Source organism: Spiroplasma endosymbiont of Andrena trimmerana (assembly GCF_964019575.1).
Taxonomy (GTDB): domain Bacteria; phylum Bacillota_I; class Bacilli_A; order Mycoplasmatales; family VBWQ01; genus Spiroplasma_E.
This window is the reverse complement of the sequence record NZ_OZ026455.1, coordinates 1,441,786-1,499,456: the sequence shown is the minus strand read 5'-3', so window position 1 is coordinate 1,499,456 and position 57,671 is coordinate 1,441,786. Positions and strand designations below refer to the sequence as shown.

The window sequence follows — 57,671 nt, the reverse complement described above, 5'->3', positions numbered from 1 at the left end:
AAATTATTTTGGTTTTAATGATTTTAATCATGAAACTTATTTCACTGATTTTGTAGCTGAAAATAATGCTAATTTATATAATGCTCCATTAGATATTAATAATGAAACTATTAAACAATATTTAATTAAACAAGAGTTTTATAGAAAAAATTGAAATTCTATTTTTAAATTAAGCAAATTAGGAATTAGTGGTTATTTAATTTATATTGCTAATGATGATTTATATTTTCAAGTAGTAGATATACAACAAAGAGTTTATGATATTACTGGCAAATTAATTCAATGTACTATTTTTTATGATAGTTATCAACAAAATGCACAAACTGTAAGATTATTTGAAATTTATACATTAAATAATGAACAAGTAACTATTAATCGTGCAATTTATAGTATTAGTGATAATAAAAAACAATTTCCATTAGATTTTAAATCATATATTAATAACCCTAATTTAGAACAAGAACAAACATTAAATATTAATTATATACCAATATCAATTATGCGAAATAAAGCAAATGAGTTAGCAGATTGTAATAAAGTAATGGATAAGATTAAAGCATTAGATGTTATTTATGAACAAATTGTTTTAGATACCATTTTAAATTCACCTAAATTTATATTTAGTCAAACTTATGGTAATGTTCAATCTTTAATTGAAGATGCAGTAAGAACATTAGTTACTAAAAACTACATATTTAAAAGTGGTGGAGATAATAATGAACAAAACGAAAATATCAATATGACAAATAGTAATTTTAAAGGTAAAAATTTAACTGATATATATGATTGAAATGTTAATGAAATATTTAAACGTTGTGGTATTCATATACCAAGTCAAAAGAAATCTGCACAACAATCAGTACCTGAAAGTACAGCAGTAAATATTTCAACTATTAATTATATTGAACAAAAATTATGACAATTTAATATTGATATTCTTAAATTTATTCAAATATTAGTAAGTATAGATAAAGATTTATTAAATAGTAAAACATTTAATATTAATGATGAACAAGAAATTAATAATTTAACAGTTAAATTAAAATTATTTAATCCAGAAAATAACCAATTAATAGGAGATAACAATGGAAGACAACAACAAACCACAAACAAAGTTTCCACAGAAACAGAAGCAAACTAAACTTAATCAAGCAGAAGTAGAAAATGATTATTTAATTGATAATATTCCTTATGATTTTACTAATATGATGGGTGCTACTAGTGACCCAGATATTAATAGAGCATACGATGAATTTAAAAAAAGAACAATTTATATTTATGAAATTGAACGTTTATTTAAAAATAATGAAAATAATAGTTTAAGATTTTCAGCAAATACTATTAAAATTGGTTTTATTGATATTGATAAAGTATTAAAAACTATTGCTGTTGAAACATCAGACTTTACTATGCAATTAAATCAAAGAGCTAGCACAAATATTAATGATAATACAATTGAATATAGTATGACTGATATTAAAAATTTAATTTTTCAAGAAATAAATTTATTAAATCAATTTAAATTATATGCAGTTAGTATAAATGAACCATTAATTGAAAATAATATTGATAATTTATATATCATTAATAATTATTCACAACCTTATCAAAATCCAAAAACAAGAAGTACTAAAAGTATTACTATTATTAAAATTAAAGATTTTAAAACAAGAGATGGTTATCCAATTATTATTAAATTACAAAAACCATTAGATAAAGATACAAAAGTTATTGGTTTAAAAATTAAAGCACCTAGAAGCATGATTTTCGGCAATATAAAGGTACTTGGTGAAGTTGACAATATGGAAGTATACCCAAAGTTATTTATCAAGGATAAGATAGCATTTCCGCTGTTATCAATGCCTATTGAAACTCAACCAAAAGTTAGAATATTACAACAATGATTTAGTGAACAAATATTACCTTGAAACTTAGCAAAACAATTTATAGGAGAAGAAAAATCGGTTTTAGATTTAATTGCTATTGGTGGTGGTAAAGAAACAAGAAAAGAAATAATTAAAAATGCAAGAGTTACACACGCTTGATTAGGATATGAATTTAGTAATGTTTTAGGTGGTAAATGACCACTAAAAAGTCAAAAAGAATTAAAAGATAAAGAAGTTTGAGATTTTGTAGGTGAAAGTCAATTTTATCAATATGTTGCAACTAATAATAGATTTGATGATATTGAAATTGAAATAAAAGATGCACCAACTAATGATAGTTTACAGAAACTATTATTAGATATGTTAAGTTATATATATAACTACAATATAAATTTTGAAGGTGCTACATATGAAGATAAAAATGGTAAACCAAAAAATGATATTGCAAAATTACGTGTAAAATTTGAGGGACAAAAGCCCGAAGATGTTATTACTAATTTATTTAAACAATGAAAATTAGATTACCCAAACTATATTAATTTAAAACAAGTAAAAATTTTCAAACAAATATTTATCATGTTATCAGAATATATTTATTCAATGTTATCAATTAATAAAGGTTTAAATGATGATAATAAAATATTGTTACCTTATTATTTCGAACTAAAATCAAGTCCAATACATCCTAATGAAAATAAAATTTGGGAATATAAAGATGCAAAAGTTATATTAAAATCTGAATATTTTGATTTTACTGATGTTAATAACATTAAGTTAAAAAATAATGATATTAGTCAAAATGAATTATTTAAATTAGATGATAATCAATTTAATTGATTATCTATAACTAATGAATTAGAAAGTAATAATATTCCTTCATTAATTCCAGCAGATTGAACATTAGGTAATGGTGAATATGGTAAGTATTTTACAAGAGCAATTATGGATAAAAGTAAAATTGAAAATGCTTTAAATTTATATGGTTCTAATAAATCACAATTATTTTCTAAATTTGAATTTTATAAAGAAATTTCGCAAATTGATAATATTAATGAATTTGAATTACAGACTGAAAATCCGATTAATAATTTAAATCGGATTGAAATCAGTGGAATATTTGGTGCTGGTAATTATGATTTAATTTTAATTACTAATAAACAAGAAATAGAATTAAATAATATTAATTTATTTGATAAATATAATGAAAATATTTCTTATATAAATCTAGAAATTTAATTATCAAAATATCCATTAGGATAAATACCGTCCCATTTTATATCAGTACTATCTATTGGCTTAATTCCAAAATATAAATTTATTTTATGTTGGTCATTTGTTTTTTCTGACCATATTGTTGTTCCACCCCCCCAGTAGACTGTATAGTCATGTCCTAAATATGATTTATAATTATAAGTTTTATAGTACGACATTATACTTAATAATAATGCAGTTATAACAGCAGTTCATAATATTATTTTTTTATAATTTGTTTTAATTCATTTTTTTAAATTATTTATTTCTTTTCTTTTTGGTTCATTTTTATTTTCTACGTTTTTTATTATTTCTTTGCTATCTTGCATTTTAATTCTCCTTTTTTCCTTGATTTTACTTTTAAATTGTACTATTTTTGATTATTTTTACAAGTATGCTTTTAAACGCAAAATAACGCTTAAATTAAAGGCGTTTATTTTATGATACCTATACTATTAATTATATTGAAATTGTTTGTTATATTTTAAATATGAAAGTGGTTTTTTAAATAATTTTTATTTTATTTAAAATTACACTTATATATTTATATAATAATTAAGTAAATTAATTTTTTAAATATATTTACAATAAATTTAGATTTTTTTAAAATAGTTAGGAGAAGTAAATGTGAATTTTAATTATAAATGAAATTTTAGAGAACAAAGTGCAAAAATTGATAAATTAGTTTTAGAACATATAACAAAAAAATGAGAAAAATGAGATTGAAGAATAAAAAATACAAGAGATAAAAAGAAATATAAAATTGTTGATTATCAATATCGAACAAGAAAAATAATGTATGGATTAGTAACTTATAAAAGAAGAATTTATGAATATTTTGATGAAAAATTACAAAAATGAGTTCGTGTTTGTTTAGTTGATGAATGACTAGAATTACCTAAATATAAAAGAATTGGTGAAGATGTTGAACAAACTATTATTGAATATTTTGCTGATGGAAAAAGATATCATGATATTTGTGCTATTTGTAAAAAAGCAGGTATTAGTGTTAGTACTGTTCATAGAGTTTTTAAAAATTTAGAAGTAATTGAAGCAAATCCAGTAAAAGTAAAATTAGAAAAAAATCAACCTATTTTTGTAGCAATTGATGATGGACATCGAAAGTTTTGAGATTTTAAACGTAAAGGTATAAAACACTCTATGAGATTAATAACAACATATACAGATAATATTAATCATAAAGTACAAAATAAAAGAGTAAAAGCAATTATTAGACCAACAAGAACAGCAATTGGAGTTAAAAAAACTGCTGAATTTGTTAAAGAACATTGTCAAAAATTTTATGAAAATGTTGAACAAGCAAAAATAATTATTTGTGGAGATAGTGCTGGATGAATTAAAGATGTAGCAGATTATCTTGGTGCTGAGTTTGTTTTAGATAAATTCCATTTAATTAGAACATTATATCTTGGTATAATGGCGGGAAATAAAGGAAAATATTGAAGTGAATATAATAATTGTAAAGATTTCATTAATAATGGTCAATATGAACAATTAATTGATTATTTATATAAAGAATTAGATAATCATAAAAAGTTAAAAAAACAATATTTTAAAAATAATAAAAAAGGTATTGTTAATCAAGGTGCAAAATGAAATATTGGTTGTTTTACTGAAACAAATATTTGACATGTTTTAAAAGAAATGATTGTTAATAGAACATATAGTATTTTTATTTATATAAAAATGGTTATTTTTAAATGTAATCAAATAAATTTAAAAACATAATTTTACTTATTTTAAAATAAAAAATTAAAAAAACTTATTAAATTAAAAGTTAATAAGAATTTTTGTTATATATTTATGTTAATTAAATTATTAAAATGTTTTTATAATTTATAAAATTGAGTATTTTAATTGTAATATTTTTAAATTAGTAGTAAGATAAAATTACAATTTCATAAAAATCCAAATTATTTCTTGTCTAAATTTATAATAAGACTACAACGATTTAATTTATTCCGGATTTTTGACAACTGCCAAAATTTATTTTGCCAATCCATATTCACCTTGACAAAGAGGTACTAATGAAAATACTAATGGTTTAATTAGAGAAAAATTTCCTAAAAAATTTATTTTTTCAAAAACTAATAAAAATGAAGTTCATAAATTTATATTGTCTTTAAATCAAAAACCGAGAAAAATACTAAATTATCTTTCACCAATCGAATATTTGGATAGAAAAATAATTTAGTTGCACTTACCTTTACAATTTAGCAATAACAAAAGAAATTGATCAAAAAAATGGTTGAGATATAGAAAAAGATAATAATTTTATTGATGAAATAAATAAAATAAGTTTATCAATCCAACATAAAACTAAAATTAATAATAAATTTATAGCAAAATAAAAATAGTTACCAAAATGGTAACTATTTTTCTAAATTAAAAAAGATGATAAAATCAAGAACATAAACTTAATATAAGTTTATAAATACACTATTTATTTTAAAAAGGAAATATAAAATATGGATATAATTTTAGAGAATAACAATAACGAAAAAACAAAAAATGAATCTATTTTTGTACCTTCTCCCGCTATTTTTGTAGAAATTTCATTTGAAAACATTAAAACTAAAAAACAAAAACATGCAGAAAGACAAAAAAATATTTAGAAAAAAATAAATCAAATCCTGAATTTATTAGAAAAAAAAGAGAAGGAGAAAAAAATATATTGAAAAGAAAAAAAATAAAGAACTTATTGATAAGCAAATTCAATTAATGATTAATGAAGTTAATAACTTTGCTAATTATGAAACAATACAGATAGAAGATATATTGCAAGAAAATCAAAAAATTCTGTCTTTAAATGATATTATTGATATTGAATCAGAATATTGAGTATCTACAGTTAACTGTGTAAATTATAATCCTTTTAATCTTTAAAAAAATCGTAAGTATTACTTACGATTTCTATTTTGTTTACGTTCATTTTCAGTCAAGAATTTTTTACGCATACGAATATTTTGTGGTGTTACTTCAACTAATTCATCGCTAGCAATAAATTCTAAAGATTCTTCTAAACTAAAAATAGTTGGTGGTGTTAATCTAACAGCTTCATCATTACCTGAACTTCTAGTATTTGTTAATTGTTTTGCTTTGCAAGGATTAACATCTAAATCTTTATCACGATTACTTAAACCAATAATCATTCCTTCATAAACTTTAGTTTGTGGTTTAACAAATAAAGTACCACGTTCTTCTAAAGAATTTAAAGCATAAGGTAATGTTGTCCCTGTAATCATACTTACTAGAACGCCATTTCTATTATTATTAATTTCGCCTTTTAATGGTTCATATGTAAGGAAACTACGAACCATAACACCAGTTCCGCGAGTAATATTAACGTATTGACGACCAAATCCAATTAATCCTCTTGTTGGAATATGAAAAATAATTTTATCACGAACATTATCAGAATCCATATTAGTCATAATACCTTTTCTTAGATTTAAATTATTAATAACAGTACTACTATATTCAGTAGGATGATTTAAAATAATTTCTTCGACTGGTTCAGTGGTGTGTCCTTTTTCATCTTTTTTAAATACTACTTCCGGTTTAGAAATACCTAATTCAAAGCCTTCGCGACGCATATTTTCAATTAAAACAGATAAATGTAATTCACCACGACCAAAAACTTTAAAACCATCAGCATTACTTCCAGATAATTGTTCTATTTTTAAACCAACATTAGTTTTTAATTCTCTTGTTAAACGTTCTTTAATTTTATTACTAGTTACTAGTTTACCTTCAGTTCCAGAAAATGGTGAATTATTAACAAGGAAATTCATTGACATTGTTGGAGCCTGTATTGTAATTGGTTCCATTGGCACAACATTATCTTTATCACAAATAGTATTACCAATTGTTATATTTTCAATACCCGCTATGCAAACAATATCACCAGCAACAGCGTTTTTAACAGCTACTCGTTTTAATCCTTGATAAACAAATAAATATTTTACTTTAGCTTTTCTTTTTAAATCATAATCATCATCAACAATTATTTCTTGTCCTTCAGAAATAGTACCTTGAAATAATCTACCAATTCCAATTCTGCCAATAAAACTATCATAATCTAATGAACTAATTTGCATTTGTAAAGGCTCATTATATTTTACTAATTTAGAAATTTTAGCATGTTTAATAATTGTTTCAAATAATGGTTCTAAATTTTCACTTGGTTGATTTAATTCATATTGGGCAATACCTTGTTTAGTAATTCCATAAAGTGTTGGAAAGTCTAACTGTTCATCATTAGCATTTAATTCCATAAAAAGTTCTAATACTTCATCTTTTACTTCTTCAATTCTTTGATCTTTTTTATCAATTTTGTTAATCATTAAAATTGGATTTAAGTTATGTTCTAGTGCTTTTTGCAATACAAAACGAGTTTGTGGCATTGGTCCCTCAACACTATCAACTAGTAAAATAACACAGTCTACTGTTTTCATAATTCTTTCAACTTCAGAGGAAAAGTCAGCATGACCAGGTGTATCAATAATATTAATTTTTGTATTACCATGCATGATTGAACAATTTTTAGAATAAATAGTAATTCCTCGTTGACGTTCTTGATCATTACTATCCATTATTTGTTCAACAATAACTTGGTTTTGATGAAAAATATTTGATTGCTTTAATAAAGCATCAACTAATGTTGACTTTCCAACATCGACGTGTGCTATCACTGCAATATTAATAATTTTTTGTTCAGCAGAAACTTTTTCTTGTTCAGACATTTTTCATTCTCCGTTATTCTTAAATTTTGACATTATATAAATTATACGCAATATTTTTAAATTTAGTAAAATAATTAAAAAAATAATTTATTTAAAATGATTTTTTTGACATATAATAATTATTTAAATCTTATGATTTGTGATTTTTTTTCATTTTCATGAGTTTTATTTCTATATTTACTTTTTTCAATTATTATTTAAAAAATTATTTTGTTGTATTTGTTCGGTTAATAAATATGTTTGTATATCATTAAAATTATTTGTATATATAAAACTACTACTAGGTTTTGATATTTTTATTTCGATAAATAAACTGTCTTTAGTGTGTGTTTCTAATGTATTAGTATAATGTTTTTATTAATTAAAGATGTGTTAATTTTTGTTGTTAATTCTCATATTTGATTTTTATTTGGTAATGATAAATCTAATGGTTCTTGTTGCAGTCTTTGTTTTTTACTTGATAGTGATAAATCTAATGGTTTTTCATTTTTTAATTGTTCTGAAAATTGATGAGATATTGTAAATAAATATTGTAATTCTTCATCTGTTATGTTTTCTTGATTTATTAATTCACCTACAAATAAATTTAATTCACTTAATATTTCAAATAATTGTTGAGGTTCTTTTTTATATTTATTAATGCTGAATTATACTTGTAAGTGCAAGTAAATAAAATTGCAAAAAATTCTCATATAAAAATTTCATAATGCTAAATTTAGTTTAGAAAAAAGTAAGGAGTTTTTATATGAGTTATAAACATCTTGGCATAGATGAAAGAATTTATATTGAGAATCAATTGAAATTTAAATTTAAAATTATTGAAATAGCTAAAAATCTTAATCGAAGTATTAGTACTATTATTCGAGAAATTAATAGAAATAAAGATAATAATCATTATTTTTCATTAATTGCACAAAATAAAGCTGAAAATCGAAAACAATCACATATTAGTTTTCATAAGTTTAAAAATAAGAATTTAGTAAAATATGTACAACAAAAATTACTATTAGGTTGATCACCTGAACAAATTTATGGCAGAATTAAAAATTTTCATAAAGAATGAGTTATTAGTTTTAAAACAATTTATACTTGAATTTATTTTGGAATGCTTGATAAAGTTACTAGTAAAAATTTAAGAAGAAAAGGTAAAAAACGAAAATCTAAAGAAAATCGTGGCAAGTTTAATGGTAAATCAATTAAAGAACGAGATATAAATGTTAATGATCGTATAACACTTGGTCATTGAGAAGGAGATACTATAGTATCATCACGAGGTAAAAGCAAATCATGTTTAATAACTTTAGTTGAAAGAGTATCACGATTTACTTTAGCAATATTAGTTAAAAACAGAACTACTAAAGTTATTAATAAAAATGTCAGTTATTATTTATCAATTCTTCCTAAAAACATTGTTAAAACTATTACTTTTGATCGTGGCAAAGAATTTTCAAATTGACAACAACTTGAAAAAAATTTAGATGTAAAAATTTATTTTGCCAATCCATATTCACCTTGACAAAGAGGTACTAATGAAAATACTAATGGTTTAATTAGAGAAAAATTTCCTAAAAAATTTATTTTTTCAAAAACTAATAAAAATGAAGTTCATAAATTTATATTGTCTTTAAATCAAAAACCGAGAAAAATACTAAATTATCTTTCACCAATCGAATATTTGGATAGAAAAATAATTTAGTTGCACTTACCTTTACAATTTAGCAATAACAAAAGAAATTGATCAAAAAAATGGTTGAGATATAGAAAAAGATAATAATTTTATTGATGAAATAAATAAAATAAGTTTATCAATCCAACATAAAACTAAAATTAATAATAAATTTATAGCAAAATAAAAATAGTTACCAAAATGGTAACTATTTTTCTAAATTAAAAAAGATGATAAAATCAAGAACATAAACTTAATATAAGTTTATAAATACACTATTTATTTTAAAAAGGAAATATAAAATATGGATATAATTTTAGAGAATAACAATAACGAAAAAACAAAAAATGAATCTATTTTTGTACCTTCTCCCGCTATTTTTGTAGAAATTTCATTTGAAAACATTAAAACTAAAAAACAAAAACATGCAGAAAGACAAAAAAATATTTAGAAAAAAATAAATCAAATCCTGAATTTATTAGAAAAAAAAGAGAAGGAGAAAAAAATATATTGAAAAGAAAAAAAATAAAGAACTTATTGATAAGCAAATTCAATTAATGATTAATGAAGTTAATAACTTTGCTAATTATGAAACAATACAGATAGAAGATATATTGCAAGAAAATCAAAAAATTCTGTCTTTAAATGATATTATTGATATTGAATCAGAATATTGAGTATCTACAGTTAACTGTGTAAATTATAATCCTTTTAATCTTTAAAAAAATCGTAAGTATTACTTACGATTTCTATTTTGTTTACGTTCATTTTCAGTCAAGAATTTTTTACGCATACGAATATTTTGTGGTGTTACTTCAACTAATTCATCGCTAGCAATAAATTCTAAAGATTCTTCTAAACTAAAAATAGTTGGTGGTGTTAATCTAACAGCTTCATCATTACCTGAACTTCTAGTATTTGTTAATTGTTTTGCTTTGCAAGGATTAACATCTAAATCTTTATCACGATTACTTAAACCAATAATCATTCCTTCATAAACTTTAGTTTGTGGTTTAACAAATAAAGTACCACGTTCTTCTAAAGAATTTAAAGCATAAGGTAATGTTGTCCCTGTAATCATACTTACTAGAACGCCATTTCTATTATTATTAATTTCGCCTTTTAATGGTTCATATGTAAGGAAACTACGAACCATAACACCAGTTCCGCGAGTAATATTAACGTATTGACGACCAAATCCAATTAATCCTCTTGTTGGAATATGAAAAATAATTTTATCACGAACATTATCAGAATCCATATTAGTCATAATACCTTTTCTTAGATTTAAATTATTAATAACAGTACTACTATATTCAGTAGGATGATTTAAAATAATTTCTTCGACTGGTTCAGTGGTGTGTCCTTTTTCATCTTTTTTAAATACTACTTCCGGTTTAGAAATACCTAATTCAAAGCCTTCGCGACGCATATTTTCAATTAAAACAGATAAATGTAATTCACCACGACCAAAAACTTTAAAACCATCAGCATTACTTCCAGATAATTGTTCTATTTTTAAACCAACATTAGTTTTTAATTCTCTTGTTAAACGTTCTTTAATTTTATTACTAGTTACTAGTTTACCTTCAGTTCCAGAAAATGGTGAATTATTAACAAGGAAATTCATTGACATTGTTGGAGCCTGTATTGTAATTGGTTCCATTGGCACAACATTATCTTTATCACAAATAGTATTACCAATTGTTATATTTTCAATACCCGCTATGCAAACAATATCACCAGCAACAGCGTTTTTAACAGCTACTCGTTTTAATCCTTGATAAACAAATAAATATTTTACTTTAGCTTTTCTTTTTAAATCATAATCATCATCAACAATTATTTCTTGTCCTTCAGAAATAGTACCTTGAAATAATCTACCAATTCCAATTCTGCCAATAAAACTATCATAATCTAATGAACTAATTTGCATTTGTAAAGGCTCATTATATTTTACTAATTTAGAAATTTTAGCATGTTTAATAATTGTTTCAAATAATGGTTCTAAATTTTCACTTGGTTGATTTAATTCATATTGGGCAATACCTTGTTTAGTAATTCCATAAAGTGTTGGAAAGTCTAACTGTTCATCATTAGCATTTAATTCCATAAAAAGTTCTAATACTTCATCTTTTACTTCTTCAATTCTTTGATCTTTTTTATCAATTTTGTTAATCATTAAAATTGGATTTAAGTTATGTTCTAGTGCTTTTTGCAATACAAAACGAGTTTGTGGCATTGGTCCCTCAACACTATCAACTAGTAAAATAACACAGTCTACTGTTTTCATAATTCTTTCAACTTCAGAGGAAAAGTCAGCATGACCAGGTGTATCAATAATATTAATTTTTGTATTACCATGCATGATTGAACAATTTTTAGAATAAATAGTAATTCCTCGTTGACGTTCTTGATCATTACTATCCATTATTTGTTCAACAATAACTTGGTTTTGATGAAAAATATTTGATTGCTTTAATAAAGCATCAACTAATGTTGACTTTCCAACATCGACGTGTGCTATCACTGCAATATTAATAATTTTTTGTTCAGCAGAAACTTTTTCTTGTTCAGACATTTTTCATTCTCCGTTATTCTTAAATTTTGACATTATATAAATTATACGCAATATTTTTAAATTTAGTAAAATAATTAAAAAAATAATTTATTTAAAATGATTTTTTTGACATATAATAATTATTTAAATCTTATGATTTGTGATTTTTTTTCATTTTCATGAGTTTTATTTCTATATTTACTTTTTTCAATTATTATTTAAAAAATTATTTTGTTGTATTTGTTCGGTTAATAAATATGTTTGTATATCATTAAAATTATTTGTATATATAAAACTACTACTAGGTTTTGATATTTTTATTTCGATAAATAAACTGTCTTTAGTGTGTGTTTCTAATGTATTAGTATAATGTTTTTATTAATTAAAGATGTGTTAATTTTTGTTGTTAATTCTCATATTTGATTTTTATTTGGTAATGATAAATCTAATGGTTCTTGTTGCAGTCTTTGTTTTTTACTTGATAGTGATAAATCTAATGGTTTTTCATTTTTTAATTGTTCTGAAAATTGATGAGATATTGTAAATAAATATTGTAATTCTTCATCTGTTATGTTTTCTTGATTTATTAATTCACCTACAAATAAATTTAATTCACTTAATATTTCAAATAATTGTTGAGGTTCTTTTTTATATTTATTAATGCTGAATTATACTTGTAAGTGCAAGTAAATAAAATTGCAAAAAATTCTCATATAAAAATTTCATAATGCTAAATTTAGTTTAGAAAAAAGTAAGGAGTTTTTATATGAGTTATAAACATCTTGGCATAGATGAAAGAATTTATATTGAGAATCAATTGAAATTTAAATTTAAAATTATTGAAATAGCTAAAAATCTTAATCGAAGTATTAGTACTATTATTCGAGAAATTAATAGAAATAAAGATAATAATCATTATTTTTCATTAATTGCACAAAATAAAGCTGAAAATCGAAAACAATCACATATTAGTTTTCATAAGTTTAAAAATAAGAATTTAGTAAAATATGTACAACAAAAATTACTATTAGGTTGATCACCTGAACAAATTTATGGCAGAATTAAAAATTTTCATAAAGAATGAGTTATTAGTTTTAAAACAATTTATACTTGAATTTATTTTGGAATGCTTGATAAAGTTACTAGTAAAAATTTAAGAAGAAAAGGTAAAAAACGAAAATCTAAAGAAAATCGTGGCAAGTTTAATGGTAAATCAATTAAAGAACGAGATATAAATGTTAATGATCGTATAACACTTGGTCATTGAGAAGGAGATACTATAGTATCATCACGAGGTAAAAGCAAATCATGTTTAATAACTTTAGTTGAAAGAGTATCACGATTTACTTTAGCAATATTAGTTAAAAACAGAACTACTAAAGTTATTAATAAAAATGTCAGTTATTATTTATCAATTCTTCCTAAAAACATTGTTAAAACTATTACTTTTGATCGTGGCAAAGAATTTTCAAATTGACAACAACTTGAAAAAAATTTAGATGTAAAAATTTATTTTGCCAATCCATATTCACCTTGACAAAGAGGTACTAATGAAAATACTAATGGTTTAATTAGAGAAAAATTTCCTAAAAAATTTATTTTTTCAAAAACTAATAAAAATGAAGTTCATAAATTTATATTGTCTTTAAATCAAAAACCGAGAAAAATACTAAATTATCTTTCACCAATCGAATATTTGGATAGAAAAATAATTTAGTTGCACTTACCTTTACAATTTAGCTAATAAAAAAACTAAATTTTTTTATTTGTGCTAAATATTTGTTTAAAATTTTATTTAATTTCTTTTTTATCTTTTTGTTTTTATTAAATTTTCTTTGAATTTTATTTCTGTATTTTCTAATATTTTCTAATTCTAAAAAATATTTTTGTTGTTTATATAAATCATTATTGATACTTGCAATTGCATTAGTTATTTCAGAAATTTTAAATTTGTAATTAATTAAAGTACTAATTTTTAAATTTCTATTCATCAATTCAAGTAATTTTTGCCTCTTTCTATATTTTTGATAGTCTAATCTCAAATTTCTTAATAATTATAATTTGTGTACAAATACTAAAATTTCTATAATAACTACTTATATCTATTTTTTAGAATTAATATCTATTTAATTTAAAATTTTTCTATAAACTTTTTTAAAAGTTTTACACACTTTAATGATAACACTTTATAGAAATTGATAAAATTATAATAAATATTTCATTTTTTTAAAAAATAATAAATAAAAACTGATAAAATCAAATTATAAAGTTATTTTAGATATTTCGGAGGCAAAAATAATGGCAAATAAAATATTAGTAATTCGTTCTTCTATGATTAAAAAAGAACTATCTTATTCTGAAAGTTTAGTATCTCGTTTTGTTAAATATTATCGTGAATTTCATCCAGAAGATTCAATAATTGAATTAGATTTAAATCAAATACCAATGGCAAGTATTACTATTACGCAAAAAAACTTTACTTCATATTTTAATGAAAAAGATTCTGATTATTATATTAATCAACTAAAAAATGTTAATAAAGTTATATATACAACACCAATGACAAATTTTAATGTTACTAGCATGACAAAAAATTATTTAGATCACATCTTAGTTGCTGGTAAAACTTTTGATTATAAATATACCAAACAAGGTGAAGCTAGAGGATTATTACCACATTTAAAAGTTCAAATTTTGGCGACACAAGGAGCACCATATGGCTGATATTTATGAGGTAATCATGCAACTTATTTAAAAGGGACATGAGAATTTGTAGGTGCTAAAGTAGTAGAACCAATTCTTATTTGTGGTACTAAGGTTCAAGAACTTCATCAAAATGATGCTAATTTACTTATTGGTTCTAAAATATTAGCAAAAGGTGGAGGTTTGTCAGCATTAGGGCCAGAAAAAACGATGGATAAATTTGAACAGTATATTAAAGAAGCAGCAAAAAAGTTTTAACTTTAAAAAATATAATTTTTGTGAATTTGTCTTCAAAAAGTAATAAAGTAAAATTGACTTCTTAAATAAAGTCAAAATAAAATAGAAGGATGGAAAAATGAAAAAAATATTAACAGCATTAAGTGTTTTAACATTTGCATCAACTATAGGAAGTTTAACTGTAACTGTCTTAAACACAAGTTCACAAAAAAATGATGTTTTAAATAATAAAACTCAACAAGACACTATTTACATTGATGAAAATGGCAAAAAAGTAATAACTAATAAGCATAATCTATCAGATATAAAAACTACCAAAATTACTCAAATTGGATTTTATAAAAATGATCAGGGAGAAATTCAAGTTGTTAATATGCCAAGAACAATTAAAGAAGTTCCAGAACAATTACCACCAGAAATAACTTCTTTGAGTTATATGTTTACTCATACAACATCATTTAATCAAGATTTATCAAAATGAGATGTATCTAATGTAACAAATATGAACAATATGTTTAGTAATGCATGAGTATTTAATCAAGATTTATCAAAGTGAAATACATCAAACGTAATAGATATGAGTTGAATGTTTTGCAGTACTTTAAAGTTTAACGGTAATATTTCAACTTGGGATACTTCAAAAGTAAAAAATATGAGTTGAATGTTTTCCGCTGCAAATGCATTTAATCAAAATATATCAACTTGAGATACTTCAAAAGTAAAAAATATGGGTTGAATGTTTTCATGCGCTTTTTTATTTAATGGAGATATTTCATCTTGAGATACTTCAAATGTTACGAATATGAATTTAATGTTTGCTCATGCTTTAAAATTTAATCAAAATTTATCAAAGTGAAATGTATCAAATGTTATGAAATACGAAAGTTTTTCTTTTGATTCAGGACTTCATAACTCAAAAAAATTACCAAAGTTTAAAAAAAATTTTTAATAATTTAAATTAATTTAAGATTTTTATAGTTTTTTATCCTAAATCTTCGTCCTTTATTAGAATTTCACGATTAGGATTTTGTTCAATTATTAATTGTTTGTAAATTGTATCACGATATTTTACACAACCATCAATAACATTATCTAAAGGATTTAGAGCAGTCCGCACTTCAAAAAGATCTCCTTCATATTTTTGACGCATTGGTTTTGTACCTTTTTCAGTTTTAACTTCAATATAATATTCTTTAGCTAATTCTTCTTGAATAAATTTATCAACTTTTTTAATATAAGCTCCACCACCACAAATTGTGATTCCCTTACCTTTTTTCTTTAAATCACTAATACTTCCAGCAGCCTTGTCACCAGCAGTTCTTAGTACTCTGCGAATGGCTGGAATAATATGTTCTTTGAATTGAACTTGCATAACATTTTCACGAATTTCTTCTGGTGTAATTTCAATAGTTTTAGAAATTGACATTGTTTCTCCTGGTTGAGAATTTAATCTAGGTAATGAAAAACCCGAAATTGTGTATGGTTTTTCATCTTGATATTTCATAAGTGAGCCAATATTTTTAATAACATCTTCAGCTTCTTTTATTCCAACTTTTAAGGCATGTTTTTTTATAATATATTCTTGAACTTTTTGTATTAAATAGTCACCAGCACAATGTGTTGTATATGAATATAATATTGAATTATTACTAATAATAGCAACATCAGTACTGCCACCACCAATATCAATACACATAATTGCACTTCCAAAAATATCTTGCCCTGAACCTAAGGCTGCCATTTTTACTTCTTCTTGTACAAATCCACGGAGTGCTCCTAAACGATATACAATATTTTCTAAAGCTTCTTTTTGTACTGAATTAATTTCACTTGGTGTTGCCATCAACACAATCAAATTACGATTTTTATCTAATTTTTCATGTTTTTTTATAGAATTGTTATTAATTTCTTTTAAATTTTTAATTTCAAGTCTGAAATCTTGAAAAATTTTAGTAAGAATACGTTGTAAAGCATCTGGATCAGCAATATTACCATCACGAACTGGACGTTTAATAATAACGTTTTCATTTGTTTTGTCAGTTAAAGCCTTAGCCTCTTCACCGTAAAGAATTCTATTTTTTTCATAGTCTTCAGCTAAATAGGTTGGAGCATCATATCTAAGACCTATATTAATATGTCTAGCTTTAAAGTTTTCTGTTCCGATATCTAAAGCTAATCATTGATAATCAGTTATTGATTTAAGTTTGTTATTTTTCTGATTTAAATTTTCTTTTCTTGTTTTAAACATTTCTCTAATTTTCCCTTTCTTTAAATACTTAACCAAGTATATAGGGGCTTTGCCCCTCGTTGCTTCGCAACTCACCCCAGTGGCGTAAACGCCACAGCCAACCAACCAAGGTTCTGGTTGGCTTCGACCAATAATATAGGTTTACTCTATTTTAACATCTTTCTTATTTTTCTTAGAATATTTATTTCTATAATAACAAGTACGGCATACAGTATTTTGAGTTTCTTTCTTTTCAGTTTGTAATATATTATCCAACTTATCTAATCCTACTGCTCTAATATCATCAACAGTAAAATCTAATGCTTGTGATTGTTCATAGTCTTTAACAGTACTTAATTCACTCTTTAAAGAATGAATATAATTTAAAGCACGACTATTATATCTTTGTAAATAAGACCTAGGAAATCATAAACTAAAAGTCATAGTTTCACCACTATAACTAGGTGGTAATCCACCACGTTTAATTATTCGCTTTGTTTGTCTTTTAGATAATACAACTTTATTATAATCATCAACATTAGTATAAATATTTAGTTTAAACTTAACTAAAAATAACAAAATACGCATTCTTTTAACTTGCACAATATATTCCACTTTTTCACGTGCTTGTTTTGGTATTCTATCGGGGTGTTGTTCAATCATATACATAATTCCATTAAAATTATGACCTATTAATTTACAAAACATTCCTAAACTTTCTTGTGTTTCTTTAAATTCGGGCGACAAATCATTACTATTAATTTTCAAACCTAACTCATCTAAAACAACCATATCACACTCTTTAAAAGCATAATTACTATTTAATTGATTAAATTTAAAAACATCATCATAAGAACAGCGATAACTATATTCATTACGAACTTTAATAGGAATAGGACTTACTACCCTACCCTTATGTTTTTGTGCTAAACAACAAGCAAGAGCAGATTTACCAGTACGTGGTGGTGCTGAAATAATATAACTACCTACACGTTGTAATATCTTTATATTTTTTCTAGTTATTAAAAATGGATAAAGTATTATTAATAATATAACTCCTAAAAGTAAATAACCATATCAAGGCATTATTTAACCACCTTACTTTTATTTTTAAACTTATTTTTAATTCAAAAACAAAAATCTACAAAATATGAACTTAAAATAAAAGGAAAAATAAAATTTTTGAACCAAAACTAGCATTTTCAAAAAATAACTTTAATTTATCTACATCAAAATCAAAAAATAACGCAGTAAACGATGATATTAAAAAACAAAAAATAACTCCACTACAAATTTCAAATAAATCTTTCTTTTTCATAATAAACTCCTAACCAACTAAAAATCCAACTGCTTTTAAAAATACTCATAAAGTTAAAACTTGTTCTAAACCACTAGTAAAATCAACATTTAAAACAGAACTAATAGTATCATCAAAAATACGCCTCAATAATCCATCAAGTTTAGTAAAAAATTCTCTTAATGGTTCAACTGGTAAAACTTTACCAACAACACCATAAAGTACTCATCTAAAAGCATTACGCAAATGACCAAAAACATCATATCAACTAACACGCTCATACTCAGGGTTAAAAGGACTATTTGGCGGAACTGGTGTTACTTTCTCACTTGAAAAAATATTAATTTGACCAAATGAAACCTCTGGTGGAATAGTTAAATTTGTAGTTCCATGAATATCAAAAAATACAGTTAAATGTCTTAAATTTGGAACACGAACCGGCATAGTAACAAAATTATACAAATCTTGCATATAAACATCATTACCAATCTTTCCTTTAAAAACATATTTTGTATCACCAACATAATCTAAAAAACTAAAAGAAAAATCACCAGTAAATGTAGAAAAAGCCTCATAATTAAAATAAAACATAAAACCTTGAATATAAAAACTTAAAGGTTTATCAATTTCAAAATTTAATTCAAAACGTAAATTTAAAGGTTTAACTCAATGATTTACATTATGAATAAGAAGTCGATTTTTTTTACCATATTGAATAAAATTATGATTGAACATAATACGGGAAATATCATCTAACTGATATCTCCTAAAAGAATAAACACCAGTTCCAGTATTAAGTGTTGTCTTTTTAACACCTACAACATCACTTTGATATTCAAAATCCAAATCATTATCTACACCACCTATAATTTCACCACTAACTAATTTTAAATCCGGTTGGTCAATGTCAAAATAAGCAGAATTTCATGGAATAGTTGCTCAATCATTAAAATCATTATACTTAACGTGTTTAATCATTTCTTTTTTAATATCATAATTAACAACATTAGGGTCATTTGAAACAATTAAAGAAGTTGGTGCTTGAACAGAAGTATTTACAACAAAAAACAATTTAGCAAATTTAAATCACATAATTATTTACCAAACAAACATTTTAAAATTCACCATGAACCATAAAACAAAACAAATCCAATAAAAAACTGTGTTCCATAAACTACTAAATTTCATAAAATAGTAGTAAAATCATCAACTGGATTACCTATAAACATAGTTCAATAATCAACTATACATTGATGTATTTTATTGTAAATTTCTAAAACACTCATACTTAACACCTACCCAAACAATGACCTAAAAACAAATTTAATAACACGATAAATAAAATTAAAAATACACCTAATACCAATCAAAAAGTCAAATTAAACAAAATATAAACTTCATCAGTAATATTAGTTTGATTTAAAAATATACCAATATCATTACTAGAAAATATAAAAATAAAATGCAATATACTAATAACAAAATTAGACATAATTAATCACCAATACCAAAGTCACGAGTTGAACTACCAGTAAACTTATTACCGCCAGCACCACCTTTAAACTTACCTTGTTGTTTATTTCTTGTTTTTACTTTTTCAACGCGTCTTTGATAACTCTTAGCAATTTGTTGACCAGTACCAACACCCAAAGAAACAGAACTTTTACCAATGAACTTAACAGCATATCCTAAACCTAATGTTGGTAACATTAATTCGGGTAAAATAACCCTAAATGCAAATCTAAGCAAAATCAAAAATATCATTAACGTACCTAAATTAAAACCTAAATCACCAAGTGGAAAACTAAAAAACTTCATAAAAATTGAAGCAAATAATTGCATAACAGTTGTAATAAAAGGTATAAACATAATTTCACATCCTAATGTCTTGTAAATCTAAATAATCCTAAAATTAAATAAAATACAAAACTAACATTTATTAAAGCAAGAATAGGCAAAGGTAAAGTGTATAAACTATCATAAAAAAACGACTTAATAAAAAGTGTCACAGTATGTAATCCAGCAAAAGAACTTAAATACTGCATATAAATAGTTTGTACCAAAGTATTAACAACTGGTAAAAGTCTACCCAATAATGGTAAAACAAAAACCAAACTAAAAAATAACTTTACCATTTGCTTACTCCTTTCTAATTACTAATGAGTTCCATGGATAATATGACCAACAAACTGCTTAATAAATACAAGAACCATAAATACAATTGAAATTAACACTGGTCAATTTGTAAGTGTTCCACCATCACCAGTAGTAAATACTCAACCAAAAATATAAGTAAAAGCATTTAATAATTGTTGTCCTACACCACCTATCATGGTTAATAATGCTGATAGTCCAGCGGGCATATTAATCACCCCCTTTCTCTAATTCTTTTTGTTGTTTTTCCATTTCTAATTTACGTTTCTTCTTTTCAAAATCTTTACGACAAAAAATACAATCAGGCTCACTATCATTCTCCTTTACATGTTTTCTATGTTTATATTTTTCTATACCTTCACGTATTCAATTTCTACAAAATCAAAGAATTAAACAAAAACCACCAATATATAACACATATTTTATAATTTCTTTCATATCCATTATTTATCACTTCCTTTTTTTCTTTTTTTTTTAAAAATCAATTAAACTAAATAACTCATAAAAAATTACTAAAACAAAAAGTAAAATATTAATGCCTAAATCTAAACCAATAAAAAAATCAAAATTACCATTTATAATATTATGTATTTCAGCAACAGTTCAAACCATAGAAAAAAACCAACAATAAAACAAAAAAACATGAAATTTAGGAGTGTCATACCACTTTTTTTTAATTTCTTTATTTTCCATTATTAAACACCACCTAATGTATAAGCATAAGAATAATCCCAATTTAAACTTGCTCTATCTAAATTAATCTCCGACATATTATCATCATTTAAATCAACATCAACCATACTGTCATTTGTACTTTGATAATCACTAACACTAGCATTAATTAATCTTGCTCTTTCATCTGTAAATATTTCTTGTAATTCACTGTTATTATGTGTACTTCCCAATGGCAATAATAAAGTATTAATAATCTCACTTGCACCGGCAATAATCGTAGGAATAGCAAAATAATTATTAAAATTATTATTAATACCCATAGCAACACCACTACTAATCAAACATCCACCAGTACCCATATTTGCTATCTTTCTTATATTTTGAAATCTATTAGGGATTAACTCAGTTAAACCACTAATAACATTTGCTATACCAAAACTATTTAAAGATATATAAGTATCTCAATCTACAAAAGGAACATCAATTATCGGTTTAACAGTTGTAAATGGTGGATACGTTGTTTTAGGTGGTTCAGTAGGACATGGTGGTCAAAAACAAGGTTCATCTCTTAATAAAGAAACTAACTTATCTACATACTGAACAAACTTAGCATAATTTATTAAACCAATTGTTCCTAAACCTAAAAATATCTTTTTATAACTATTAATAACTTTATTTCTAGTAGTTAGTCTTTGATTAATATTCCATATATCAATTCCTAACTTTTTACTAAATAACAAAGAATTAATAGAACCTAATACTGGGTCTTTTAAATATTGACCATAATAAGCACTAACTCCAACCATAGCACTTAATGGACTTAATCCAATTCTTAAAATTTTAGTTAAAGTATAATTACTAGTTTGTTCTAACTCATTAGGCATAAATAAAACTCCTTACTTTATTAATAAGGAGCTTATATATGAATTATAATCTAATCCATTAGGGGCTTAAAATGAAAAATATATAATCCATATATAAGCCCCTTATTTAATTTTTATTTTATACATTATTTTCATTCAGTAATATCTACAATAGTACCGGATAAATCCAAAACTAAATTATAATAATTACCAACTTTTAAATTTAATTTATGTAAATATTTTGAAAAATCATTAACAACTGTTGGATTATACCATTTGTCTCTTACTTTACCAGTAGGTATATTTGTTTGTTTATTAATTTCCAAAAAAGTTAAAACATCAAAATTTAAAAACTTACCTTGATTATTTTTATCGGGTATCATTTTATCTTTTTCAATATTAACTAATTGAGTTTTAAACATAAAAATTGCCAATCCTTTCTATAAATTTTAATAAAAAAAATAATAGATTGAATTGGCAAACAATTAAGTAATTAAATTAAAAATATTATAAATACAAAATTAATTTAATAAATAAAAAGTTTTTAATATTAATATTTAACTATTCCTCGCATGGAACTGTTACCAATTCAAATAAGTAAAATATTATTTAAAAACTAATCTAAAACAATATAAACTTATAAATTAATAATATCAAATATTATAAAAAAATCAATAAATATAAAAATGAAAAAGTAAGTAATATTTTATTCCATGCGAGTAAAATAAACATTACTTACTATAATAAAAGTATAACAAAAACAAAATAAAATACAAATATAGTATATATATTACTGTCAATATCGAGTGAAAATTTCCCAAAAATATTTATCAAAAAAAATAAAAAAGAAGTAAAATTTAACAAATAAAAGTTGCTTTGTTTTGAAAGTAAATATTTTTATATTTACTTTCAAAGGAGAACAAAATTATGAAATATTTTAGTCCAAGTTATTGATTTAAATTGTGAGTATTAACTGCTCCACTTTTAAATAATAAAATACAAGGTATTAATGGTAAGTCAATTGATAATTCAAATATTAAAAATTGAGTTAGAAAAAATACGACTAGTTTAGATTTAGTAAATCAACAATTAAATTTTGCAAGTAATAATCAAACAGATTTTATTATTAACAACCCAACAACAAATAGCAAAATAAATATGAATAAACATCGTCATGAAAAACACAGAAATCGATTAAAAAGAACATTAAATGGTAAAAACGAAATAAGGGGTAGTTGAGGTAAAGTAACTTGTTCATTTACACCAAAAACTTTTGAAGGAATAATAGCTGATTATCATTATTGAAAAGATAATCCTGCATGAGAACTTGGCGAAAAATTTAAAGAGGATATGATGCAACGATATAATTCTAATGATATTTCAATTACTGCAATTTTTCCATGAACATGAAAAGAAATACAACAAGTAGGTAAAACAATTTGAGATAATTTTTCAAAAATTGAAAAAGTATATACAGATAGTTCTAGAAAAGAACGTATAGAAATTGTACTTTATGAAAAACCATTTAATTGATTTGATTTTGAATCAGTAAGAATAATAACAGAAGATGAGAAATATTATCCAAATAATCGTCTTGATAATTTAGAAAATGATTTTCCAGATTGAAATAAAGATATAAAAATTAATTTAGGAAAAATTAATCATAACGTTGATAACGAAATTAAAAGTGCCATAAAGAAAAAATATCATAATTTTAAATTATCAGAAGTTTATTTATTGGATAAATCTAATTACTCACACTTTATTGGCTATTTTGAAAAAAAATAATTGTTGGTACTTTTAGTCCCTATTCTTATGGTTTGACAAAACCAACTTTTACCTATGTAACACAAGATAAATTTAATGAAATTTCAAATATTATAGCAAATGATTCAAAAGTTAAACAATGATTTGCACATATAAATGAATGAAATTCTACTTTACCACAAGCAATCAATAATTCTAAAACATTTAATCCTCAAGCATTATATAATTGAAAAAGACAAGAAAAAGAAATAATAAAAGGTTATATAAGAGATTGAAGTTATATTTCAACTTTAATTGAACATGAATTAAACAAAAATATTCAAGGAATCAAAGCAGATTTTGAAACTTTAAAAAAACAAGTTAATGAACTTGACAACAGACTTCTAAATCTAGAAAATAAATCAAATTTAAATTGTGAAAACACATTAACTATTGTTAATGGTGCTTTAAATACTATTCCCATAATTGGTAATGTTGTTGGTGGTATTACAACAATGGCTTCTGGTGCTTGTGCTATTGGTGGTGTATAATTTTATTTTTTATATCTTTAAAATCAATTTTAAGGCATCAAATTTGCTGCTCGACAAACGATTTAAAATTTTATATAGTTAAGTATTCACAAAAATAATCTTTTATAAAAAGAATTTTATCTAATTTTAATTTGGTATTATTAGTATCCATATCTTCAAGGATGGTTTTTATTTGGTATATAAACCTTTTTAGTTTTTATCAACTCTTCTTTGATAATTGGTTTTGGTGCTATTTCTTTTAATTCATATATTTGATGATTATAACTAAGATATAACTCATTAATAAACGATTTAAGTACAATTACATCAGTTCTAGGTTGTATGTATTGAACTTTGCTATTTTTATAAGGAAAATACTTTTTACCATAATATGTTATAGTTGAACCACTATCCGTTTTTCTTTTAGAAAATCTTGAAAGATAAATATTTATTTCTTCTTGGTTTGGAGCTTTAATCATAGCAGATTTATTATTATCAATAGGTAAGGCAAATTGCTTATTAAAAATACTTATATATATTTTAAGAAATTGATTAGCTTCTTCTAAATTTTTAATTTTATTAAGTCTAAGTTCACTAATTAAGCGACTTTGAAGTGTTCCAAATAAGCGTTCGATTCTACCCTTAGCTTGTGGAATGGAAGTTCTAATAATTTCAACACCTAAATCATTACAAGACTTTTGGAATTGAGTATAAGTATCATTTTCCGTGTTTATTTTGCCAGCATCGATTTGTTTTTTATATCCAAAAACTGTTCTATTATCAGTATAAAATGTTTTTGGTATGCCATATTTAGTTAAAATTTGATAAAAAACATTATAATAACCATCTAATGTTTCTTGATGATCAAATCATAGTCCGACAATATTTCCTGTAGCATCATCAATTGCAGCATGTAAAAAAGCTTTTGGTTTATCCTTACCAAATCAATGATGATTACTTGCATCCATTTGAATTAATTCACCAAAATTTGTTCTTCGGTTTCTTGTAGGATGCAAGTTATTTTTCTTATTTTTATGTCTTTTTGGTGAAGTAATTTTTTCTTTAATTAATATAGTATAAAGTGTACTATATGAAATTTTAATTTTTTCTTCATTGTTTAATTTCTCATGGAAATGTTGAAAATTAAAATTATAATATTTGGTTTTATATAAATTTATAATCTTAATTTTGATTTCAAAATTTGTTGTTTTATTAGAAATTTTATTTCGGGATTTATGAATAAAACCAACTTTACCTTCTCTATTGAAAATTTGAATTAATTGGTTAATTCTTCTAATAGTTAGGTTAAGTTTATTCTTAGCTTGATGTTTAGATAATTTATTAATAATAATGTCATTTATAATATTAAACTTATATTTTTCTTTCATAGTCATGCTTCTTTCCATATTTATCACCAAGTATATTTAACTTTACTTTTGGGAAATTTTCACTCGATAACTAATAGGAAATTATCACTAAATAATGACAATAGTATATATATTACTTGAAAAAATTTAAAATTAATGTAGAATACGATTTTTTAAAAATATTTTTTCAATTTTAGTTTTATCAAAAACTTTATAAAGAAAATCTAAAACTTCATTTTTATTAAATTTATTTTTTAATCAATACCTAAATCTTAAACTATCTAAACTTATATAATAGTTAAAATCTTTAAAATAATCACTAGTAACAACATAATCATAACTTCCGCCAATTAATTGAGTATTACCTTGTTCATTTGGTTTAGTTTTAAATAAATAAAATTCTTTTGCTTTTTCACATGCTTGTACTAATTTTTGTAAACTTAACATTTTAGTACCACGAACTACAAGCGGATTTTTACAATTTCTACTAAAAGAATATGCTTGAATACCAACATCTTTTTGATTTAAAGATTTAATATTTTCTTGTACTTTTGTTACATATTTACTCAAATATTTAACCACAAATTCATTTGTACCTTTATGTACAACTTTTAAATCAATACCTTTATTATTACCAACATGTGGTCATCATTTAGTTATCATACTATAAGGTATTTTACGATTAAATAATATATGAAAATGTACGGCTCCTCGTTTTTGATATTCATAAACATAAAAATATCTTAATTCACCTAAATGTTTAGAACGTTTAGGGTCATTTCATCAACGTTTTAAACGTTTAAAAAATAATTGTAAATCATGTTTTGCTTTTCTAATATCAGTTTCATTTTTATGATAAGTTAAAGTTAAAAAACTTAAAATTCTTGCATTATAAAAATTATGTAATGCTTTTTGAACTAATTTACATTTAGTACGAACGTTATTATTTCTTAACTTAGTAATATTACCAATATTCTTTATACCTAATTTATTTCTTTCATTTTTTAACATATCAATAGGTAAAACAACATTTTTAACATAACAAGCATAAAAAATTTTTTTAACATAAAAATTATATGAAATATTCATTTATAAACATTCCTCGCATGAAATTTTTATAAAAATAAAATTGAATGATTTATAAATAAATATAAATCTTTATATATCTTATCATAGAAAATAAAAAAAGTATCAAACTTTACACTTGCGGTGAAAAATGATACTTAACTAAATTAATTTTACATTATTTTATAAATAAGTTATTTATATTAATTTATAAGGAAATATGGGATTAATGTTGATAATTTTTATTTATTATATTTTGTTTAAAAAACAGCAAAAACTTTGAAGTATGTAATATATCTAATTTTATAAATATTAAATTTAATTGAATAAATAGTTAAAAATATATTTTAATTATCTTAAAAAATCTCTGGTTTTTATTAAAAAAAGGAGATAAAATAATCATTGGAAAGGAAGGTAAAATTGAAAATAACTAATGATTTATTAAACAACTCACATATTATTTTTGAATCTAATATTAAAAATCAAATAGAAGCACTAACTAAAATTACTGATTTGGCATTTTCATTAGGTTATATTACTAATCGTGATGAATTACTAAAAGCATTTCTTGCTCGTGAACAAGAATCATCAACAGGTTTTGAAGGTGGAATTGCAATTCCACACGCTAGAATTAAATCAATTAAAAAACCTGCAATTCTAATATTATGTAATAATAATGGTGTTGACTGAAAAGCAATAGATGGACAATTAACAACTTTTATTATTGCTTTAATAATTCCTGAAACACAAGCAGAAAATTTACATTTAGATATTTTAAGTACACTTGCAATTAAACTTGTAAATGAAGATTTTCGTAAAAAATTAAAAAATGCAAAAAATTCACAAGAAATAATATCGCTTATTAATGATGAAACAGTTAAAAATAGTACTAAAAAAGAAATAAAAACAATGAAAAATAAGGAAACAAAAAAAATTATTGGAGTTTCTTCTTGTACAACTGGAGTAGTTCATACTTACATGTGTAAAGAATTATTAGAAACCGCAGGAAAAGAACTAGGCTATCAAGTACATATTGAATGTCAAGGTCAAAAAGGACCAGAATATGTACTAACAGAACAAGAAATTAAAGAAGCGGATGTCGTTATTTTAGCAACAGATGTTGCAATTGACTTAGAACGTTTTATTGGTAAAAAAACATATACTTGTGGTACAAAACCAGTAGTTAAAGATGCTAAACAAACTATTAAAGAAAGTTTAACAAAAGCAAAAATATACGCTGAACCTAATGGTAATAGTGGTGATTTCATTTTAAATGCTTCGAAAGGTAAACCAGCAATTTTAAAACATTTATTAAGTGGAGTATCATATATGATACCATTTGTTGTTTTTGCTGGTTTAATTTTTGCTATTGTTGGTGGTATCGCAAAAGGTACTTTTGGTAATGGATTTGAATTTAAAAATTCATGAGAAGAACAACTTGTTTGATTAAAAACAAATCCACCAGGAGTTAATTCTGGATTAATTGGTGGTACAACGCTAATGCATGTATTAATGATTATTACATTTTTATTAGTATCACCTGGTACGGGAATGTGATTTGGATGAGAAGTATTTAATCTTACTGCTAGTTCTAAAATTGATGCAAGTCAACCTTTTCAGGGTAACGCTAATGTTTCATGAACATTATTTGGTGCTCTTTATGGAGGACTAATGGCTGGTTATTTAGTTAGATTTGTAAATTCATGAAAAGTACCAAAATGATTATTACCAATTATGCCAATTATTATTATTCCTGTTTTTTGTACAGCAATTATTGCAATTCCAACCGCTTTCTTTTTAGCAGCACCGTTTGGATATGTAATGGGTGCATTGGATTATGGTTTAAGTTGAATGGGGTTACATCCAAATATAGGGTTTTTAGTTGGATTATTATTAGGAGCAATGGTTGGATTTGATATGGGTGGTCCAATTAATAAAACAGCTGTTCTTGTTGCAACATCATTAATGGTACAAGATGGTGGTCGATTAATGGGACCAGTAGCAGCAGCGATTCCGATTGCACCATTGGGTTGTGCATTAACATCAACAGTATTTAGTCGTAAATTATTTACAAAACAAGAACAATCATTAGGGTGAAATGCCTGATTATTAGGGTTTATGGGAATTTCTGAATCTGCTATTCCATTTGCAGTGAGAGATACATGAAGAACAATAGTTGCTAATGTTATTGGTAGTGCTGTTGCGGGTGCTTTAGCATTTGGTTTTGGTGTACTTGGTCATGTTGGGGCTTGAGGTTCTTTTATTATTGCTTTATTTGGTGGTGTTACTAATATTGATGGTAGTTATATTGGTATTTTATGATATGCAGTAGCTATTATTATTGGTACGGTAGTACAATCTATTATTTATACTTCACTTTTATTGCAAAAGCAAGGATTATATAGATCTTCAATTTTAACGTTATTAAATAAAATTGGAATTAAAACTAAAAATAAAAAAAGAAAATAATATTAATATATGAATAATAAAAAAAATTGATGATTTGAAAATCAATATAGTCGAAGTTCAATAACTATTGATGATAAAAAAATAACTATTTATCATAAAGGATTAACAACTTTTAGTTTAAAAAAACAAACTAAAAATATTATTATGATTAATAATATTAATTATTTAGTTCTTAGAAAGCCAACTTTTTGACAGTGTGGGTACCTTTATTTTGTTTTAAAAAATGAAATTGAAAAAACTAATAATCAAGAAATTTTATTATCTAATTTATGTATAGCCTTCAAACGAAAAAATGAATTTAAAGAAGCAGAAGAAATTAAGAGTATTATTGATAATTTAACTATTTAAACTAAAAAAAGCTTTTAATTGACACATTAAAAAAAATAAATTACAATTCTAATTATAATTTAATAGATGTCCAATCCTAATATAGATATTTCTCTATATTAGGATTTTTATTAAATTAAAATATTTGAAAGGAAGATTAAAAGATATGCCTAAAAATATACAAAATATACAAATGACAGAAAAAGAATATAAAAATTTTAAAAATTATAAAAAACAAAAAGCAATTCAAGAAGAAATGATATTAAAAACAAAAAGTACAGCAAAAAAAGCGGGGAAAATTGCTATTAATCATGCGCCAACAATAGGTGGTACGTTGGGGTTTTTAGCGGGTGGATTTGGTGCAGGACTTACTGATAATAATTATAATACTATTTTTGATATACCTGTTGCAATTTCTTCAGGTGTTGGTGGTGCAATAATTGGATCTGTTGTAAAACAAAATTACAAAGCTAATATTGCTGAAAAAAAAGCAAAACGACAAGAAAAATTACAATACATGCTATTAGAAAATATAAATAATTCATCAGATTCAGAATCCGAAGAAGAATCAGAACAAGAATTTGAACAAAACAAAGAAAATAGTTTGTATACTGATTTTGAAAAAAAATAACATTAAAAGAAGAAGCAATAAAAAAGAGAGAACTTTTATTACGAAACATGAAATTAGATGCAAAATTTCAAAAGCAAGAACAACAATTAAAAGAATTGAGTATTCAAAATAATTCAGTCGATGATATTCTTACAAAAGAATTAGCAAACACATTATCTACTGTTCCTATGACTTTTGCTACTTTAAATAAGGGTAATCCTATTTCTCAAGATGTAATAAATGCTGCTAATTTAATGTCTATAAGTCCATCTTCAAAACCTGTTGCTGATAAACAAGAAAACCAAAAACCTCTTATTTCTATGTAATATCATATACATTAATGAAACAAATAATAAAATCAGATATAGTTTAAAGGAGGATTACTTATGCATTTTGATCCTATCGAAGACTTGTTTAATGATTTAGGTTCACAGTTTCAGTCTTTTGGAAATGATACTGAAACTTTATTTAATAATTTTGGTGATAATATAAGTTCAGAATTTGAAGTATTTACAAAAGATTTAAATACTAATTTTCAATCTTTTAGCAATGATGCAAGTAATGTCTTTAATGATCTAGGTAAGGAGTTTCAATCTCTGAGTAATGAAATTAGTGAAGGTTTTCAAACATTTGTTCATAATTTTGAAACTGCCTTTAAAGATTTTGGTAATAATATAAAAACTTTTTTTAATAATATTGGTAATAATATTGAATCATTTTATAACGGTATTACTTCATTTTTTTTAGGAATTGAAAATTTAATTAAAATTATGCCCTATGCAATTGGTGGAGTAATTGGATCAGTTATAGCATTTAAGATTTATAAAGCAAGAAAGTCAATGTTAAAAAATGAAAGAATAAGAAAAATATATAAAATTTGTAAAAATCAAGAACTAAATAATGATATTAAAAATGTTAATTTTGATAAATTAAAACCAGTAGTAAATAATACAAAACTTACAACAAGTAAATCAAAAAAGTTTACTAAAAAAATTTTAGTAAAATAAAAAATAAAATGCACCGTAATTAGATTATAAAATCAATATGGTGCATTTTTCATTTTAAAATATAAATTTTACTTAACTTCACTAAAGTAGTCATCCATTTTAAAATAATCAATACTATGATCAAAAGTTGATGAATAAATGATTTTAAAATTTAAAGAAATGCGATGTTCTTTATTTAATTCATCAACTTTATTATTTAATTTCTTTTTAATTCTTTTGATATTTCTAATATTACGATCAGTTTCTCTTCTAATATTAAATACAAAAAAACATTTAATTTTGTCAAAAGAAATTTCATGTTTTTTATCAATATTATGTTGAAAACAAATAAAGGTATCAGTAAATTTTTTTGATAAATCATTAATAATGTCTTCATGAAAATGTTTTTGAATTTTAAATTCAATGAATAAAAATTCATTTCTTTTATTATAAGTGATAGCATCAATTGATTTAATACCACGTGAATGACTACAACATAAAAGTTTAAAATTATCACCATCAATTGCATATTCTTCAGAATCTGAAGAATATGTTTTAGAAGCAGTACTATAAGATAACAAACGAAATGTTTTTTTATTTTTTTTATAAATAAATATTAAATTATTTTTTAATGTCTCATTTAAATTCATATTCGTCTAACTCCCTATATGGATAACTTAAAGCTTCATTAATGTGATCTAAACTATTCTCTTCAATTATACAAGAATCAAAATTTTTATCTTTGTTAATAAAATTATATTTAAAATTTAAGTTTTTAAAGTCACGACTTGCTAGTGAAGTTATTGTTTCAAGAATATATGGACTATGTGTTGAAATAATTAATTTAAAATTAATTATTTTAGCAATATTTAATAATAGTTTAGTAAATAAATATTGTCATTCTGGATGAATATAGGCTTCAGGTTCATTAATAATTACTAAGTTACCTTCTTTAAAAAAGTCACTTTTAACCATTTCTTTAAATGATTCAATAATTTTTAATCCACGTGAGGAGTTAGCAAGTTTAATAGTAATACCATTCTTAGTTAAACTACCATTTTCAAAGTTAATTTTATTTTCATTACCAAAATAGTTTTCAAGTTCTTGATTAATTTTTTGTTTAATTAATACTAATTTCAAATTACTATACTGTTCAATATTTTTTTGAATATTAATTTTATTTTTAAAATCATCTAAGTAGTGACACTTTTTAAATTTGAAAATGTTATTTAATGATAATTTTAATTTTTCACTCTCTAACATATATGATGATTGTTTTTTACTAAGACTTTCTTCAATCATTAAATTTAAAATTTGGTCAGTATCACTAATATAAGTAGCATCAATTATTGGGTTTTCAATAATATTTTCTAAGTAATTAAACTCATGTTCTAAAGAAAATTTATTATTTTCATTAATATTAATTGTTAAACTTTTGTTATTGTCTAAACTAAGTTTTAAATAACTATCTTTATTATTATATTTTTTATTTCTTAAGTTTTCACCATGAAAGTTTTCACGAAGAATATTAGCCATTAAATATGAAATGATATCAGTATCTTTATTATTAAATAATTCTAAGGTTTGTAAAATATCATTATTAATAATATTAATTGTATATTTAATAATTTTAATTTTGTAACTATCTTTATTAGTATCTAATTCAATTCTTTGTAATGTTTTGGTAATTAAATCATCATTTATTTTTAGCAATTGATGATAGTCTGTTAATAAATTAATTCAAAAATTATTAAATTTTTCAATTTTATAATTAAAATTTGTTATTCATTTTTGCATAAATGTTTTATTATTTAAATTAATATTATTATAAATAGATTCAATTTCTTTAAATAAAGCACTTTCTTTTTCACTACTATTAAAATTTGTTTCAAGAAAATTACTACCAGTATTTTCAATTTGTGTAAAATTATCTTCAGCAAAGTTAAAAAAATTCTTAATTATTTCTGACTTAATATCACTAGTAGCAATTTTTACCATTGCAAAAACTAACCTACTTAAGTAACTTTTACCAGTGTCATTAACACCAGCAATAATAGTAATATCGCCAATATTTAAAGAAGTATCATTAAAAGGACCAATATTTTTTATTTTTAATTTCATTTATATCACCTATATATCATTTTAAACTATATAAATATAATAACATTTAACATTATTGAAATGTAGAAAAATAATAATAGTAAAAAATAATAAATATAAATTATTAAATTTTAATGAATATAGTAATTGTTAATTATTTCACAATTTTCGATTGCATCTCAAAAATTGTTATTTCTTTTATTTTTTATTTTTAAACAAATAATTGGAAAAAGAATAATGTAATTACATAAAATAAAGTTGGTACTAAAATTATACAGAAAATAACTCCAATTTGTAATTCTACTCAATTATAATAATTTCCAATATTTTGACTTATATAACATACGTATTTTGGTGAATATTCTAAAATATGATATATGCTGGTTGTAGCTAATATTTGAAATCCATTTCTTTCTATATTTTCAAACTTTAACGTTGTTTGATTACGCATATGAGAATGATAATCACAAAAATCTATGAGAATTAAACCAGAAATTATAAGTAAAATAGTTAAAATAAATAATAATATTGTTATTATTTGTATTTTTTTCATTTCTTTTTACTCCCTTAAATCTAATATAATAAAGAAAATTAATATATATTTTGAAAAATAAAAATATTTTTATTTATACAACGTAACAATATTAACAAATTTAATTAACTTTACAATAATTTTTATCTATTTTTATAAATAATACGGAAACTATTTACTATTATTTTGCAGTTATTTTTATTAAAATATTAATTTTTAAGAAAAGTTTTAGCAGTAGTTATGCAATTGATAACTTTCTTCTTTTTTTGCTATCATTTTTTTCTGTATTTTCTAATTTACGCTTTTCTTTGTTAACTTCTTCTTTTGTTAATCATTCTTTTACTTTATTAAAATCTGTTTTCTTTTCTTCTGATCAATTTGTATCATCTTCATCTAATATTGCATCTAGGTATATCTTAAAAATTGCTTTTTCATTATCAGATAAATTTTGATCAGTTTGATATTTTTTGAAATTATGGATAGCAGTTACTCGTTGTTCTAAAACATCTTTTTGTAATTCATTAAAATTAGGACAATTTGGAAGTTTTTTAATAGATGTTATAATTTTTGAATCAACATATGATAAATCATCTAACATACTATCTACTTCTTCTTTTATCTCATTATCAAAAAGATAATTTTTATTTTTAAAAGGATTACTATCTATTTTGTTAATATCAGTTAATACACTATTAACCAAATAATTAGTAACTTCTTTTAAGTTATATTTAATAGCTAAAGTTCATCAAGTTAATCCTTCTCTAGTTATGTAATTATTATAATTACATTCATTTGTTATTAAGAAATCAATAATCATCATTTCAATTTGATTTTGATTTCTTGGTAATTGATGTAATCAATCAATTATCATATCTTCAAATTTAAAAGGTTTTTCATTATTTTTATTTTTAATATCAAAATTAATTTCTAAATCACCATTTTCATTTTTTAATAGTAGTGTTCTTATAATTTTTTTATTATTACTTTTAATTGCTCTATGTAATATAGTGTTATTAAACTCATCAATAGGTGTATTAATATCAAAATATTTGCAATTTTCTATTATTTCTAACATATCAAAATTGTTGTTTAGGATTGCTATTTCGTAAGGTATATTACCATTATCATCTATTTGATAAAAATTAGTTTTTTTAGTGATGGCAAAATTAATTCTAAAATCAGTTTTATTACCCTCTTTAGCAATAATATGTAAAAGATTTTGATTTTTATTATTAATACTATTAATATTAAAATGAGAATTATTTTGAAAATCATTAACTAATTCACGAATTTCTTCATTTGTCGGATATGCATCAGCTTTATTAATCTCTTGTATTAATAATTTGCAAAATGGGGTTTCATTTTGCAAATTTACTAAATTGGGATTAACTTGTGAATTATTAATTAGTTGTTTTGCTATATTTTTAAACTCTCCTCCAAGTTTTCAGTCTACAATATATTGTTTCATAATTGCTAAATGTAAGGGTGAATTTCCTTCAATATCTTGTTGATTTAAAAAATTTTTATCATTTTTTTTAAAATTTATTAATCAATTAATAAGTTTTATTTTATTAGTTGTAAATTCTATTAATTCACTTGAAGTTTCTCAACCTTCCTCATGTGGATCATAGTTATATTCATCTTCTATTTCTGCTCCTTCATCTAAATCTAATAAAAAACTATTATGAAGGGCATTTCTATTGTTATTATCTAAACTAATAACTTCCTCATCACTAATGTTTGGATTATTCATAAAATCTTCAATAATAGAAAATTGAATTCTTTTCTTTTGAAATTGATCAATAAGGTAATTTAATGTTAGCATACTTTTATCTGTTCCTATCTATAATATGAAATTCCTGTTACTTTATTAAAAGTAACAGGAATACAAAAACTTTCTTTAGTTTTACATTTATTTGTATCATAATTTTAAAAAAATCCAATACATTTTTCTTAAAATTAAAATTTAGTTTATAATCAGCGTTTATTAACCTTTATATATATCATTTTTAATAATTGACTAGCAATGAAATAAACAATGACAACACCAGCTAAATAAGCATAAAAAATTAAAGGAATTGGTGTTAAACCAATAGTAGCTCCTAATTGTGTATATGGAATACTAATGCCAATAATAGTAATTATAATTGTTGTTAAAAATAACTGATGAGATGGCATACTTTGAATAAAAGGTACCTTAGAAGTTCGTAATAATTGTACAATTAATGTTTGTGAAGTAACTCCTAAAATAAATCATCCAGTATGAAATAATGATTGTTGATATATGCCAGCATCACTATTAGGATCTACATTAGCAAAATTGGCAAAGATATGTAAACCATATCCTAAAAATAAAAAGGTGGTTATATCAAATATTGAACTTAGCGGTCCATTCCAGAATGCAAAAGGTAAAATACTTTTTGCATTTCATTTTTGTGGTTTTTTAATAAAGTCTTCATCAACCCTATCTCAAGGAATTGCTAATTGAGAAATATCATATAATAAATTTTGTAGTAAAATTTGAATTGCCATCATTGGTAAAAAAGGTAATCAAATTGAAGCAATTAAAATACTTAATGAATTACCAAAATTAGAAGAAATAGTAATTTTAATATATTTTAAAATATTACCAAAAGTATTTCTGCCACTAATCACTCCTTGTTCTAAAACATCTAAATCTTTTTCTAATAAAATAATATCAGATGCTTCTTTGGCAATATCAGTAGCACTATTAACAGATATTCCAACATCAGCGTGATGCAAAGCAACAGCATCATTAATACCATCACCTAAAAAGCCAACAGTGTGACCATTTAACTTTAAAATATCAATAATTCTTGATTTTTGTAATGGATCCATTTTCGCAAAAATAGTAGTTTTATTTACTAATGCTTGTAAATGTTGATCATCCATATCTTCAATGTCACTACCTAATAAAGGAATTCCTGGCTCTAATCCCACCTTTTTACAAATTGCTTTAGTAACAATTTCATTATCACCAGTCAAAATTTTAACATCAATTCCGTGTTGATTAAGAGTTGTTATTGCTTTAATAGCACTAGGTTTAGGTACATCTAAAAAACCTATATATCCTAATAAAACTAAATTAGATTCATCTTCTATTTTAAAAACTGTTTTGTCACTAGCAAAATCTTGATAGCCAATTGCAATTACTCGTAAACCATCATTATTTAATTCCGTACTTAATTTTAAAATATTTTCTTTAATTTTATCAGTTAAGGTAATTACTTTCCCTCCAATTTCAACTTTAGTACAAATTTTTAATATTTCTTCTACTGCTCCTTTGCAAATTAAAGTATTATTAATTTTATCTTTTGAAACTACTATTGACATTCGTCTTCTTATAAAATCAAAAGGTATTTCATCAATTTTACGATAGGGCATTTCAACTATTTTATTATGATGAGCTTTAATGTGTTGGACAATTGTTTTATCAATATTATTTTTTAATCCAGTTTGTAAAGAACTATTTAAATATGCCATTTCTAAAACTTTGTTTGATTCAACACCTTCTGGATCTAAGTGTTTAACTAACTCAATTCTATCCTCAGTTAAAGTACCGGTTTTATCAGTGCATAAAACATCCATTGCACCAAAACTTTGAATACTAGTTAAATTTTTAACAATTACTTTTTTATGTGATAATCTAATTGCACCTTTTGCTAAGTTAGCACTAACAATCATTGGCAGCATTTCGGGGGTAATACCAACAGCAACTGATATTGAAAATATTAACGCTGTTAAAATATTATTTTTAGTAATTACATTAACAATAAATATTAATGGTACCATTACACACATAAAACCAATAAGAATGTAGGTAACTTTTTTAATACCTTTACTAAAACTAGTAACAGGACGTTTACTAGTTACTGCACTAGCAATTGATCCAAAATAAGTATTAACACCTGATGCAATAACAATAGCAATAGCACCGCCCGAAACAATACTAGTACCCATAAAACATATGTTTTCTAATTCTAGGATACTACTTTTTTTATTATCATCTTTAGTATTAATAGCATGTTTTTCAACAGGAAATGTTTCACCAGTTAGTGCTGATTGATTAATAAATAGATCGGTTGAAACTAAAATTCGAACATCAGCAGGAATCATATCACCAGAAGATAAGAAAATAATATCACCTGGTACTAAATTTTCAATTAATACTTCTTTTGTAAAATTGGCAACACTATTTAAAGCATTAAAATCAATTTTTTTATTTTTATTACTAAATCGAAAAACACTGGCTGTTGTTTCAATTAATTGTCGTAATTTTTCTGAAGATTTATAGGAACGATAATCTTGAAAGTAAGATATAAAAACACTCAAAATAATCATTACTAAAACAATAATAGCACTGTACAAATCAACATTTTTATCAGTATTAGTATCAATAATACTGTAACTAATAAAATTATAGATAACTATTATCATTAAAACAATAATAAAAGGATTAAAAATATTGTGCATTAATTTTTTGTATCAAACAAATCGTTTATGAGAAAAAACATTTTTACCATATTTTTTAAGTCTGTCTTCTACTTCTTCCTTTTTTAATCCGTACATACTACCATCTAATTGTTGGATAACTTCTTCTTTCGATAGTTGCGAAAATTGTTTAAACATGGTTGTTGTTTTTTGTTCTATATGCTTCTTTTTAAAAAATTGCATTATCAACCAACCTTTCTTCAAACGTATAATTTAATTGTATACTAAAATCAAAAGAACTTTATTTTAGTGAATAAAGTTCTTAAAACTACCAAATATTTAAGAATAATATTCTTCTATTTTCAATAAAAAATTTGTATTATTTTTAAATACAAATTATTTATATCAAAAATAGGAGTAAACATCAATGATTTAAAAGGAGTTGAAATATAATTATAAATCTTCTAATCAATTTTCTATATTTATTAATCAAATATGATAGTATTTAGTTAAACTTGATTAAGTATCGTTTTTCTTTTATTATTGTCAATATCGAGTGAAAATTTCCCAAAAATATTTATCAAAAAAAATAAAAAAGAAGTAAAATTTAACAAATAAAAGTTGCTTTGTTTTGAAAGTAAATATTTTTATATTTACTTTCAAAGGAGAACAAAATTATGAAATATTTTAGTCCAAGTTATTGATTTAAATTGTGAGTATTAACTGCTCCACTTTTAAATAATAAAATACAAGGTATTAATGGTAAGTCAATTGATAATTCAAATATTAAAAATTGAGTTAGAAAAAATACGACTAGTTTAGATTTAGTAAATCAACAATTAAATTTTGCAAGTAATAATCAAACAGATTTTATTATTAACAACCCAACAACAAATAGCAAAATAAATATGAATAAACATCGTCATGAAAAACACAGAAATCGATTAAAAAGAACATTAAATGGTAAAAACGAAATAAGGGGTAGTTGAGGTAAAGTAACTTGTTCATTTACACCAAAAACTTTTGAAGGAATAATAGCTGATTATCATTATTGAAAAGATAATCCTGCATGAGAACTTGGCGAAAAATTTAAAGAGGATATGATGCAACGATATAATTCTAATGATATTTCAATTACTGCAATTTTTCCATGAACATGAAAAGAAATACAACAAGTAGGTAAAACAATTTGAGATAATTTTTCAAAAATTGAAAAAGTATATACAGATAGTTCTAGAAAAGAACGTATAGAAATTGTACTTTATGAAAAACCATTTAATTGATTTGATTTTGAATCAGTAAGAATAATAACAGAAGATGAGAAATATTATCCAAATAATCGTCTTGATAATTTAGAAAATGATTTTCCAGATTGAAATAAAGATATAAAAATTAATTTAGGAAAAATTAATCATAACGTTGATAACGAAATTAAAAGTGCCATAAAGAAAAAATATCATAATTTTAAATTATCAGAAGTTTATTTATTGGATAAATCTAATTACTCACACTTTATTGGCTATTTTGAAAAAAAATAATTGTTGGTACTTTTAGTCCCTATTCTTATGGTTTGACAAAACCAACTTTTACCTATGTAACACAAGATAAATTTAATGAAATTTCAAATATTATAGCAAATGATTCAAAAGTTAAACAATGATTTGCACATATAAATGAATGAAATTCTACTTTACCACAAGCAATCAATAATTCTAAAACATTTAATCCTCAAGCATTATATAATTGAAAAAGACAAGAAAAAGAAATAATAAAAGGTTATATAAGAGATTGAAGTTATATTTCAACTTTAATTGAACATGAATTAAACAAAAATATTCAAGGAATCAAAGCAGATTTTGAAACTTTAAAAAAACAAGTTAATGAACTTGACAACAGACTTCTAAATCTAGAAAATAAATCAAATTTAAATTGTGAAAACACATTAACTATTGTTAATGGTGCTTTAAATACTATTCCCATAATTGGTAATGTTGTTGGTGGTATTACAACAATGGCTTCTGGTGCTTGTGCTATTGGTGGTGTATAATTTTATTTTTTATATCTTTAAAATCAATTTTAAGGCATCAAATTTGCTGCTCGACAAACGATTTAAAATTTTATATAGTTAAGTATTCACAAAAATAATCTTTTATAAAAAGAATTTTATCTAATTTTAATTTGGTATTATTAGTATCCATATCTTCAAGGATGGTTTTTATTTGGTATATAAACCTTTTTAGTTTTTATCAACTCTTCTTTGATAATTGGTTTTGGTGCTATTTCTTTTAATTCATATATTTGATGATTATAACTAAGATATAACTCATTAATAAACGATTTAAGTACAATTACATCAGTTCTAGGTTGTATGTATTGAACTTTGCTATTTTTATAAGGAAAATACTTTTTACCATAATATGTTATAGTTGAACCACTATCCGTTTTTCTTTTAGAAAATCTTGAAAGATAAATATTTATTTCTTCTTGGTTTGGAGCTTTAATCATAGCAGATTTATTATTATCAATAGGTAAGGCAAATTGCTTATTAAAAATACTTATATATATTTTAAGAAATTGATTAGCTTCTTCTAAATTTTTAATTTTATTAAGTCTAAGTTCACTAATTAAGCGACTTTGAAGTGTTCCAAATAAGCGTTCGATTCTACCCTTAGCTTGTGGAATGGAAGTTCTAATAATTTCAACACCTAAATCATTACAAGACTTTTGGAATTGAGTATAAGTATCATTTTCCGTGTTTATTTTGCCAGCATCGATTTGTTTTTTATATCCAAAAACTGTTCTATTATCAGTATAAAATGTTTTTGGTATGCCATATTTAGTTAAAATTTGATAAAAAACATTATAATAACCATCTAATGTTTCTTGATGATCAAATCATAGTCCGACAATATTTCCTGTAGCATCATCAATTGCAGCATGTAAAAAAGCTTTTGGTTTATCCTTACCAAATCAATGATGATTACTTGCATCCATTTGAATTAATTCACCAAAATTTGTTCTTCGGTTTCTTGTAGGATGCAAGTTATTTTTCTTATTTTTATGTCTTTTTGGTGAAGTAATTTTTTCTTTAATTAATATAGTATAAAGTGTACTATATGAAATTTTAATTTTTTCTTCATTGTTTAATTTCTCATGGAAATGTTGAAAATTAAAATTATAATATTTGGTTTTATATAAATTTATAATCTTAATTTTGATTTCAAAATTTGTTGTTTTATTAGAAATTTTATTTCGGGATTTATGAATAAAACCAACTTTACCTTCTCTATTGAAAATTTGAATTAATTGGTTAATTCTTCTAATAGTTAGGTTAAGTTTATTCTTAGCTTGATGTTTAGATAATTTATTAATAATAATGTCATTTATAATATTAAACTTATATTTTTCTTTCATAGTCATGCTTCTTTCCATATTTATCACCAAGTATATTTAACTTTACTTTTGGGAAATTTTCACTCGATAACTAATAGGAAATTATCACTAAATAATGACATTTATTATTTGTTTTTATAATTTTTTATGTTAAGATTTGTTTATTATTAAAATGTATAAAATTGGTTTTTTAAAACCTAGAACGCGGAAGTTTTATATATGGATATTCAACAAGATTTTTATGTTAAAAAAATTTTTTATGCTTGTTATGTTAAAAATGTTGTTTTACCTATTTCTTTTTTAAATAATATTGGAAATAAAAAAGGTAAATGTTATGTTGGAAATAAACAAAAATTGAGAAATAATACTTCTAGTACTAAAACTAATTTAATTCAAAAAGCATTACATAATTTTTATAATAGTAAAATGTTAAGTTTTGTTACTTTGACTTATAAAAATAATATGCAAGATATTAAAAAAGCAAAAAAAGATATTGGTTTATTTTTTATTAAATTAAAAAAGTGATGAAATGACCCTAAACGTTTTCAAAATTTAGGAGAATTAAAGTATTTTTATGTTTATGAATATCAATCTCGTGGTGCTATTCATTTTCATATAATTTTTAATAGAAAGATATATAAAAGTATGTTAGCAGAATGATGAACTCATGGTTTTAATGATTTAAAAGTAGTTAAAAAAGGTACAAATGAATTTGTTATTAAATATTTAGGAAAATATGTTACAAAAGCCATGGATGATGTTAAATCTATAAATCAGACAGATGTAGGTGTAAAGGCTTATGCTTTTAGTCGTAATTGTAAAAATCCTCTTGTTGTTCGTGGTATTAAAAAATTGACAATTGGAGATATAATTAAAGCAAGTTTTAATGCAACAAATGTATTTTATTTTAAAACTCAAAGAGATAGTAATGGTGATACTGTGATGATTGGTGCTATTATTGAGAGTACTGTTGTAAATGATTATTTTAAAGAATATGAAGATTACGAAAAATATGTATATTTAAGTGCTTTATCGTATAAACATTATTTATGGACTAGTGAAATTGGTTATTTAAATCATAGAGATAGAGATGTTTTGACTTGGGTTTATAAAGTTTTTGGTAGTAAAGTTGAAGAAATAAATTTTAAGAAAAAAGTTTTACATTAGTTTAATTTTTAGTATTTTTTTTATTTTTTTAAATTATAATAAAATATAAAAGGAGAAAAAAATGGATACTAAAACAATAATTGAAATTTGTACTAGTATTATTAGTGCTATGTCTGTTATTATAACTTTAGGAATTACTATATATTTTCAATTTGAAAATAGAAAAAGAACAATTAGAACAGAATTATATAAAGAATTAGAAAAGATTTGAAATAAATATCAATTTTTTTCTTATGAAGAGAAAAATTTACTTAGAGATTATAAAAATGAAATAATAGGTAGTAAACAACTTTCAGTAAAAGAAATGTCAAAACAATTTATAACACATTTTAATTCGTATTTGTGAGAAGTAAATATTTTATTATCTATTTTTAATTTCGAAAATAAATATGAATGTTCTCAATGTAGAAGTATTATTGATACAAAAAAATGAGATGAATTTACTAATTCATTATATAATAGGAAAAAAATAATTGATTGAAGTGTAATTTTTAAATTCTTTTTAGTAACTGAAAAAAACAAGTTAAAAATTATGATTGCTATTTGCCCGAATTGTTTAAAAAATGATTTAAAATAATAAATTTAAAAATTTTAAGTTTTATCATAAAAAATTAAATTATTAAAGAATATACTTGTATATATATATATATATATATATAATGGTTAATGAACATTAGTGATTATTCGCGTTCTTACTAATGTTCATTTTTTATTTTTAGTTGAAATTTTATATTTTTATGATATATTATTAGTAAGTATAGGTTTACCCTACTATGCTTGACTTATTAAATTAAATTTTAATGAACGCGAAAGGTTAAGTATTTTTTTATGTTTAAAGTTCAATTAGTTAATATTGAAAAAGGGCGTATTATTCCCGATAAAAATAATAAAGGTCAAACATTAAAGTTTGATGTTTTGAAGTTTGTAGAAATAAACAAACAAACAAGTGTGCCAACTGGTCAAACACGTGATAAATGATATAATCCGGAATTTGCTAGTGATTTTAATAATTGTTTATCTACTCTTGATTTAAAAGTTGGTAATTTTTATTCACTTGAACTTGATTTAAGCGGTAATATTAAAAAACTTTCTAATTGAAAATAGTTATTTATTAAAAGGGTAATTTTAAATAATTATTTTATGTTAGGAGTTAATTTTAAATTATGGCTAGAAGTAATAATTGTTCTTGTGGACAACCGTTTCATTTAGCTATTTATATGTGTAAACTTTGTGACCAAGTTATTTGTCCTAAAAGAGTTTTACAAAACTTATATACTAGAAAATATTATTGTCCAAATTGTATATTAGATATTGCTTTAAATAAGGCAATGAGACAGCAAGAAAGTAAGTTAAATTATGAGACATAAATGTAGTGATTGAACTTATGAACGAGTATATGGTTGTGAAATGTGTTACAGAGTTGCTAATGAAATGGAACGAATAAAAAAAGAGAATAAAAGAAATAAGTAAAAATTAAATAAGGGGCTTATATATGGATTATATATTTTTCATTAAGCCCCAATGGATTAGATTATAATTCATAAATAAGCTCCTTATTAGTATATAAAGTAAGGAGTTTTATTTATGCCTAATGAATTAGAGCAAACTAGTAATTATACTTTAACTAAAATTTTAAGAACTGGATTAAGTCCATTAAGTGCTATGGTAGGTGTTAGTGCTTATTATGGTCAATATTTAAAAGACCCAGTATTAGGTTCTATAAATTCTTTGTTATTTAGTAAAAAGTTAGGAATTGATATATGGAATATTAATCAAAGACCAACTACTAGAAATAAAGTTATTAATAGTTATAAAAAGATATTTTTAGGTTTAGGGACTATTGGTTTAATTAACTATGCCAAGTTTGTTCAGTATGTAGATAAGTCAGTTTCTTTATTAAGAGATGAACCTTGTTTTTGGCCGCCTTGTCCTACTGAACCACCAATTCCTACTCCAATTCCAACTCCTAATCCAGTAATTGATAAGCCTTTTGTAGATTGAGATACTTATATATCTTTAAATAGTTTTGGTATAGCGAATGTTATTAGTGGTTTAACTGAGTTAATACCTAATAAATTTGAAGCAATAAGAAAGATATGTAATATGGCTACTGGTGGATGTTTGATTAGTAGTGGTGTTGCTATGGGAATTAATAATAATTTTAATAATTATTTTGCTATTCCTACGATAATTGCGGGAGCAAGTGAAATTATAAATAGTTTATTGTTGCCATTAGGCAATACACATAATAATATAGAGTTACAAGAAGTATTTACTGATGAAAGAGCAAGATTAATTAACACTAGTGTTAGTGATTATCAAAGTACAAATGACAGTATGGTTGATGTTGATTTAAATGATGATAATATGTCGGAGATTAATTTAGATAGAGCAAGTTTAAACTGGGATTATTCTTATGCTTATACATTAGGTGGTGTTTAAAATGAAAAAAGATAAATGAAAAAATATGCCAAGACAAAAGTTACATAAGAAAAAAGCAAAGCGAAATTTTGAACAAAGATTAAGTGAAAATATGAGTTTTGATAATTTTTTAGGAGGTAAAAAATAATGGTTAAATGAATAGTTGTAATATTGGCTGTGTTTGCTACTTCTTGGTTTTTTAAAGGTACTATTAAAAAGTTAGTTTGAAAATTTAAACATAAAAAACATGATATAGTTGATCCCGATTGTTGATATTGTAAAGAACAAAAACGGAAAGAAAGAGCAAGAAAAGAATTAGAGGAGGGAGGTGATTAAAATGCCCGCAGGTTTAACCGCACTATTAAATATGATTGGAGGTATTGGCCAAAAATTATTAGAATCTTTTAGTTATGTATTTGATTGAGTATTTGCTGGTGATTCAATTATGACAAATTGACCAGTTTTAATTCCAATATTTATGATGGTCTTAGTATTTATTAAAGAATTTATAGGACATATTATTCGTGGATTTAGGTAGAAAAAACTAAAGTTGTTTTTAGGAGGTAATAGTTATGATTAAATTATTTTTTGCAATAATTTTTGTTTTTCCTTTATTAGGTAAACTTTTACCTTCTTTAAATAATATTGTGCAAAATATTTTGCAAAGTTATATTACTGATTTTTCCGGTTTACATAATTTATCTTTGGTGATAGTTCACAACAAATAGTTTCTATGCCAGCACCATTGTTAGCAATTATTTTAGTACTTTTTACTTTTTCATTAATTTTAAAATTATTAAAAATAATATAGGAGTAGTTTATTATGGGTGTTGCTTTTATTTCAAAAATTTTAGAATTATTTGCGCAAATTTTTATGAAATTTTGAAATTTGCCAATGGCAGATTTGGGTTTTAATTTGGGGACTTTTGTTGTTTTTATTCTTTTAATAAAGTTTGCTATGTCAGTTTTTTTAAATATTGATATTCAGCCAGTTTTTACATCGGGTACTGTAAAGCAAAGTTATAGAAATATTAAAGGAAGTTCAAAATTTGTTGGAAAGCAAATTGCTAAACAACATGAAAGAAAACGTTTAAGAAATAAGGCTAAGGGTGTTGAAAATAAAAAAGGGAAGTTTGTAGGTGCTTAATTTATGAGTGATTTTGTTAATAGTATATTGCATTTAATTTTTATATTTTCTAGTAATGATATTAGTATATTTTTAAATCAACCAAATATTACTGATGAAGTTTATATTTTGTTTAATTTGACTTTTTGGTTGGTATTAGGTGTATTTTTTAATTTTATTTATCGTAGTATTAAATTTGTTTTTAGGTCATTATTTGGGTAGGTGTTAATTATGAGTGTTTGAGATATTTACAATAAAATACATCAATGTATAGTTGATTATTGAACTATGTTTATAGGTAGTCCAGTTGATGATTTTACTACTATTTTATGAAATTTAGTGGTTTATGGAACTCAGTTTTTATTGGATTTATTATATTTTATGGTTCATGGTGAATTTTAAAATGTTTATTTGGTAAATAATTATGTGATTTAAGTTTGTTAAATTATTTTTTGTTGTAAATAGTACTGTTCAAGCACCAACTAGTTTAATTGTTTTTAATGCACCTAGTGAAAGTAATTACACTATAACTAGCGATATGGTTAAACCCGTTAAATATAATGATTTTAATGATTGAGCAACTATTCCATGAAACTCTGCTTATTTTGATGTTGGCCAACCAGATTTAAAATTAGTTTCTGCTGTTGTACATAAAACTACTGATACTCCTTATTCAATTCAATTTCATTCTGATGTGGTAGGTAATTTTGATAGACGAGTTAGTGATTTGTCTACAAATTATGATTTTACAGAGCAAGATTTAAACCAGTTATCTCTTATTTTATTTAATCATAATTATATACAAACTGGTAAGTTTAATGAGTTAGTTTTTTGAAATTATAATGTTTCTAATAATTTAAGTTTTAAGTTGACTTTTGAAATTACAAAACCTTTGAGTTTTTATATACAAGGTTTTATGTTTTATATTTCTGCTGAATATTTTAGTTATTTTTCTTTTATTTATACATTTTCATTTTTAGATTATGAGGGTAATATTCGTTATAATTTTAAAGGTGTATTAAATGATAAAGATAGTGTTTATAATTTAGGAAAATATAATTTTGTTACTATGCCGGTTCGTGTTCCAAATTTAAAGCATTTAACAATTGATTTTGATTTATCTTCGTTAACTAATCGTGACGGTTTGCATGTTAAATTTGGTCAGATGAATATTTTTTCTTCCAAAGATATTGTTCCAGTACCACCAAATAGTCCTTTTAACCCTGAGTATGAACGTGTTAGTTGATATGATGTTTTTGGTCATCTGCGTAATGCTTTTAGATGAATACTTTATGGTGTTGTTGGTAAAGTTTTACAGTTGAACCATTAAGACAATTTCTTTTTACAACAGATAGTTTATTACGACATATTTTTTCAGATACGATTAGTACTGCTTTAAATGTTGATATTGTTAGTGGAATAGAAAATATTATACCTTTATGGTTATTTGTTAGAGCAATTAGTTTAATTATAGGTTAGGAGTTTATTATGGAAAATAAAAGATTGTTTTGATGTGAAATTTTGATTACAGTTGTTGTTTGTTTTTTAACATCATTAGTTACTGCATTATTTTTTAATTTTGATGTAGATAAATTAAAATTATTTTATGAAAATTCTGGTTTTGATGTTCAATTTTTATTGTTTATTTTTAATTTTATTTTTTCTTTTGTTTTTGGTTCATATTTTATGAAATTTTGTTTTTGAATTAAAAGTAAGTTTAAAAATAAAAATAAGGTGGTTAAATAATGCCTTGATATGGTTACGTGTTATTGGTTATAGGTTTGATTATGATTATTTATCCAATTCTTATAACTATTCGTAATGTTAAAATTTTAAAACGTGTAGGTAGTTATATTATTTCAGCGCCACCACGCACTGGTAAATCTGCTCTTGCTTGTTGTTTAGCACAAACTCATAAAAAACGAGTAGTTAGTCCTTTTCCTATTAAATTAAAAAATGGTTATTCTTATTTGGTTAATTATGATGATGTTTTTACTTTTAATCAGTTAGCAAGTAATTATGCTTTTGAGGAACAAGATTTAATAATTTTAGATGAATTAGCATTAAAAATAAATTCTAATGATTTAGGAGTACAGTTTAAAAATCAACAAGAAAGTTTAGGACAATTTTGTAAGTTAATAGGTCACATGTTTAATGGTACAATGTATTTGATTGAACAACACCCTAATAGAATACCAGTACAAGCAAGAGAAAAAGTAGAGTATGTTGTGCAAGTTAAAAGAATGCGTTTTTTGGGCTTTGTTGTTATATTTAATCTTAATTTATATACTAATATTGAGGATTATAATAAAGTAGTGTTTTCACGACGTAGAACAAAGAAAATGATTAAAAAAGGCATAATGCCTCCAAGTTATAGCGGTGAAGCAATGGCTATGACTTTATTTTTTCCTAGACATTGGTTGAAAAGGTATAATTCTAGGGTTTTACATTATGTGCATGAACTTAAAAGTGAATTATCACCTAAGAAATACCTTAAAGAAGCAAGTAGTATCGATATGACTTATAGTGATATTAAATTTGCTGGTTTGGATAAATTGGATAATATTTTAAAGAAAAAAGATAAACTTAAAAATAAAGATAAATAAAAATGATTATAGTCCCAGTGAACCTACTGGGACTATAATTTGGGTGAGCCACGTAGTGGCGAGGGACGTAGTCCCTATATACTTGATATGAGTTTTTAACCTATTATTTTTAAATAAAAATAATAGTTTTTTATTTAGAAAAATGAAAGGAAATATAAATTAATTATTTAAAAAATAATTAATTTATAAAGGGTAGTTAAAATGACTGAAAAACAGAAAATAGAAATTAATCAACTAAATTTAGAAATTAAAAAATATCATGAATCAATATGAATTCTTATCGACAAATTTAATGAATTAAATAATCTTTATAAACAGCAAAAAATAAAAATATCAAATACTAAAAAAGAACAAGAAAAATTATATTCTAAATATAAAATAATACGTAATAAATATTTAATTGAAGATAATCCAGAATTAAGTAAAAAATGAGGACAAGAAATGAAAATTAGTGGACAAAGACATACAATGAAATGAAAAAAAGTAATGGAGCAAGAAAAAAGAGCACTAAAATTAAAAGAAGAATGCCAAATTTTGGAAAAAGAAATTAATGAATTAGAAATAATACTTAACCAAAAATTAGATAAAATACCTATCATTCTTAATGATAATTTTAATCATATAAAAAATAAGGCAAATGATGAAAAAATAGATAATTTACAAAATATACAACATACAGTAAAAGAATATAAACCAAATTTACCAATTTTATTAATTTATTACACATATATCTAATTTCTTATATCTTTTATTTTTTCTGATATAGTACTTAATTGTAAACTGAATATAAGTTTTAAATTTTAACCATTACTTTAGTTTAAAAGTAAATGGTTTTTTATATTTTAAAAAGGAGATAAAAAGAAAAATGAAAATACAAAATAAAATTATACTAAGTTCAACCATTTTCGGTGAAGTTATAGGAAATATTGCTGGATGATATTCAATCCCAACAATGATTGCTGAATGATTAGATATTATGGAATATGATTTTATTGATAATTATATAAACAATGATTTTAATCCATATCGTTCTACAGTTAAAGGTGTTTTAATATGAGGTTTAATTTCAGCAGTAACAATGGCAATAACTTCAACTGTTAGTGTAAAAACTGTTGAATATGTAAAAGTACTTTATAAAAATTGAAGACAAACAAATAGTAGAGAAATTGATGAAACAACACCTTTACTATCACAAACACAAATAAATTCAATAAATAATAATGAAGTAGAACCACCATTAGTATTAAATCCAGCAATAAGTGTAAGTTTATAATTAATATGGAGCGGAAAAAGATATGAAAAAAATATTATTACTACTTGCAATAAGTAATACTTTATCAATGACCAATAGTAATTTTTCTTATAATATTAATTCAAATTTAACAAGCACAATAAAAAGTAGTGATGAAATTAATTTTTTAGCTACAGCAGATATTCATGCTGGATATCCTCAATCAGTTAGTGACAAAACAATTAGTGTCCTTGCTAAACATTTACCAGAAATAATAATAGAGGTGTTATTATTTCTGGTGATTTAACAGGTTATGTTAAATATACAGGGAATTTATTTTCTTATAAATTAATGTTAGCATCAATCTCTAATCATCTTTTAGCAGGTTTTGGTAACCATGATTCTGATACTACTTGTAAAGTTAACCAAACTTGACTTAACCAAAATATTGTTAAACAAAATGCTATGACAGCAGCTCACTTACTCTATTATACTTGCTAAATTGTAAAGGTAAGTGCAACTAAATTATTTTTCTATCCAAATATTCGATTGGTGAAAGATAATTTAGTATTTTTCTCGGTTTTTGATTTAAAGACAATATAAATTTATGAACTTCATTTTTATTAGTTTTTGAAAAAATAAATTTTTTAGGAAATTTTTCTCTAATTAAACCATTAGTATTTTCATTAGTACCTCTTTGTCAAGGTGAATATGGATTGGCAAAATAAATTTTTACATCTAAATTTTTTTCAAGTTGTTGTCAATTTGAAAATTCTTTGCCACGATCAAAAGTAATAGTTTTAACAATGTTTTTAGGAAGAATTGATAAATAATAACTGACATTTTTATTAATAACTTTAGTAGTTCTGTTTTTAACTAATATTGCTAAAGTAAATCGTGATACTCTTTCAACTAAAGTTATTAAACATGATTTGCTTTTACCTCGTGATGATACTATAGTATCTCCTTCTCAATGACCAAGTGTTATACGATCATTAACATTTATATCTCGTTCTTTAATTGATTTACCATTAAACTTGCCACGATTTTCTTTAGATTTTCGTTTTTTACCTTTTCTTCTTAAATTTTTACTAGTAACTTTATCAAGCATTCCAAAATAAATTCAAGTATAAATTGTTTTAAAACTAATAACTCATTCTTTATGAAAATTTTTAATTCTGCCATAAATTTGTTCAGGTGATCAACCTAATAGTAATTTTTGTTGTACATATTTTACTAAATTCTTATTTTTAAACTTATGAAAACTAATATGTGATTGTTTTCGATTTTCAGCTTTATTTTGTGCAATTAATGAAAAATAATGATTATTATCTTTATTTCTATTAATTTCTCGAATAATAGTACTAATACTTCGATTAAGATTTTTAGCTATTTCACTAATTTTAAATTTAAATTTCAATTGATTCTCAATATAAATTCTTTCATCTATGCCAAGATGTTTATAACTCATATAAAAACTCCTTACTTTTTTCTAAACTAAATTTAGCATTATGAAATTTTTATATGAGAATTTTTTGCAATTTTATTTACTTGCACTTACAAGTATAACTCAGCACTTCAAAAAATGAAGTTCCTGTATATTCTTGAAATTGATTAGGTATACATTTTGTTCAATGCAGTTTAGCGCCAATTAATAAAGATACTTCAGGTTGAAATTTTGGAAGAAGTGATCCTGGGCCAGCATTAACTGAATTACAAAAAGATTTAGAAATAAATGTTGGTTTGAGTAATATGCCAATTGTTTTAGCTTTTCATTATGGATATGATGATTTTTCAATTGATCAAGAATGATGAAGTAAAGAACAAAGAACTGAATTTGAAAATGAAATTTTAGCAAAATATAATGTTATTTTAATGTTAACTGGACATCAACACTTTGTATCAACCAAATATGATGAAAAAATAATTGCAGTTAATGTTGGTAAAAAGACAATTTATGATGTTTTAAGTGGTACTGCACTTTTTGGTGGTTATTCTGAAATTTCTATAAATAAAACTAACAAAGAAATTACAATTAAGCGTCATAACGTACAACAAAACGATGAAATTGTTATTAATAAAAAAATTAAATATTAATTAAAATTAAAAACTAAGTTTTATTAAAACTTAGTTTTTTTAAATATACAAATTTTTTATTTATTATAATTTGGTGCTTCTTTTGTTAGTTCAACATCATGAGGATGTGATTCTCTTAAACCAGCACTTGAAATTTTTACAAATTTAGAATCTTGGATTAAAGATAAAATATTTTTAGCACCAACATAACCCATACCACTTCTAATACCACCAACTAATTGAAAAACAACATCTTGTACTTTTCCTTTAAAAGGAACGCGTGCTTCAATTCCTTCTGGCACTAATTTTTTAATTCCTTTTTGAAAATAACGATCACTACTACCACGTTTCATGGCAACTAATGAACCCATACCAACATAATTTTTATATTTTTTACCATTGACAATAATTTTCTCACCTGGTGATTCTTCTGTTCCAGCTAAAATGCTACCTAACATTACACAATTGCTACCAGCAGCAATTGCTTTTACAATATCACCAGAATATTTAATACCACCATCAGCAATGACAGTTACGTTTTTATTTTTTGCTCAATTATAAACATCATTAATAGCAGTAATTTGTGGCACACCAACTCCTGCTATTATTCTAGTAGTACAAATGCTACCAGGACCAACACCAACTTTAATACAATTTGCGCCAGCTTCATAAAGTGCTTGTGCTCCAGCTGCAGTACAAATATTTCCAGCAATAATATCTAATTTTGGATAAGTTTTACGAATTATTTTAACTGTTTTTAAAATCCCTAAACTATGACCATGTGCTGAATCAACAACTAATACATCAACTTTTGCTTTAACTAATGCCTCAACTCTTGCTAAAGTGTCTTCACCAACACCAACAGCAGCACCAACTCTTAATCGTCCTTGATCATCTTTACAAGCATTTGGATAATCAATAGCTTTATCAATATCTTTTGTTGTAATTAAACCAATCAATTTATTATTTGAACCAACAATTGGTAGTTTTTCAATTTTATTTTTTAACATAACTTGTTTTGCTTGTTCGATTGTTGTTGTTTTATCACAAACAATTAAATTTTTGGTAGTCATAATATTTTTAACTAATGCATTATCATTATCAAGATATTTTAAATCACGATTAGTAACAATTCCAATTAGTTGATTTTCTTCATTTACAACAGGCAATCCAGAAATTCGATAAGTACTCATAATTGATTTTGCTTCACTAATTAAAGTTTGAACACCAATAGTAATTGGATCAGTAATAAAACCTGACTCATTTCTTTTCACTTTTTGTACTTCTAAAGCTTGTTCAGCAATTGATAAATTTTTATGAATAATGCCAATACCACCAACTCTTGCCATGGCAATTGCTAGATCAGATTCAGTAACTGTATCCATAGCAGCAGATAAAATTGGAATATTTAATTCAATTTTATTTGTTAATTTAGTTTTTAAAGAAACTTGATTTGGTAAAACTTCTGAATATCCTGGAACTAATAATACATCATCAAAAGTAATTCCTTCACATATTATTTTTTGATTTAAATCTTTATTCATAGTTTACTCCCATTCTATAGTACCTGGTGGCTTTGATGTAATATCATAAACTACTCTATTAACACCATCTACTTTATTAATAATCTCATTTGCAACTTCATCTAGAAATTCTCATGGTAAATGTGAACTTGTTGCTGTCATAAAGTCAATTGTATTAACACTTCTTAAACTAACAACATAATCATAAGTGCGATTATCACCCATTACGCCCACAGTTTTAACTGGTAGCAAAGTGGCAAATGCTTGTGATACTTGATTATATATATTTTTTTCTTTCAATTTGGTAATAAAAATATGATCAACTTCTTGTAAAATTAAACATTTTTCTTTTGTTACTTCTTCTATAACTCTAACTCCTAAGCCAGGACCAGGGAAAGGATGACGATTAATTAATGTTTCAGGTAATCCAAGTTTTAAACCAATTTCTCTTACTTCATCTTTAAATAAGGTTTTTAATGGTTCTAACAATTTAAATTGTAAATCATCAGGTAAACCACCAACATTATGATGAGTTTTAATTGTTTTTGAACTTGCATGTTTACTTGAAGATTCAATAATATCCGGATAAATTGTTCCTTGTGCTAAAAAATCAGCCGTTTTAAATTTTCTTGCTGCTGTTGTAAATACATCAATAAATTGTTTACCAATAATTTTTCTTTTTTCTTCAGCATTTTTAACACCTTTTAAAGCAGTAAAAAAATGTTTACTTGCATCAATCATTTCAAGATTAAGTTTAAAATTTTGTTTATAAATTTCCATGACATCAATTGCTTCATTTTTTCTCAATAAACCTGTATCAACAAAAATGCAAGTTAACTGTTTACCAATTGCCTTAGAAATAATGGCAGCGGCAACTGAAGAATCAACTCCACCACTTAAACCTAAAATAACTTGTTTATCTTGGACTTTATTTTTAATTTCTGAAATTTGATTACTAATAAAATCATCTAAACTTCAATCTTTTGTACAATTTGCTATTGTAAATAAAAAATTTTCGATTATTCGCTTACCAAATTCTGAATGGGTAACTTCAGCATGAAATTGGATACCATAAATTGGTTTAGTCAAATGTGCAATTGCTGAAATTGAAGAATCAGAATGAGCTATTTGTATAAAATCTTTTGGAATTTTTGTTACATGATCAGCATGACTCATTCATACTTTTGATTGATTAGCAACTTTTTTAAATAATTTATTATTTGGTTGATCAAGATATAAAATTGATTTTCCAAATTCTTGTTCATCTGCCAATTCTACTTTCCCTTTAAAATGATTTGTTAATAATTGCATGCCATAACAAACTCCTAAAATGGCAACTGGTAAATTAAAAATCGCTTGATCAATTTTATAAGCATTTTGTAAATAAACACTTGATGGTCCACCAGATAAAATAATTGCTTTTAAGTTGGGATATGTTTTTATTTTTTGATAACTAATATTAAAAGATAAAACTTCAGTATAAACATTTGCTTCTCTTACTCTTCTTGCTAATAATTGTGTATATTGACTTCCAAAATCTAAAATCAATACTTGTGTATTTATCATTTTTTTCCTCCAAATATAATAGTAATTAAATCATTTTTTAACAAAAAATAAAATAGATTACAGTAATAATTATTTTATGATAGATTTTAATTTCTTTAAAATATAATTAAAAATATTGATATTAATGATAAGAGCATATGAAAAAGAGTAATCATTTATTAATGATTACTCTTAAAAGTTAAAATATAATTTAAAGAAATTAAGTTGTAACTGATCTGGCTTCATTTTCATGAATTTTAATTCGTTCTAATTCTGTTTCGGGTTCATTAAGTAAATATTTTATTGCTTCTTCTTCAGTCATTGGTATGAATTCTTGATCTAATTGATTTTGATAATCTAAATTTGATGCTAAACGCATTTTTAATTTTGGTTGATAATAAATAAAATATCAAATAACAGCAATTACAATAAACATTCAAAACATTAAGAATTCAATAATAACAGCTATTAATACTTCCCCTCTTTTATTAATCATGTCATTAATCATACCATAGTTAAAAACAACAAACTGACTAAGTAAAAATAAACCACAAGCAACAAAAACAATTCATTCTCAAATTTTAATTTTAATTTGTTTACGATAACCCATAACACACGTGGCAGCTAACACAAAAATATATACAGCAATAGTAATGTTAGTAGAAAATCCTAGTACTGTATTAAAATCAAAAGGTGCACCAATTAAATCTGGGATTATTAACATAATAATACAAGCAATAATAGTAATAATTAAATTAGCTGTACTAGCACGCATTGCAATATTTTCTTTATTTAATTTGGCTAATTTTTCGGTAATATATCCTTCTTTGGCTAATGGTTGAATCATACCACCAGAATATAAAGAATTTTGCATAGCACCATTTAATTTCAATGATAAAGTAGAAATAACTAGTACAATCATACCAGTAATACCAGCAATTCCTGATATAACATTATTTGGATTATATTCATTAGTAGCTCCAGATCAACCATTTTGGCCATTTGTACCGTCAATAGTAATGGCACCAAATACTAATACTGATACAGCTAAATAAAAAATAGTTGATAATAATAAAACAATTAAAATACCTTTACCAAAGTTTTTGGTTGGATTTTTAACATTTTTTCCAACAACAATAAAAGTTTCAAAACCAATAAAGAAATAGAAGAAGCCACTAAATGCATTATTAATTTTTGGTAAAGTTAAATTAATGTTTTTTGTTCCTTCAGCCGCTTGTGAAAATGCTAAACCTTTATTAGTTACTACCAAAATAATAGCACAAACAATTAAAAACAAAGCAGAACCTCATTTAATAATACCAGAAATATTAACAAATCAACGAAATCCCTTCATTCCAAAATACATGCAACTAGCAACAGCAGCATAAATAAAAATATCAAAACTATCAATCATTAAACTCGATCATCGTTCAGGAACTCAATTAAAAATTGATAATTGATCTAAATTCACTCGAAACATAGAAATAATAGTTACAATAATTGTTGAAGGTAAAGTAATATATTGAATAAAACCAATTATTCATCCTCAAAAACGACCAAAAACTCCACGAACATAAACATAAGCACCACCATTAGTGTCATGATAAACACGACTACATTTAGTAAAAGCAAGTGCAGTTCCCGCAGCAATTAAAGCACATAATAAAATAACTCATAGCATATGTAAACCAACGCCACCATTATTTCAATAATAAATGCCAATTAATGCCATTGGAAATGCAATACCACAAGTATAGTTAAAACCAATTCATATGCTAAATTGTAAAGGTAAGTGCAACTAAATTATTTTTCTATCCAAATATTCGATTGGTGAAAGATAATTTAGTATTTTTCTCGGTTTTTGATTTAAAGACAATATAAATTTATGAACTTCATTTTTATTAGTTTTTGAAAAAATAAATTTTTTAGGAAATTTTTCTCTAATTAAACCATTAGTATTTTCATTAGTACCTCTTTGTCAAGGTGAATATGGATTGGCAAAATAAATTTTTACATCTAAATTTTTTTCAAGTTGTTGTCAATTTGAAAATTCTTTGCCACGATCAAAAGTAATAGTTTTAACAATGTTTTTAGGAAGAATTGATAAATAATAA

General features: G+C 23.8%; 70 protein-coding genes (2 of these 70 only partly in view). 40 read left to right on the top strand and 30 right to left on the bottom strand.

The features are described from left to right. Both AACL03_RS08900 and AACL03_RS08895 read left to right on the top strand, forming a co-directional pair. Nucleotides 1-1,141, top strand: partial view of a hypothetical protein gene (locus AACL03_RS08900; RefSeq protein WP_339040086.1) — the 3' portion only. The gene continues 107 nt to the left of window position 1, outside the view; only the last 1,141 of its 1,248 coding nucleotides appear in the window; its start codon lies beyond the left edge, outside the window; the stop codon is at nucleotides 1,139-1,141. Continuing rightward, on the top strand, nucleotides 1,086-3,122 hold the full coding sequence (locus AACL03_RS08895) for a hypothetical protein (RefSeq protein WP_339040060.1): 2,037 nt from the start codon (nucleotides 1,086-1,088) through the stop codon (nucleotides 3,120-3,122). Before AACL03_RS08900 ends, AACL03_RS08895 begins: the two co-directional genes overlap by 56 nt. Here the strand turns inward: AACL03_RS08895 and AACL03_RS08890 are convergent. Then, nucleotides 3,119-3,466 (bottom strand): hypothetical protein, encoded by a 348-nt coding sequence (locus AACL03_RS08890; RefSeq protein ID WP_339040061.1) that lies wholly within the window; start codon nucleotides 3,464-3,466, stop codon nucleotides 3,119-3,121. The two genes, AACL03_RS08895 and AACL03_RS08890, sit on opposite strands and share 4 nt — an antisense overlap. Before the next feature lie 298 nt (nucleotides 3,467-3,764). On the opposite strand from AACL03_RS08890, the gene AACL03_RS08885 reads away from it, so the two are divergent. From AACL03_RS08885 to AACL03_RS08875, 3 genes are all read left to right on the top strand, one after another. Continuing rightward, nucleotides 3,765-4,886, top strand: coding sequence for an Mbov_0401 family ICE element transposase-like protein (locus AACL03_RS08885; protein WP_338956840.1), 1,122 nt, complete (start codon nucleotides 3,765-3,767; stop codon nucleotides 4,884-4,886). Between the two features lie 241 nt (nucleotides 4,887-5,127). Then, nucleotides 5,128-5,352 (top strand): hypothetical protein, encoded by a 225-nt coding sequence (locus AACL03_RS08880; protein ID WP_339040085.1) that lies wholly within the window; start codon nucleotides 5,128-5,130, stop codon nucleotides 5,350-5,352. Between the two features lie 274 nt (nucleotides 5,353-5,626). Continuing rightward, nucleotides 5,627-5,773, top strand: coding sequence for a hypothetical protein (locus AACL03_RS08875; protein ID WP_338956860.1), 147 nt, complete (start codon nucleotides 5,627-5,629; stop codon nucleotides 5,771-5,773). A gap of 285 nt (nucleotides 5,774-6,058) precedes the next feature. On the opposite strand, the gene typA (AACL03_RS08870) is transcribed toward AACL03_RS08875, so the two are convergent. After that, nucleotides 6,059-7,903 (bottom strand): translational GTPase TypA, encoded by a 1,845-nt coding sequence (typA, locus tag AACL03_RS08870; protein ID WP_339040084.1) that lies wholly within the window; start codon nucleotides 7,901-7,903, stop codon nucleotides 6,059-6,061. A 348-nt stretch (nucleotides 7,904-8,251) separates the two neighbouring features. On the opposite strand from typA (AACL03_RS08870), the gene AACL03_RS08865 reads away from it, so the two are divergent. The 3 genes from AACL03_RS08865 (at nucleotide 8,252) to AACL03_RS08855 (ending at nucleotide 10,020) form a co-directional block, all read left to right on the top strand. Further along, a complete protein-coding gene (locus tag AACL03_RS08865; RefSeq protein WP_339040083.1) occupies nucleotides 8,252-8,572 on the top strand; it encodes a hypothetical protein in 321 nt (106 codons plus the stop codon). A gap of 76 nt (nucleotides 8,573-8,648) precedes the next feature. Further along, nucleotides 8,649-9,599 (top strand): IS30 family transposase, encoded by a 951-nt coding sequence (locus AACL03_RS08860; protein WP_339038813.1) that lies wholly within the window; start codon nucleotides 8,649-8,651, stop codon nucleotides 9,597-9,599. A 274-nt stretch (nucleotides 9,600-9,873) separates the two neighbouring features. Next, entirely contained in the window at nucleotides 9,874-10,020 is a 147-nt protein-coding gene (locus AACL03_RS08855; protein WP_338956860.1) for a hypothetical protein, read from the top strand. Between the two features lie 285 nt (nucleotides 10,021-10,305). On the opposite strand, the gene typA (AACL03_RS08850) is transcribed toward AACL03_RS08855, so the two are convergent. Further along, nucleotides 10,306-12,150 carry a translational GTPase TypA gene (gene typA / locus AACL03_RS08850; protein WP_339040084.1) on the bottom strand — a complete coding sequence of 615 codons (1,845 nt, stop codon included), beginning with the start codon at nucleotides 12,148-12,150 and terminating at the stop codon, nucleotides 10,306-10,308. Nucleotides 12,151-12,498: 348 nt separating this feature from the next. On the opposite strand from typA (AACL03_RS08850), the gene AACL03_RS08845 reads away from it, so the two are divergent. Further along, complete coding sequence (locus tag AACL03_RS08845) at nucleotides 12,499-12,819, top strand: hypothetical protein (protein WP_339040083.1); 321 nt, start codon at nucleotides 12,499-12,501, stop codon at nucleotides 12,817-12,819. A gap of 76 nt (nucleotides 12,820-12,895) precedes the next feature. Next, a complete protein-coding gene (locus tag AACL03_RS08840) occupies nucleotides 12,896-13,846 on the top strand; it encodes an IS30 family transposase (protein WP_339038813.1) in 951 nt (316 codons plus the stop codon). 19 nt (nucleotides 13,847-13,865) lie between these two features. Here AACL03_RS08840 and AACL03_RS08835 read toward each other — a convergent pair whose 3' ends face one another. After that, a complete protein-coding gene (locus AACL03_RS08835) occupies nucleotides 13,866-14,120 on the bottom strand; it encodes a hypothetical protein (protein ID WP_339040082.1) in 255 nt (84 codons plus the stop codon). A 307-nt stretch (nucleotides 14,121-14,427) separates the two neighbouring features. On the opposite strand from AACL03_RS08835, the gene AACL03_RS08830 reads away from it, so the two are divergent. Further along, nucleotides 14,428-15,090: an FMN-dependent NADH-azoreductase gene (locus tag AACL03_RS08830; protein WP_338956870.1), complete on the top strand. Its 663-nt coding sequence runs from the start codon at nucleotides 14,428-14,430 to the stop codon at nucleotides 15,088-15,090. Between the two features lie 97 nt (nucleotides 15,091-15,187). Further along, nucleotides 15,188-16,018: a BspA family leucine-rich repeat surface protein gene (locus tag AACL03_RS08825; protein ID WP_339040081.1), complete on the top strand. Its 831-nt coding sequence runs from the start codon at nucleotides 15,188-15,190 to the stop codon at nucleotides 16,016-16,018. Between the two features lie 33 nt (nucleotides 16,019-16,051). Here the strand turns inward: AACL03_RS08825 and AACL03_RS08820 are convergent, their stop codons facing one another. The 13 genes from AACL03_RS08820 to AACL03_RS08760 all read right to left on the bottom strand — a co-directional run bounded on the left by AACL03_RS08820 (nucleotide 16,052) and on the right by AACL03_RS08760 (nucleotide 22,707). Then, nucleotides 16,052-17,317, bottom strand: a complete 1,266-nt coding sequence (locus tag AACL03_RS08820; RefSeq protein ID WP_338956874.1) for a rod shape-determining protein — start codon at nucleotides 17,315-17,317, stop codon at nucleotides 16,052-16,054. Nucleotides 17,318-17,458: 141 nt separating this feature from the next. Further along, nucleotides 17,459-18,382 carry a hypothetical protein gene (locus tag AACL03_RS08815; RefSeq protein WP_339038682.1) on the bottom strand — a complete coding sequence of 308 codons (924 nt, stop codon included), beginning with the start codon at nucleotides 18,380-18,382 and terminating at the stop codon, nucleotides 17,459-17,461. 70 nt (nucleotides 18,383-18,452) lie between these two features. Further along, nucleotides 18,453-18,614, bottom strand: a complete 162-nt coding sequence (locus tag AACL03_RS08810) for a hypothetical protein (protein WP_339038684.1) — start codon at nucleotides 18,612-18,614, stop codon at nucleotides 18,453-18,455. A 9-nt stretch (nucleotides 18,615-18,623) separates the two neighbouring features. After that, a complete protein-coding gene (locus AACL03_RS08805) occupies nucleotides 18,624-19,685 on the bottom strand; it encodes a hypothetical protein (protein WP_339038686.1) in 1,062 nt (353 codons plus the stop codon). A gap of 2 nt (nucleotides 19,686-19,687) precedes the next feature. Beyond that, entirely contained in the window at nucleotides 19,688-19,879 is a 192-nt protein-coding gene (locus AACL03_RS08800; protein ID WP_174479934.1) for a hypothetical protein, read from the bottom strand. A 2-nt stretch (nucleotides 19,880-19,881) separates the two neighbouring features. Continuing rightward, on the bottom strand, nucleotides 19,882-20,085 hold the full coding sequence (locus tag AACL03_RS08795; RefSeq protein WP_339038688.1) for a hypothetical protein: 204 nt from the start codon (nucleotides 20,083-20,085) through the stop codon (nucleotides 19,882-19,884). 2 nt (nucleotides 20,086-20,087) lie between these two features. Then, nucleotides 20,088-20,462, bottom strand: a complete 375-nt coding sequence (locus AACL03_RS08790) for a hypothetical protein (protein WP_338960394.1) — start codon at nucleotides 20,460-20,462, stop codon at nucleotides 20,088-20,090. 11 nt (nucleotides 20,463-20,473) lie between these two features. Next, nucleotides 20,474-20,728 carry a hypothetical protein gene (locus AACL03_RS08785; protein WP_174480864.1) on the bottom strand — a complete coding sequence of 85 codons (255 nt, stop codon included), beginning with the start codon at nucleotides 20,726-20,728 and terminating at the stop codon, nucleotides 20,474-20,476. Nucleotides 20,729-20,749: 21 nt separating this feature from the next. Beyond that, on the bottom strand, nucleotides 20,750-20,956 hold the full coding sequence (locus AACL03_RS08780; RefSeq protein WP_174480862.1) for a hypothetical protein: 207 nt from the start codon (nucleotides 20,954-20,956) through the stop codon (nucleotides 20,750-20,752). 1 nt (nucleotide 20,957) lies between these two features. Further along, on the bottom strand, nucleotides 20,958-21,191 hold the full coding sequence (locus AACL03_RS08775; protein ID WP_338960396.1) for a hypothetical protein: 234 nt from the start codon (nucleotides 21,189-21,191) through the stop codon (nucleotides 20,958-20,960). Nucleotides 21,192-21,221: 30 nt separating this feature from the next. After that, complete coding sequence (locus AACL03_RS08770; protein ID WP_339038691.1) at nucleotides 21,222-21,440, bottom strand: hypothetical protein; 219 nt, start codon at nucleotides 21,438-21,440, stop codon at nucleotides 21,222-21,224. A 2-nt stretch (nucleotides 21,441-21,442) separates the two neighbouring features. Next, nucleotides 21,443-22,306 carry a hypothetical protein gene (locus AACL03_RS08765; protein WP_339038965.1) on the bottom strand — a complete coding sequence of 288 codons (864 nt, stop codon included), beginning with the start codon at nucleotides 22,304-22,306 and terminating at the stop codon, nucleotides 21,443-21,445. Nucleotides 22,307-22,431: 125 nt separating this feature from the next. After that, entirely contained in the window at nucleotides 22,432-22,707 is a 276-nt protein-coding gene (locus AACL03_RS08760) for a hypothetical protein (protein WP_338974505.1), read from the bottom strand. 505 nt (nucleotides 22,708-23,212) lie between these two features. Between AACL03_RS08760 and AACL03_RS08755 the strand changes: the two genes are divergently transcribed. Continuing rightward, nucleotides 23,213-24,073, top strand: a complete 861-nt coding sequence (locus tag AACL03_RS08755) for a hypothetical protein (RefSeq protein ID WP_339038780.1) — start codon at nucleotides 23,213-23,215, stop codon at nucleotides 24,071-24,073. A 32-nt stretch (nucleotides 24,074-24,105) separates the two neighbouring features. Beyond that, the gene (locus tag AACL03_RS08750) at nucleotides 24,106-24,582 is read left to right on the top strand and encodes a hypothetical protein (protein ID WP_339038835.1); all 477 of its coding nucleotides are present in this window, start codon (nucleotides 24,106-24,108) and stop codon (nucleotides 24,580-24,582) included. A gap of 140 nt (nucleotides 24,583-24,722) precedes the next feature. Here AACL03_RS08750 and AACL03_RS08745 read toward each other — a convergent pair whose 3' ends face one another. Further along, entirely contained in the window at nucleotides 24,723-25,967 is a 1,245-nt protein-coding gene (locus AACL03_RS08745; RefSeq protein ID WP_339038837.1) for an ISNCY family transposase, read from the bottom strand. A 114-nt stretch (nucleotides 25,968-26,081) separates the two neighbouring features. Further along, on the bottom strand, nucleotides 26,082-27,017 hold the full coding sequence (locus tag AACL03_RS08740) for a rolling circle replication-associated protein (protein WP_339038695.1): 936 nt from the start codon (nucleotides 27,015-27,017) through the stop codon (nucleotides 26,082-26,084). Nucleotides 27,018-27,395: 378 nt separating this feature from the next. On the opposite strand from AACL03_RS08740, the gene AACL03_RS08735 reads away from it, so the two are divergent. The 5 genes from AACL03_RS08735 (at nucleotide 27,396) to AACL03_RS08715 (ending at nucleotide 31,406) form a co-directional block, all read left to right on the top strand. Continuing rightward, nucleotides 27,396-29,462: a fructose-specific PTS transporter subunit EIIC gene (locus AACL03_RS08735; RefSeq protein WP_339040080.1), complete on the top strand. Its 2,067-nt coding sequence runs from the start codon at nucleotides 27,396-27,398 to the stop codon at nucleotides 29,460-29,462. A gap of 9 nt (nucleotides 29,463-29,471) precedes the next feature. After that, on the top strand, nucleotides 29,472-29,810 hold the full coding sequence (locus AACL03_RS08730; protein ID WP_338956877.1) for a hypothetical protein: 339 nt from the start codon (nucleotides 29,472-29,474) through the stop codon (nucleotides 29,808-29,810). 145 nt (nucleotides 29,811-29,955) lie between these two features. Continuing rightward, nucleotides 29,956-30,420 carry a hypothetical protein gene (locus tag AACL03_RS08725; RefSeq protein ID WP_339040079.1) on the top strand — a complete coding sequence of 155 codons (465 nt, stop codon included), beginning with the start codon at nucleotides 29,956-29,958 and terminating at the stop codon, nucleotides 30,418-30,420. Between the two features lie 47 nt (nucleotides 30,421-30,467). Then, entirely contained in the window at nucleotides 30,468-30,725 is a 258-nt protein-coding gene (locus AACL03_RS08720; RefSeq protein WP_338956883.1) for a hypothetical protein, read from the top strand. Nucleotides 30,726-30,785: 60 nt separating this feature from the next. Continuing rightward, complete coding sequence (locus AACL03_RS08715; protein ID WP_339040078.1) at nucleotides 30,786-31,406, top strand: hypothetical protein; 621 nt, start codon at nucleotides 30,786-30,788, stop codon at nucleotides 31,404-31,406. 68 nt (nucleotides 31,407-31,474) lie between these two features. Here the strand turns inward: AACL03_RS08715 and AACL03_RS08710 are convergent, their stop codons facing one another. The 5 genes from AACL03_RS08710 to mgtA all read right to left on the bottom strand — a co-directional run bounded on the left by AACL03_RS08710 (nucleotide 31,475) and on the right by mgtA (nucleotide 38,712). Then, the gene (locus AACL03_RS08710) at nucleotides 31,475-32,035 is read right to left on the bottom strand and encodes a hypothetical protein (protein ID WP_339040077.1); all 561 of its coding nucleotides are present in this window, start codon (nucleotides 32,033-32,035) and stop codon (nucleotides 31,475-31,477) included. Further along, on the bottom strand, nucleotides 32,007-33,506 hold the full coding sequence (locus AACL03_RS08705) for an AAA family ATPase (RefSeq protein WP_339040076.1): 1,500 nt from the start codon (nucleotides 33,504-33,506) through the stop codon (nucleotides 32,007-32,009). The genes AACL03_RS08710 and AACL03_RS08705 overlap by 29 nt, the downstream gene beginning before the upstream one ends. Nucleotides 33,507-33,696: 190 nt before the next feature. Further along, a complete protein-coding gene (locus AACL03_RS08700) occupies nucleotides 33,697-34,038 on the bottom strand; it encodes a hypothetical protein (RefSeq protein ID WP_339040075.1) in 342 nt (113 codons plus the stop codon). Between the two features lie 217 nt (nucleotides 34,039-34,255). After that, nucleotides 34,256-35,842 (bottom strand): hypothetical protein, encoded by a 1,587-nt coding sequence (locus AACL03_RS08695; RefSeq protein ID WP_339040074.1) that lies wholly within the window; start codon nucleotides 35,840-35,842, stop codon nucleotides 34,256-34,258. A 146-nt stretch (nucleotides 35,843-35,988) separates the two neighbouring features. After that, nucleotides 35,989-38,712 (bottom strand): magnesium-translocating P-type ATPase, encoded by a 2,724-nt coding sequence (gene mgtA / locus AACL03_RS08690; protein ID WP_339040073.1) that lies wholly within the window; start codon nucleotides 38,710-38,712, stop codon nucleotides 35,989-35,991. 434 nt (nucleotides 38,713-39,146) lie between these two features. Between mgtA and AACL03_RS08685 the strand changes: the two genes are divergently transcribed. Both AACL03_RS08685 and AACL03_RS08680 read left to right on the top strand, forming a co-directional pair. Further along, nucleotides 39,147-40,007, top strand: a complete 861-nt coding sequence (locus AACL03_RS08685) for a hypothetical protein (RefSeq protein WP_339038780.1) — start codon at nucleotides 39,147-39,149, stop codon at nucleotides 40,005-40,007. A gap of 32 nt (nucleotides 40,008-40,039) precedes the next feature. Then, nucleotides 40,040-40,516 carry a hypothetical protein gene (locus tag AACL03_RS08680; protein ID WP_339038835.1) on the top strand — a complete coding sequence of 159 codons (477 nt, stop codon included), beginning with the start codon at nucleotides 40,040-40,042 and terminating at the stop codon, nucleotides 40,514-40,516. A 140-nt stretch (nucleotides 40,517-40,656) separates the two neighbouring features. Here AACL03_RS08680 and AACL03_RS08675 read toward each other — a convergent pair whose 3' ends face one another. Further along, nucleotides 40,657-41,901, bottom strand: coding sequence for an ISNCY family transposase (locus AACL03_RS08675; RefSeq protein WP_339038837.1), 1,245 nt, complete (start codon nucleotides 41,899-41,901; stop codon nucleotides 40,657-40,659). A gap of 180 nt (nucleotides 41,902-42,081) precedes the next feature. On the opposite strand from AACL03_RS08675, the gene AACL03_RS08670 reads away from it, so the two are divergent. The 18 genes from AACL03_RS08670 (at nucleotide 42,082) to AACL03_RS08585 (ending at nucleotide 50,720) form a co-directional block, all read left to right on the top strand. Further along, nucleotides 42,082-43,029 (top strand): rolling circle replication-associated protein, encoded by a 948-nt coding sequence (locus tag AACL03_RS08670; protein ID WP_339040072.1) that lies wholly within the window; start codon nucleotides 42,082-42,084, stop codon nucleotides 43,027-43,029. A 61-nt stretch (nucleotides 43,030-43,090) separates the two neighbouring features. Further along, the gene (locus tag AACL03_RS08665) at nucleotides 43,091-43,606 is read left to right on the top strand and encodes a hypothetical protein (protein WP_338956756.1); all 516 of its coding nucleotides are present in this window, start codon (nucleotides 43,091-43,093) and stop codon (nucleotides 43,604-43,606) included. 251 nt (nucleotides 43,607-43,857) lie between these two features. Beyond that, nucleotides 43,858-44,133, top strand: coding sequence for a hypothetical protein (locus AACL03_RS08660; RefSeq protein ID WP_338956755.1), 276 nt, complete (start codon nucleotides 43,858-43,860; stop codon nucleotides 44,131-44,133). 59 nt (nucleotides 44,134-44,192) lie between these two features. Further along, a complete protein-coding gene (locus tag AACL03_RS08655) occupies nucleotides 44,193-44,396 on the top strand; it encodes a hypothetical protein (RefSeq protein ID WP_338956753.1) in 204 nt (67 codons plus the stop codon). A 217-nt stretch (nucleotides 44,397-44,613) separates the two neighbouring features. Beyond that, nucleotides 44,614-45,471 carry a hypothetical protein gene (locus AACL03_RS08650; RefSeq protein ID WP_338956752.1) on the top strand — a complete coding sequence of 286 codons (858 nt, stop codon included), beginning with the start codon at nucleotides 44,614-44,616 and terminating at the stop codon, nucleotides 45,469-45,471. Nucleotide 45,472: 1 nt separating this feature from the next. Continuing rightward, complete coding sequence (locus tag AACL03_RS08645) at nucleotides 45,473-45,598, top strand: hypothetical protein (protein WP_338956654.1); 126 nt, start codon at nucleotides 45,473-45,475, stop codon at nucleotides 45,596-45,598. After that, on the top strand, nucleotides 45,598-45,786 hold the full coding sequence (locus AACL03_RS08640) for a hypothetical protein (RefSeq protein WP_338956750.1): 189 nt from the start codon (nucleotides 45,598-45,600) through the stop codon (nucleotides 45,784-45,786). Before AACL03_RS08645 ends, AACL03_RS08640 begins: the two co-directional genes overlap by 1 nt. A gap of 1 nt (nucleotide 45,787) precedes the next feature. Next, nucleotides 45,788-45,988, top strand: a complete 201-nt coding sequence (locus tag AACL03_RS08635) for a hypothetical protein (protein WP_338956748.1) — start codon at nucleotides 45,788-45,790, stop codon at nucleotides 45,986-45,988. Between the two features lie 34 nt (nucleotides 45,989-46,022). Next, a complete protein-coding gene (locus tag AACL03_RS08630) occupies nucleotides 46,023-46,178 on the top strand; it encodes a hypothetical protein (RefSeq protein WP_339040071.1) in 156 nt (51 codons plus the stop codon). A gap of 95 nt (nucleotides 46,179-46,273) precedes the next feature. Then, a complete protein-coding gene (locus AACL03_RS08625; RefSeq protein ID WP_338957437.1) occupies nucleotides 46,274-46,597 on the top strand; it encodes a hypothetical protein in 324 nt (107 codons plus the stop codon). 3 nt (nucleotides 46,598-46,600) lie between these two features. After that, nucleotides 46,601-46,798: a hypothetical protein gene (locus tag AACL03_RS08620; protein ID WP_338956743.1), complete on the top strand. Its 198-nt coding sequence runs from the start codon at nucleotides 46,601-46,603 to the stop codon at nucleotides 46,796-46,798. A gap of 9 nt (nucleotides 46,799-46,807) precedes the next feature. Continuing rightward, nucleotides 46,808-46,978 (top strand): hypothetical protein, encoded by a 171-nt coding sequence (locus tag AACL03_RS08615; RefSeq protein WP_339040070.1) that lies wholly within the window; start codon nucleotides 46,808-46,810, stop codon nucleotides 46,976-46,978. A gap of 22 nt (nucleotides 46,979-47,000) precedes the next feature. Beyond that, a complete protein-coding gene (locus AACL03_RS08610) occupies nucleotides 47,001-47,906 on the top strand; it encodes a hypothetical protein (RefSeq protein WP_339040069.1) in 906 nt (301 codons plus the stop codon). 158 nt (nucleotides 47,907-48,064) lie between these two features. After that, nucleotides 48,065-48,322: a hypothetical protein gene (locus AACL03_RS08605; RefSeq protein WP_338957725.1), complete on the top strand. Its 258-nt coding sequence runs from the start codon at nucleotides 48,065-48,067 to the stop codon at nucleotides 48,320-48,322. Next, complete coding sequence (locus AACL03_RS08600; RefSeq protein ID WP_339040068.1) at nucleotides 48,322-49,182, top strand: hypothetical protein; 861 nt, start codon at nucleotides 48,322-48,324, stop codon at nucleotides 49,180-49,182. Before AACL03_RS08605 ends, AACL03_RS08600 begins: the two co-directional genes overlap by 1 nt. A 201-nt stretch (nucleotides 49,183-49,383) precedes the next feature. Next, nucleotides 49,384-49,917 carry a hypothetical protein gene (locus tag AACL03_RS08595; RefSeq protein ID WP_338956938.1) on the top strand — a complete coding sequence of 178 codons (534 nt, stop codon included), beginning with the start codon at nucleotides 49,384-49,386 and terminating at the stop codon, nucleotides 49,915-49,917. Between the two features lie 130 nt (nucleotides 49,918-50,047). Next, nucleotides 50,048-50,455 carry a hypothetical protein gene (locus AACL03_RS08590; RefSeq protein ID WP_338956939.1) on the top strand — a complete coding sequence of 136 codons (408 nt, stop codon included), beginning with the start codon at nucleotides 50,048-50,050 and terminating at the stop codon, nucleotides 50,453-50,455. Nucleotides 50,456-50,477: 22 nt separating this feature from the next. After that, on the top strand, nucleotides 50,478-50,720 hold the full coding sequence (locus AACL03_RS08585; protein ID WP_339040067.1) for a hypothetical protein: 243 nt from the start codon (nucleotides 50,478-50,480) through the stop codon (nucleotides 50,718-50,720). Between the two features lie 213 nt (nucleotides 50,721-50,933). Here AACL03_RS08585 and AACL03_RS08580 read toward each other — a convergent pair whose 3' ends face one another. Next, nucleotides 50,934-51,884 (bottom strand): IS30 family transposase, encoded by a 951-nt coding sequence (locus tag AACL03_RS08580; RefSeq protein WP_339038665.1) that lies wholly within the window; start codon nucleotides 51,882-51,884, stop codon nucleotides 50,934-50,936. A gap of 281 nt (nucleotides 51,885-52,165) precedes the next feature. On the opposite strand from AACL03_RS08580, the gene AACL03_RS08575 reads away from it, so the two are divergent. Beyond that, on the top strand, nucleotides 52,166-52,510 hold the full coding sequence (locus AACL03_RS08575; protein ID WP_338956942.1) for a hypothetical protein: 345 nt from the start codon (nucleotides 52,166-52,168) through the stop codon (nucleotides 52,508-52,510). Nucleotides 52,511-52,566: 56 nt separating this feature from the next. Here AACL03_RS08575 and guaB read toward each other — a convergent pair whose 3' ends face one another. The 4 genes from guaB to AACL03_RS08555 form a co-directional block, all read right to left on the bottom strand. Then, nucleotides 52,567-54,033, bottom strand: coding sequence for an IMP dehydrogenase (guaB, locus tag AACL03_RS08570; protein ID WP_339040066.1), 1,467 nt, complete (start codon nucleotides 54,031-54,033; stop codon nucleotides 52,567-52,569). A gap of 3 nt (nucleotides 54,034-54,036) precedes the next feature. Further along, complete coding sequence (gene guaA / locus AACL03_RS08565; protein ID WP_339040065.1) at nucleotides 54,037-55,578, bottom strand: glutamine-hydrolyzing GMP synthase; 1,542 nt, start codon at nucleotides 55,576-55,578, stop codon at nucleotides 54,037-54,039. 199 nt (nucleotides 55,579-55,777) lie between these two features. After that, complete coding sequence (locus tag AACL03_RS08560; RefSeq protein ID WP_339040064.1) at nucleotides 55,778-57,355, bottom strand: APC family permease; 1,578 nt, start codon at nucleotides 57,353-57,355, stop codon at nucleotides 55,778-55,780. Beyond that, nucleotides 57,356-57,671: the 3' end of an IS30 family transposase gene (locus AACL03_RS08555; RefSeq protein WP_339038665.1), read on the bottom strand. It continues 635 nt past the right edge of the window; only the last 316 of its 951 coding nucleotides appear in the window; its start codon lies off the right edge, out of view — the gene reads right to left on this strand; it ends in the stop codon at nucleotides 57,356-57,358.